The 56078-nt window shown below is 61.2% G+C and carries 54 protein-coding genes, 3 tRNA genes and 1 other annotated feature (1 of these 58 only partly in view); of the genes, 18 read left to right on the top strand and 39 right to left on the bottom strand.

Annotation, left to right across the window (positions count from 1 at the left end; translation table 11 throughout):
- Both mog and tal read right to left on the bottom strand, forming a co-directional pair.
- On the bottom strand, positions 1 to 329 hold the 5' portion of the coding sequence (gene mog / locus ACJ8QI_RS16170; protein WP_004932980.1) for a molybdopterin adenylyltransferase. It extends 259 nt beyond the left edge of the window; the window shows 329 of its 588 coding nt (coding positions 1–329); the start codon lies at positions 327 to 329; the stop codon falls past the left edge of the window.
- Between the two features lie 151 nt (positions 330 to 480).
- The gene (gene tal, locus ACJ8QI_RS16165) at positions 481 to 1434 is read right to left on the bottom strand and encodes a transaldolase (RefSeq protein WP_004932982.1); all 954 of its coding nucleotides are present in this window, start codon (positions 1432 to 1434) and stop codon (positions 481 to 483) included.
- A gap of 383 nt (positions 1435 to 1817) precedes the next feature.
- Between tal and ACJ8QI_RS16160 the strand changes: the two genes are divergently transcribed.
- Positions 1818 to 3254: an alanine/glycine:cation symporter family protein gene (locus ACJ8QI_RS16160; protein ID WP_193158658.1), complete on the top strand. Its 1437-nt coding sequence runs from the start codon at positions 1818 to 1820 to the stop codon at positions 3252 to 3254.
- Between the two features lie 106 nt (positions 3255 to 3360).
- A complete protein-coding gene (gene yaaA / locus ACJ8QI_RS16155; RefSeq protein ID WP_060440926.1) occupies positions 3361 to 4137 on the top strand; it encodes a peroxide stress protein YaaA in 777 nt (258 codons plus the stop codon).
- 46 nt (positions 4138 to 4183) lie between these two features.
- Here the strand turns inward: yaaA and thrC are convergent, their stop codons facing one another.
- From thrC to ACJ8QI_RS16130, 5 genes are all read right to left on the bottom strand, one after another.
- A complete protein-coding gene (gene thrC, locus ACJ8QI_RS16150; RefSeq protein WP_149570960.1) occupies positions 4184 to 5473 on the bottom strand; it encodes a threonine synthase in 1290 nt (429 codons plus the stop codon).
- Positions 5474 to 5476: 3 nt separating this feature from the next.
- Complete coding sequence (gene thrB / locus ACJ8QI_RS16145) at positions 5477 to 6406, bottom strand: homoserine kinase (RefSeq protein ID WP_016929148.1); 930 nt, start codon at positions 6404 to 6406, stop codon at positions 5477 to 5479.
- A 1-nt stretch (position 6407) separates the two neighbouring features.
- Positions 6408 to 8867: a bifunctional aspartate kinase/homoserine dehydrogenase I gene (thrA, locus tag ACJ8QI_RS16140; RefSeq protein WP_060422379.1), complete on the bottom strand. Its 2460-nt coding sequence runs from the start codon at positions 8865 to 8867 to the stop codon at positions 6408 to 6410.
- 24 nt (positions 8868 to 8891) lie between these two features.
- Positions 8892 to 9009, bottom strand: a sequence feature (Thr leader region).
- Positions 8948 to 9016: a thr operon leader peptide gene (thrL, locus tag ACJ8QI_RS16135; protein ID WP_071998276.1), complete on the bottom strand. Its 69-nt coding sequence runs from the start codon at positions 9014 to 9016 to the stop codon at positions 8948 to 8950. (Overlaps the previous feature by 62 nt.)
- 212 nt (positions 9017 to 9228) lie before the next feature.
- Positions 9229 to 9915, bottom strand: a complete 687-nt coding sequence (locus ACJ8QI_RS16130) for a tRNA/rRNA methyltransferase (RefSeq protein WP_141957932.1) — start codon at positions 9913 to 9915, stop codon at positions 9229 to 9231.
- Positions 9916 to 10545: 630 nt separating this feature from the next.
- Here ACJ8QI_RS16130 and arcA point away from each other — a divergent pair.
- Positions 10546 to 11262, top strand: coding sequence for a two-component system response regulator ArcA (gene arcA, locus ACJ8QI_RS16125; RefSeq protein ID WP_004933003.1), 717 nt, complete (start codon positions 10546 to 10548; stop codon positions 11260 to 11262).
- A gap of 52 nt (positions 11263 to 11314) precedes the next feature.
- On the opposite strand, the gene creA is transcribed toward arcA, so the two are convergent.
- A complete protein-coding gene (gene creA, locus ACJ8QI_RS16120) occupies positions 11315 to 11794 on the bottom strand; it encodes a protein CreA (protein WP_442532810.1) in 480 nt (159 codons plus the stop codon).
- Between the two features lie 342 nt (positions 11795 to 12136).
- Here creA and robA point away from each other — a divergent pair, with 342 nt between their 5' ends.
- Positions 12137 to 13006 (top strand): MDR efflux pump AcrAB transcriptional activator RobA, encoded by an 870-nt coding sequence (gene robA / locus ACJ8QI_RS16115; protein ID WP_038878537.1) that lies wholly within the window; start codon positions 12137 to 12139, stop codon positions 13004 to 13006.
- Here robA and gpmB read toward each other — a convergent pair.
- The gene (gene gpmB, locus ACJ8QI_RS16110) at positions 13003 to 13650 is read right to left on the bottom strand and encodes a 2,3-diphosphoglycerate-dependent phosphoglycerate mutase GpmB (protein ID WP_038878534.1); all 648 of its coding nucleotides are present in this window, start codon (positions 13648 to 13650) and stop codon (positions 13003 to 13005) included. The genes robA and gpmB overlap by 4 nt on opposite strands.
- Positions 13651 to 13751: 101 nt before the next feature.
- Between gpmB and yjjX the strand changes: the two genes are divergently transcribed.
- Positions 13752 to 14270 carry an inosine/xanthosine triphosphatase gene (gene yjjX / locus ACJ8QI_RS16105; protein ID WP_442532809.1) on the top strand — a complete coding sequence of 173 codons (519 nt, stop codon included), beginning with the start codon at positions 13752 to 13754 and terminating at the stop codon, positions 14268 to 14270.
- 11 nt (positions 14271 to 14281) lie between these two features.
- On the opposite strand, the gene trpR is transcribed toward yjjX, so the two are convergent.
- Together trpR and sltY are read right to left on the bottom strand one after the other, a co-directional pair.
- On the bottom strand, positions 14282 to 14611 hold the full coding sequence (gene trpR, locus ACJ8QI_RS16100; protein WP_004933017.1) for a trp operon repressor: 330 nt from the start codon (positions 14609 to 14611) through the stop codon (positions 14282 to 14284).
- A gap of 54 nt (positions 14612 to 14665) precedes the next feature.
- Positions 14666 to 16594: a murein transglycosylase gene (gene sltY / locus ACJ8QI_RS16095; RefSeq protein WP_442532808.1), complete on the bottom strand. Its 1929-nt coding sequence runs from the start codon at positions 16592 to 16594 to the stop codon at positions 14666 to 14668.
- Positions 16595 to 17233: 639 nt separating this feature from the next.
- Here sltY and ACJ8QI_RS16090 point away from each other — a divergent pair.
- The 4 genes from ACJ8QI_RS16090 (at position 17234) to ettA (ending at position 21429) form a co-directional block, all read left to right on the top strand.
- The gene (locus ACJ8QI_RS16090) at positions 17234 to 17839 is read left to right on the top strand and encodes a YfiR family protein (RefSeq protein WP_060422355.1); all 606 of its coding nucleotides are present in this window, start codon (positions 17234 to 17236) and stop codon (positions 17837 to 17839) included.
- Positions 17836 to 19083, top strand: a complete 1248-nt coding sequence (locus ACJ8QI_RS16085; protein ID WP_038878524.1) for a diguanylate cyclase domain-containing protein — start codon at positions 17836 to 17838, stop codon at positions 19081 to 19083. Before ACJ8QI_RS16090 ends, ACJ8QI_RS16085 begins: the two co-directional genes overlap by 4 nt.
- Positions 19084 to 19121: 38 nt before the next feature.
- Entirely contained in the window at positions 19122 to 19619 is a 498-nt protein-coding gene (locus ACJ8QI_RS16080; protein WP_019455003.1) for an OmpA family protein, read from the top strand.
- 142 nt (positions 19620 to 19761) lie between these two features.
- Positions 19762 to 21429 (top strand): energy-dependent translational throttle protein EttA, encoded by a 1668-nt coding sequence (gene ettA / locus ACJ8QI_RS16075; RefSeq protein ID WP_025159620.1) that lies wholly within the window; start codon positions 19762 to 19764, stop codon positions 21427 to 21429.
- 30 nt (positions 21430 to 21459) lie between these two features.
- On the opposite strand, the gene ACJ8QI_RS16070 is transcribed toward ettA, so the two are convergent.
- The gene (locus ACJ8QI_RS16070; RefSeq protein ID WP_442532807.1) at positions 21460 to 22371 is read right to left on the bottom strand and encodes a LysR family transcriptional regulator; all 912 of its coding nucleotides are present in this window, start codon (positions 22369 to 22371) and stop codon (positions 21460 to 21462) included.
- Positions 22372 to 22468: 97 nt separating this feature from the next.
- On the opposite strand from ACJ8QI_RS16070, the gene ACJ8QI_RS16065 reads away from it, so the two are divergent.
- The gene (locus ACJ8QI_RS16065; RefSeq protein ID WP_164268589.1) at positions 22469 to 23470 is read left to right on the top strand and encodes a zinc-binding alcohol dehydrogenase family protein; all 1002 of its coding nucleotides are present in this window, start codon (positions 22469 to 22471) and stop codon (positions 23468 to 23470) included.
- A 31-nt stretch (positions 23471 to 23501) separates the two neighbouring features.
- Here ACJ8QI_RS16065 and ACJ8QI_RS16060 read toward each other — a convergent pair whose 3' ends face one another.
- The 4 genes from ACJ8QI_RS16060 to serB all read right to left on the bottom strand — a co-directional run bounded on the left by ACJ8QI_RS16060 (position 23502) and on the right by serB (position 28781).
- A complete protein-coding gene (locus ACJ8QI_RS16060; RefSeq protein ID WP_141957928.1) occupies positions 23502 to 24935 on the bottom strand; it encodes a glycosyltransferase family 39 protein in 1434 nt (477 codons plus the stop codon).
- Positions 24936 to 25068: 133 nt separating this feature from the next.
- Positions 25069 to 26340, bottom strand: a complete 1272-nt coding sequence (nadR, locus tag ACJ8QI_RS16055) for a multifunctional transcriptional regulator/nicotinamide-nucleotide adenylyltransferase/ribosylnicotinamide kinase NadR (protein WP_049198077.1) — start codon at positions 26338 to 26340, stop codon at positions 25069 to 25071.
- 58 nt (positions 26341 to 26398) lie between these two features.
- A complete protein-coding gene (radA, locus tag ACJ8QI_RS16050) occupies positions 26399 to 27784 on the bottom strand; it encodes a DNA repair protein RadA (protein WP_025159617.1) in 1386 nt (461 codons plus the stop codon).
- Between the two features lie 19 nt (positions 27785 to 27803).
- Positions 27804 to 28781: a phosphoserine phosphatase gene (gene serB / locus ACJ8QI_RS16045; protein ID WP_016929162.1), complete on the bottom strand. Its 978-nt coding sequence runs from the start codon at positions 28779 to 28781 to the stop codon at positions 27804 to 27806.
- A gap of 110 nt (positions 28782 to 28891) precedes the next feature.
- On the opposite strand from serB, the gene ACJ8QI_RS16040 reads away from it, so the two are divergent.
- Positions 28892 to 29575: a YtjB family periplasmic protein gene (locus ACJ8QI_RS16040; RefSeq protein ID WP_060422328.1), complete on the top strand. Its 684-nt coding sequence runs from the start codon at positions 28892 to 28894 to the stop codon at positions 29573 to 29575.
- A gap of 169 nt (positions 29576 to 29744) precedes the next feature.
- Here the strand turns inward: ACJ8QI_RS16040 and deoD are convergent, their stop codons facing one another.
- The 13 genes from deoD to ACJ8QI_RS15975 form a co-directional block, all read right to left on the bottom strand.
- Positions 29745 to 30476: a purine-nucleoside phosphorylase gene (gene deoD, locus ACJ8QI_RS16035; RefSeq protein ID WP_004933059.1), complete on the bottom strand. Its 732-nt coding sequence runs from the start codon at positions 30474 to 30476 to the stop codon at positions 29745 to 29747.
- Positions 30477 to 30642: 166 nt separating this feature from the next.
- The gene (gene deoB, locus ACJ8QI_RS16030) at positions 30643 to 31866 is read right to left on the bottom strand and encodes a phosphopentomutase (RefSeq protein WP_049198074.1); all 1224 of its coding nucleotides are present in this window, start codon (positions 31864 to 31866) and stop codon (positions 30643 to 30645) included.
- A gap of 70 nt (positions 31867 to 31936) precedes the next feature.
- A complete protein-coding gene (deoA, locus tag ACJ8QI_RS16025) occupies positions 31937 to 33259 on the bottom strand; it encodes a thymidine phosphorylase (protein ID WP_141957924.1) in 1323 nt (440 codons plus the stop codon).
- A gap of 66 nt (positions 33260 to 33325) precedes the next feature.
- Positions 33326 to 34105 carry a deoxyribose-phosphate aldolase gene (gene deoC / locus ACJ8QI_RS16020; RefSeq protein WP_004933072.1) on the bottom strand — a complete coding sequence of 260 codons (780 nt, stop codon included), beginning with the start codon at positions 34103 to 34105 and terminating at the stop codon, positions 33326 to 33328.
- A 370-nt stretch (positions 34106 to 34475) separates the two neighbouring features.
- A complete protein-coding gene (locus ACJ8QI_RS16015; protein ID WP_038630188.1) occupies positions 34476 to 35753 on the bottom strand; it encodes a NupC/NupG family nucleoside CNT transporter in 1278 nt (425 codons plus the stop codon).
- 184 nt (positions 35754 to 35937) lie between these two features.
- Positions 35938 to 36720: a TatD family hydrolase gene (locus ACJ8QI_RS16010; RefSeq protein WP_060422321.1), complete on the bottom strand. Its 783-nt coding sequence runs from the start codon at positions 36718 to 36720 to the stop codon at positions 35938 to 35940.
- Positions 36717 to 37835 (bottom strand): patatin-like phospholipase family protein, encoded by a 1119-nt coding sequence (locus tag ACJ8QI_RS16005; RefSeq protein ID WP_442532806.1) that lies wholly within the window; start codon positions 37833 to 37835, stop codon positions 36717 to 36719. Before ACJ8QI_RS16005 ends, ACJ8QI_RS16010 begins: the two co-directional genes overlap by 4 nt.
- 10 nt (positions 37836 to 37845) lie before the next feature.
- Positions 37846 to 38031 carry a CsbD family protein gene (locus ACJ8QI_RS16000; protein ID WP_060422311.1) on the bottom strand — a complete coding sequence of 62 codons (186 nt, stop codon included), beginning with the start codon at positions 38029 to 38031 and terminating at the stop codon, positions 37846 to 37848.
- Between the two features lie 68 nt (positions 38032 to 38099).
- On the bottom strand, positions 38100 to 38261 hold the full coding sequence (locus tag ACJ8QI_RS15995; protein WP_004857650.1) for a DUF1328 domain-containing protein: 162 nt from the start codon (positions 38259 to 38261) through the stop codon (positions 38100 to 38102).
- 161 nt (positions 38262 to 38422) lie between these two features.
- Complete coding sequence (gene osmY / locus ACJ8QI_RS15990; protein ID WP_038878482.1) at positions 38423 to 39037, bottom strand: molecular chaperone OsmY; 615 nt, start codon at positions 39035 to 39037, stop codon at positions 38423 to 38425.
- 517 nt (positions 39038 to 39554) lie between these two features.
- Entirely contained in the window at positions 39555 to 41144 is a 1590-nt protein-coding gene (prfC, locus tag ACJ8QI_RS15985; protein ID WP_038878480.1) for a peptide chain release factor 3, read from the bottom strand.
- A 151-nt stretch (positions 41145 to 41295) separates the two neighbouring features.
- Positions 41296 to 41739, bottom strand: coding sequence for a ribosomal protein S18-alanine N-acetyltransferase (gene rimI, locus ACJ8QI_RS15980; RefSeq protein WP_100396035.1), 444 nt, complete (start codon positions 41737 to 41739; stop codon positions 41296 to 41298).
- On the bottom strand, positions 41684 to 42121 hold the full coding sequence (locus tag ACJ8QI_RS15975; RefSeq protein ID WP_442532805.1) for a DNA polymerase III subunit psi: 438 nt from the start codon (positions 42119 to 42121) through the stop codon (positions 41684 to 41686). Before ACJ8QI_RS15975 ends, rimI begins: the two co-directional genes overlap by 56 nt.
- 146 nt (positions 42122 to 42267) lie before the next feature.
- Between ACJ8QI_RS15975 and rsmC the strand changes: the two genes are divergently transcribed.
- Positions 42268 to 43308 carry a 16S rRNA (guanine(1207)-N(2))-methyltransferase RsmC gene (gene rsmC / locus ACJ8QI_RS15970; protein WP_442532804.1) on the top strand — a complete coding sequence of 347 codons (1041 nt, stop codon included), beginning with the start codon at positions 42268 to 42270 and terminating at the stop codon, positions 43306 to 43308.
- Positions 43309 to 43358: 50 nt separating this feature from the next.
- Here rsmC and ACJ8QI_RS15965 read toward each other — a convergent pair whose 3' ends face one another.
- Entirely contained in the window at positions 43359 to 44351 is a 993-nt protein-coding gene (locus tag ACJ8QI_RS15965; protein WP_206190206.1) for an aldo/keto reductase, read from the bottom strand.
- Positions 44352 to 44469: 118 nt separating this feature from the next.
- On the opposite strand from ACJ8QI_RS15965, the gene ACJ8QI_RS15960 reads away from it, so the two are divergent.
- The 4 genes from ACJ8QI_RS15960 to ACJ8QI_RS15945 all read left to right on the top strand — a co-directional run bounded on the left by ACJ8QI_RS15960 (position 44470) and on the right by ACJ8QI_RS15945 (position 45825).
- The gene (locus ACJ8QI_RS15960) at positions 44470 to 45414 is read left to right on the top strand and encodes a LysR family transcriptional regulator (RefSeq protein ID WP_194573090.1); all 945 of its coding nucleotides are present in this window, start codon (positions 44470 to 44472) and stop codon (positions 45412 to 45414) included.
- Positions 45415 to 45486: 72 nt separating this feature from the next.
- A tRNA-Leu gene (locus ACJ8QI_RS15955) sits at positions 45487 to 45573 on the top strand.
- A gap of 36 nt (positions 45574 to 45609) precedes the next feature.
- A tRNA-Leu gene (locus ACJ8QI_RS15950) sits at positions 45610 to 45696 on the top strand.
- A gap of 42 nt (positions 45697 to 45738) precedes the next feature.
- Positions 45739 to 45825: transfer RNA gene (locus ACJ8QI_RS15945), tRNA-Leu, on the top strand.
- Between the two features lie 88 nt (positions 45826 to 45913).
- On the opposite strand, the gene ACJ8QI_RS15940 is transcribed toward ACJ8QI_RS15945, so the two are convergent.
- Entirely contained in the window at positions 45914 to 46198 is a 285-nt protein-coding gene (locus ACJ8QI_RS15940; RefSeq protein ID WP_048233751.1) for a DUF1435 domain-containing protein, read from the bottom strand.
- Between the two features lie 260 nt (positions 46199 to 46458).
- Here ACJ8QI_RS15940 and ACJ8QI_RS15935 point away from each other — a divergent pair, with 260 nt between their 5' ends.
- Complete coding sequence (locus ACJ8QI_RS15935; protein WP_060440803.1) at positions 46459 to 47544, top strand: GGDEF domain-containing protein; 1086 nt, start codon at positions 46459 to 46461, stop codon at positions 47542 to 47544.
- A gap of 8 nt (positions 47545 to 47552) precedes the next feature.
- Here ACJ8QI_RS15935 and ACJ8QI_RS15930 read toward each other — a convergent pair whose 3' ends face one another.
- Positions 47553 to 48464, bottom strand: coding sequence for a LysR family transcriptional regulator (locus ACJ8QI_RS15930; protein WP_336843791.1), 912 nt, complete (start codon positions 48462 to 48464; stop codon positions 47553 to 47555).
- A gap of 108 nt (positions 48465 to 48572) precedes the next feature.
- Here ACJ8QI_RS15930 and ACJ8QI_RS15925 point away from each other — a divergent pair, with 108 nt between their 5' ends.
- Positions 48573 to 49775, top strand: a complete 1203-nt coding sequence (locus tag ACJ8QI_RS15925) for an MFS transporter (RefSeq protein WP_442532803.1) — start codon at positions 48573 to 48575, stop codon at positions 49773 to 49775.
- 1 nt (position 49776) lies between these two features.
- Here the strand turns inward: ACJ8QI_RS15925 and fucP are convergent, their stop codons facing one another.
- From fucP to ACJ8QI_RS15890, 7 genes are read right to left on the bottom strand one after another with little or no spacing between them, the layout of a single operon-like run.
- Positions 49777 to 51006 (bottom strand): L-fucose:H+ symporter permease, encoded by a 1230-nt coding sequence (gene fucP, locus ACJ8QI_RS15920; RefSeq protein WP_442532802.1) that lies wholly within the window; start codon positions 51004 to 51006, stop codon positions 49777 to 49779.
- A 40-nt stretch (positions 51007 to 51046) separates the two neighbouring features.
- Positions 51047 to 51406 carry an L-rhamnose mutarotase gene (locus tag ACJ8QI_RS15915; protein WP_025305196.1) on the bottom strand — a complete coding sequence of 120 codons (360 nt, stop codon included), beginning with the start codon at positions 51404 to 51406 and terminating at the stop codon, positions 51047 to 51049.
- Positions 51403 to 52179, bottom strand: a complete 777-nt coding sequence (locus tag ACJ8QI_RS15910; protein ID WP_033636997.1) for an SDR family oxidoreductase — start codon at positions 52177 to 52179, stop codon at positions 51403 to 51405. Before ACJ8QI_RS15910 ends, ACJ8QI_RS15915 begins: the two co-directional genes overlap by 4 nt.
- A complete protein-coding gene (locus ACJ8QI_RS15905; RefSeq protein ID WP_442532801.1) occupies positions 52157 to 53020 on the bottom strand; it encodes an amidohydrolase family protein in 864 nt (287 codons plus the stop codon). The genes ACJ8QI_RS15910 and ACJ8QI_RS15905 overlap by 23 nt, the downstream gene beginning before the upstream one ends.
- A gap of 14 nt (positions 53021 to 53034) precedes the next feature.
- Positions 53035 to 54312: an L-fuconate dehydratase gene (locus tag ACJ8QI_RS15900; protein WP_442532800.1), complete on the bottom strand. Its 1278-nt coding sequence runs from the start codon at positions 54310 to 54312 to the stop codon at positions 53035 to 53037.
- A 14-nt stretch (positions 54313 to 54326) separates the two neighbouring features.
- Entirely contained in the window at positions 54327 to 55172 is an 846-nt protein-coding gene (locus ACJ8QI_RS15895; protein ID WP_342890138.1) for a fumarylacetoacetate hydrolase family protein, read from the bottom strand.
- Positions 55173 to 55197: 25 nt separating this feature from the next.
- Positions 55198 to 55938, bottom strand: coding sequence for an SDR family oxidoreductase (locus tag ACJ8QI_RS15890; RefSeq protein WP_102985482.1), 741 nt, complete (start codon positions 55936 to 55938; stop codon positions 55198 to 55200).
- Positions 55939 to 56078 lie beyond the last annotated feature (140 nt).

The raw sequence follows: 56078 nt of genomic DNA, 5'->3' as shown, positions 1-56078 counted from the left end.
TAGTGTAGGCTGATCTGACGCATTTGCTCGCCGAAGCCGGGCATCACGCGATCGGCGATCGCCAGCGTGGCGTCGGGGGTGACGTCGCGGCGCGCCGGCCCGGTGCCGCCGGTGGTCAGCACCAGATGGCAGCCCATTTCGTCCACCAGCTCGCACAGCGTCTGTTCAATTTGCGTCTGCTCATCGGGGATCAGCCGGGTTTCCAGCTTGAACGGCGTCGCCAGCGCGCCGCTCAGCCACTCTTCCAGCGCCGGGATGCCTTTATCCTGATAAACGCCGCCGGAAGCGCGATCGGAAACGGAAACCAAACCAATACGTAAAATATCCATGCGTAACCTCTACAGCCTGATGGGGTCCGAACGGGTTCGTCTCCCGTTCTGTTGTCATTGCCGAGAGTATAAGGGCTTCCCCCGCCGACGGGAGCGTCGGGCATAAAAAAAGGTGGCCTGAGCCACCTTTTTACTGCGCGATCTGCGGGAATTACAGCAGGTCGGCGATCATTTTTTCCAGTTTGCCCTGGTCTACGGCAAACTTGCGGATACCGTCGGTCAGTTTCTCAACCGCCATCGGATCCTGGTTGTGCTGCCAGTAGAACTCAGGTTCGGTCAGTGCGGCAGGACGCGCCTTCACTTCACCGGTGTAAGACAGTTTGCGCTCCAGCGCGCCTTCGCTCTCCGCCAGCTCTTTCAGCAGCGCAGGGGCGATGGTCAGGCGGTCACAGCCGGCCAGTTCGATGATTTCGCCGACGTTACGGAAGCTGGCGCCCATCACCACGGTGTTGTAACCGTGCTGTTTGTAGTACTGGTAAATTTCGGTCACGGAGATCACGCCCGGATCTTCGTGCGGGGCGAACTCTTTCTTGTCGCCGTTGGCTTTGTACCAGTCGAGGATACGGCCGACGAACGGTGAGATCAGGTAAACGCCGGCTTCGGCACAGGCGCGAGCCTGAGCGAAGGAGAACAGCAGCGTCAGGTTACAGTTGATGCCTTCTTTCTCCAGCTGCTCCGCCGCGCGGATGCCCTGCCAGGTCGAGGCCAGTTTGATCAGGATGCGATCGTTGCTGATGCCGGCTTCGTTGTACAGTTTGATCAGGCGTTTGGCCTTGGCCACGCTGGCGACGGTGTCGTAAGACAGACGCGCATCCACTTCGGTGGAGATGCGGCCCGGAACCAGTTTGAGGATTTCCAGACCGATGTTGACCGCCAGCTTGTCGGCGGCGTCGGCGATCTGCTGCTCGCGATCGCTGCTCTGGCCGCGCGCCCAGGCGATGGCTTCGTCAATCAGTTTGCGGTATTCAGGAATTTGGGCTGCATTGAGGATCAGCGAAGGGTTGGTTGTAGCGTCCTGCGGTTGATACAGCTTCATTGCCGCGATATCACCCGTATCTGCAACCACCGTGGTCAGCTGGCGCAGGGAAGTTAATTTGTCGGTCATGTTGGCATTATCTCATCGTTTGTGCATGAACTTTTGGCATTGTTCAACCATGCCCTACCCTGATAATAACATGCGCCAAGCCCGGTGCAAGGCTGGAAAACCGCGGCGCGCAAGCATCTGTTTTATCCTTGGGCGAGCAACCGTTTACGCCGATATCTTTCGCCATAACCGAGCGGATGGAAAGGCAATAACGTGCTATTGTCCGAATAAATTATGTTAAATTCGAAAAAATTGATGCAATTCGTCCGCTAATCTGCGAAAAATCTTAATCGACTGACGCCGGACCAATTCCAGCTAAGCTCTTGTAAAAAATAGGCCAATGTTTTTCACCTGCGGTGGATGCTGCAAGGTGCGCATTAAATTTCGATAAGAGGAGGGATCCCTTGACGGACCTGATGAACTTTATAAACAATATTTTGTGGGGGTCGGTGCTGATTTATCTGCTGCTCGGCACCGGCATCTACTTCACGTTGCGCACCCGTTTTATCCAGCTCCGTCACTTCAGCCACATGTTCTCGGTGTTGAAAAACAGCAATAAAAGCGACAGCGCCGGCATCTCCTCTTTCCAGGCGCTGTGTACCACGCTGGCGGCGCGCGTCGGCACCGGCAACCTGACCGGCGTCGCCATCGCCCTGACCGCCGGCGGCCCCGGCGCCATCTTCTGGATGTGGGTGGTGGCGTTTATCGGTATGGCCACCTCCTTTGTGGAAAGCTCGCTGGCGCAGCTCTACAAAACCAAAGACGATAACGGCAACTACCGCGGCGGCCCGGCCTACTACATGGAAAAGGGCCTCGGCATGCGCTGGATGGGCGTGCTGTTCTCCATCTTCCTGATCATCGCGTTCGGCCTGGTATTCAACGCCGTGCAGGCCAACTCCATCGCCCAGGCCTCCGCCGTCGCCTTCCATTTGCAGCCGCTGCACGTCGGCATCGGCCTGGTGCTGCTGAGCGGTGTGGTAATCTTCGGCGGCATTCGCTCCATTGCCAAAGTGGCCGAACTGGTGGTGCCGCTGATGGCGGGCGCCTACCTGCTGTTGGCCCTCTGGGTGATTGGCCATAACATCGAACACATGCCGGCGATCCTGGCGCTGATCTTCAAAAGCGCCTTCGGCCTGCAGGAAGCCGCGGCCGGCGCCGTCGGTTACGGCATCTCCCAGGCGATGACCCAGGGCGTGCAGCGCGGCCTGTTCTCCAACGAAGCCGGCATGGGTTCGGCGCCCAATGCGGCGGCGTCCGCCTCGCCTTATCCGCCGCATCCGGCTTCGCAAGGCTACGTGCAAATGCTCGGGGTATTTATCGATACCATCGTCATCTGCAGCGCCACTGCGGCGATCATCCTCTCCTCCGGCATTCTCGATCAGCCGACCGACAGCATCAGCGGCATCGATCTGACTCAGCGCGCGCTGTCGACTGCCGTCGGCAGTTGGGGGGCGCCGTTCGTCGCCATCGCCATCTTCTTCTTCGCCTTTACCTCGATCATCGCCAACTACGCCTATGCCGAGAGCAACCTGGTGTTCCTCGAGCACAACCATCCGGGCGGCCTGATCATTTTCCGCTGCGTGGCGTTGGGCATGGTGATGTTCGGCGCGCTGGCGGAGCTGCCGCTGGTGTGGAAAATGGCGGATACCTCCATGGCGCTGATGGCCATCACCAACCTGACGGCCATCCTGCTGCTGTCGCGGGTGGCGCTGAAGCTGGCCGACGACTACCATCGCCAGCGCCGCCTGGGCAAGCTGCCGACTTTTGACGCCAACCGTTATCCGGAGCTGAAGTCGCAGCTGGAGCCGGGCGTGTGGGACGGTCATCAACCACCGCACTGAGTTTTCCGGGGCGCGTGCGGTGCGCGCCCCGGCCTATTGGACCGATTGCCCCTTTTTCCCGCGCTTTTTGCTACAGTATCCGCACTTGGATAAACAGGATCTGGCCATGCTCGTTATTATTTCCCCTGCAAAAACTCTCGATTACGACAGCCCGCTGGCGACAGAACGTTTCACGCAGCCCGAACTGCTGGACAAGTCTCAGCGGCTTATCAAAATTTGCCGCGAGCTGACGCCGGCGCAAATCGCCAGCCTGATGAGCATCAGCGACAAGCTGGCCGGGCTGAACGCCGCGCGCTTTAGCGAGTGGCAGCCCAAATTTACCCCAGACAATGCCCGTCAGGCGCTGCTGGCGTTCAAGGGCGACGTTTACACCGGCCTGCAGGCGCAGGATTTCAACGAGGCCGATTTCGACTTTGCCCAGCAGCATCTGCGTATGCTGTCCGGCCTGTATGGCGTGCTGCGCCCGCTCGATCTGATGATGCCGTACCGGCTGGAGATGGGCATCAAGCTGGAAAACCCGAAAGGCAAAGATCTGTACAGCTTCTGGGGCGATCAAATCACCCAGAAACTCAACGAAGCGCTGGAGCAGCAGGGCGACGACGTGGTGGTCAACCTGGCTTCCGACGAGTATTTCAAGGCGGTGAAGCCGGCCAAACTGCACGGCGCGCTGATCAAACCGGTGTTCCTCGACGAGAAGAACGGCAAGTACAAGGTCATCAGCTTCTACGCCAAGAAAGCGCGCGGGTTGATGAGCCGCTTTATCATCAAGAACCGCCTGACGCGCAGCGAGCAGCTGGTGGACTTCAACCTGGAAGGCTACGCCTTCGACGAAGCCGCCTCGCAGGGCAATGAACTGGTATTCAAACGCCCGGAGCAGGCATAAAAAAAGCCGTCGCAAGACGGCTTTTCGCATTCTAGCCTGCCGAACTTCAGGCCGGCAGCGCCATCAGGAATTTGCGCAGTTCGGCAAAGCCGGCCGGCAGCGTGTGCGACAGCAGCGGCAGATCGGCCCGCAGCGCCAGCGCTTTCGGCAACGGCAGTTCCTGGCCGAGGATCGCTTCTACGCTCTCTTTAAACTTGGCCGGATGCGCCGTGCCGAGGAACAGACCGAACTCCCCTTCCTGCAGCTGATCGCGCAGCGCGCGATAGGCAATGGCTGCGTGCGGTTCTGAGATATAACCCAGCTCGGCCAGTTCACGCATCGTTTCCCTGGTGGTCTCATCGCTGACCGCCGCGTGGCCCAGCTCTTTCAGCTGCCAGACCTTACGACGGAACAGCTCTTCCACGCGCGGCCAGTTGTTTGGCTGGCTGACGTCCATGGCGTTGGACAGCGTCGCGACCGTGGCGTGCGGCTGCCACTGGCCGCTGGTCAGGAAGCGCGGCACGGTGTCGTTGGCGTTGGTGGCGGCAATAAAGCGCTTCACCGGCAGGCCCAGCGACTTGGCCAGCAGCCCGGCGGTCAGATCGCCGAAGTTGCCGCTCGGCACCGAGATGACCAGCTGATTGCGTGCTTCCTGCGGCAGCTGCGCCACCGCTTCGAAGTAGTAGCAGATCTGCGCCAGCAAGCGGCTGATGTTGATCGAGTTAGCCGAGTTCAGGTGCAACGCGTCTTTCAATTCCCGATCGTCGAACGCCTGCTTCACCAGCGCCTGGCAAGCATCGAAGTCGCCGTCAATCGCTACGGTGTGAATGTTGCCGCCCAGGGTACAGAACAGTTTCTCCTGCAGCGGACTGATTTTGCCCTGCGGATAGAGGATCACCACCCGGACGTTTTTCAGGCCGTAGAAGGCGTGCGCCACGGCGGCGCCGGTGTCGCCGGAGGTGGCGGTCAAAATGGTCACCGGCTGATCGCCGGCCACTTCCGCCAGCATCTGCGCCATAAAGCGGCCGCCGAAGTCTTTGAACGCCAGCGTCGGGCCGTGGAACAGCTCCAGGCAAGAGACGTCTTCGGTCACTTTCGCCACCGGCGCCGGGAACTCAAAGGCGGCCTGCACGCGTTTCTTCAGCGCCGCTTCCGGTACCTCTTCGCCGATAAAGGCCGACAGAATGCGGCTGCTGCGGGTGACAAAGTCCTGCTCCAGCAGCTGGTCGATCTCGGTCAGTTCGAACTCCGGCAGCTCCAGCGGGAAGAACAGCCCCTGCTGCTTGCCCAGGCCTTGTTTGATCGCCTGCGCGAAGCTGACCTGCTCGTTGTGATCCTTAAGGTTGTACAGTTTCATGCGTTATCCCAGTAGTCGAGCGCCTGCGGTATCCAGACGGCAAATATGAACAAAACCTTCGTCGTTTTGCAGATAGTGTTGTTGCAGCCAGGCGGCCATGCGTTGCGCGGTGGCGCCGTCGTTGCAGACGGCGAACAGCGTCGGGCCGGAGCCGGAGATGCCGCAGGCCAGCGCACCGATGTCCTGCGCCGCCTTGCGCGCTTCGGCGAAGCCCGGCAGCAGCCGGGTGCGGTACGGTTCGGCGATCACGTCCTGCATCAATTTGGCGGCCAGCTGCGGCTGCCGGGTGTGGCAGGCATGGATAAAGCCGGCCAGATAGCGGCCGTGGCTGATGCAATCCTGACGACGGTATTGCGCGGGTAAAATGGCGCGCGCTTCGGCGGTGGAGACCTTGATGCCCGGATAGGCCATGACCCACAGCCAATCGTCGAAGCACGGCACCTCCTGGCTGATGATGCCTTCTTCTTCCAGCATCAGCTGCAGGCCGCCCAGGTAGCATGGCGCCACGTTGTCGTAATGCACGCTGCCGGAAATGCGGCCTTCCAGCTCGCCCATCAGGCCGAGCAGCGTCGTCTTATCCAGCGGCCGATCGCAGAACTCGTTCATCGCCATCAGCCCGGCGACCACCGAACAGGCGCTGGAGCCCAGCCCCGAACCGATCGGCATGTTCTTTTCCAACCGCATCGCCACCGGCACTTCGCGGCCGATCTCCTGGCAGAAACGCTCCCAGCATTGATAAACGATGTTCTCTTTCGGCTCGGCCGGCAGCTTGCTGACGAAGCGCCCGGCATTTTGCAGACTGAACGTCTCGGCGGCTTCGACGCTGACGCAGTCGCCCAGCAGCGTGCCGTCGATCGGCGAAACCGCCGCGCCCAGCACATCGAAACCGACGCTGACGTTACCGATCGAGGCCGGTGCATACACCTTAACCATATTAAACTCCCAACTTCCATGACAGTGTGCGCAGCAGATCGGCGAACACGCCCGCTGCGGTCACATCGTTACCGGCGCCGTAGCCGCGCAGCACCAGCGGCAGCGGCTGATAGTAGCGGCTGTAGAAGGCCAGCGCGTTCTCGCCGTTCTTCACTTTATACAACGGATCGTTGCCGTCCACCGCCTCGATGCGCACCTTGCAGCGCCCTTCGTCGATCAGGCCGACATAGCGCAGCACCTTGCCTTGCTCGGCGGCGTTGGCCACGTTGCGCGCGAACTCTTTATCCAGCTCCGGCAGCCGCGCCAGGAACTGATCCACGTCGCCCGATGCGTCGAAGGACGGCGGCAGCACCGGCTCGACCTCGATATCGCTCAGCTCCAGCTTGTAACCGGCCTCGCGCGCCAGGATCAGCAGCTTGCGCGCCACGTCCATACCGGACAGATCGTCGCGCGGATCCGGCTCGGTGTAGCCGTTGGCCCGGGCCTGCAGGGTCGCCGCCGACAGCGACAGCCCTTCGTCCAGCTTGCCGAAGATAAAGGACAGCGAACCGGACAGGATGCCGGAGAAGCGCACCAGCTCATCGCCGGCGTTCAGCAGGTTTTGCAGGTTCTCAATCACCGGTAAACCGGCGCCGACGTTGGTGTCATAGAGGAACTTGCGGTGCGAACCGGCGGCGGCCGCACGCAGTTGCTGATAATAGTTCATCGACGAGGTGTTGGCCTTTTTGTTCGGCGTCACCACGTGGAAACCGTCCGCCAGGAAGTCCACATACTGATCGGCCACCGCCTGGCTGGAGGTACAGTCGACGATCACCGGGTTCAGCAGGTGATACTCCTTCACCAGCCGGATCAGGCGGCCGAGATTGAACGGCTCCTGCGCGCCGGCCAGCTCGTCGCGCCAGCTGTCCAGCGCGATGCCGTGCACGTTGGTCAGCATCACGCGCGAGTTGGCGATGCCGCACACCCGCAGGTCGATATGTTTTTGCTTCAGCCACGGCTGCTGGCGGTAGATCTGCTCAATCAGCGCCCCGCCGACGCCGCCGACGCCGATGACGAACACTTCGATCACCTGATCGGTGTTGAACAGCATCTGGTGGCTGACGCGCACGCCGGTGGTGGCGGAATCATTGCTGACCACGACCGAAATTGAACGCTCGGAAGAGCCCTGGGCGATGGCGACGATATTGATGTTGGCGCGCGCCAGCGCGGAGAAGAAGCGCGCGGAGATGCCACGCAGGGTGCGCATGCCGTCGCCAACCACCGAGATGATCGCCAGGCGTTCCATGACGTCCAGCGGATCCAGCACGCCGTCTTTCAACTCCAGATAGAACTCCTCCTCCAGCGCACGGCGGGCGCGCTGCAGTTCGCCCTGCGGCACGCAGAAGCTGATGCTGTATTCGGAAGAGGATTGGGTGATCAGCACCACCGAAATGCCGGCGCGCGACATCACGGCGAACACCCGCGCAGCCATGCCGACCATGCCTTTCATGCCCGGGCCGGAGACGTTGATCATCGCCATGTTGTTCAGGTTGGTGATGCCTTTCACCGGCATCGCGTCATCGGTGCTGTCTTTGCCGATCAGCGTGCCGGGGGCCTGCGGGTTGGAAGTGTTTTTAATCAGGCAAGGGATTTGGAACTGGGCAATCGGCGTGATGGTGCGAGGGTGCAGCACTTTGGCGCCGAAGTAGGAGAGCTCCATCGCCTCCTGGTACGACATCGATTTCAGCAGCCTGGCGTCCGGCACGGTGCGCGGATCGCAGGTATACACGCCGTCGACGTCGGTCCAGATTTCGCAACAGTCGGCGCGCAGGCAGGCGGCCAGCACGGCGGCGGAATAGTCGGAGCCGTTGCGGCCCAGCACCACCAGCTCGCCCTTGTCGTTACCGGCGGTGAAACCGGCCATCAGCACGATGTGGTCGGCCGGGATCGCCGCCGCGGCGATGCGCAACGTGGACTCGGCGATGTCCACGGTGGACTCCAGGTAGTGGCCCTGCGCCAGCAGTTTCTCCACCGGGTTGATCACCGTGACCGGGTAGCCCTTGGCGCGGAATACCCCTTCCATGATGGCGATGGAGAGCTTTTCACCGCGGCAGATAATAGCCGCGTTCACGCTGTCCGGGCACTGCCCCAGCAGCGAAACGCCGTGCAGCACCTGCTTGAGCTGCGCGAACTCTTGATCGACCACGCCCTTCAGCCTGTCGTATTCAAAGCCCGGCAGCGCCTGCGCCAGGCCGCTCAGCAGATCGGCAAAGATCCGCTCGGCGTCGCTGATATTCGGCAGAATGTCCTGGCCTGCCACCGTTTTGTCGATCATCGCCACCAGATGGTTGGTGATCTTTGCGGGGGCGGACAAGACCGTGGCTACCTGTCCCTGACGCGCGTTACTCTCCATGATATCGGCGACGCGCAGAAAACGTTCTGCATTCGCCACCGAGGTTCCGCCAAATTTCAGCACTCGCATGTGTGATCTCTCCGAATTTAAGCCGAAAAAAAAGCCCGCACTGATTAGGTGCGGGCTTTTTTCTGTGTTTCCTGTGCGCGTCAGCCCGCCCCGTTACCTGTGGTATCGGTGGTGGTAATAATTGTGGTATTCAGGCTGATATTGCGCATGTTGTCTGTCTGTCTCATGAAATACTCTGTCCCCTCTATTGGTTAAAGCAATCGCTATCCCAAGTCAAACGATTTCTTTTTTTTGCTTATTTTCCGTTCAGCGGCGACATTGCGCGATACCGGAGGTAAAAAGCAAAATGACAGAACAAAAAAACAACTTAAAGCCGGTTTAATAGTGGATCACTCTGGGTAACCGCTTGATGAAGCCGCTATCACTTGGCGAGTTTTTTTTCGATGTCGTGCAGCAACGTATGCAACATCGCCGTATCTCGCTGTTGCAGCGCGCCGAGCCTCTGGTGCAGCCAGTCGCGCAATTTTTGGTCATCGCCGACCTCCAATGCGTTCAACAGGGCATCGGCACGGCGGCGCAGCGCCTTGAGCTGCCCTTCCGACGCCGCCGTTTCCTGCGGCGTGCTGACGCCCATCAAGCTCGCCAACTGGTAGCAGTACACCATCACCGCTTGCCCCAGATTAAGCGACGGATAGTCCGCCTGCATCGGCACGCCGGTCAGCAAATCTGCCAGCGCCAGCTCTTCGTTGGTCAGGCCGGAATCTTCACGGCCGAACACCAGCGCGGCCTGGCCGACCCACTGCTTACGCTCGCTCAACTGTTCCAGCAGCTCAGGCGGCGTGCAGTAGTAGTGAAAACGCGCGCGGCTGCGGGCGGTAGTGGCGACGGTGAAATCCACGTCCGCCAGCGCCTGCTCCAGCGTGGCGAACGTTTGCACGCCGTCGAGGATCTCGCCGGCCCCGTGTGCCACCCAGCGCGCCGCCGGCTGCAGGTGCGCCTCGCTGTCGACGATGCGCAACGACGTGAAGCCCATGGTTTTCATCGCGCGCGCCGCCGCGCCAACGTTTTCCGGCCGCGCCGGAGCCACTAAAACAATATGAAGCTGCATCACTCTTCCACCGAAGGCGGGCCTGCGTTTTTGACGGTGGCGCAGCGCCCGCTTATATTTACAATTGCGTAACAATAAACGCGTTAATAGCAACAAACAAGATTAAACGGCTCGTTGAGCTAATAAACCCGTCGTAATAGTCATTATTCGTGCTTATGTTTTACTGCATTTATTTATCAATGAGTTAAAACAAGACGATGATCAATAAGCGAATAATTGTATCCTATCGGGCCGGATAATGCTGAATCGTTCACAGAATTTGAGGTTCTGTGACTTAAACTGGCATTTCTGTAAGTGTTTTTCACAAATCTGTTAACGTGCTACAATTGAATTTGATATATGTCAACAAAGCGTAGTTTTGTTGGGTGATGAATTCGGCACGCGCTGTTATATTGCTGTTAATGGGGTTAGGATATGCGCCGATTTGGCACCCCAAGGGGTTGTAGGGAACAGCATCCCCACCAGGCTAGCGATCTTGTTGACATGAGATGGAAAGTGCATCAAGAACGAGTTTACGTACTTTAGTCATTTGCTGAGAGGGAACGTGGCGCTATCTCTGCCCTCCTCTAAGAAAACAGAGACTTCTGTACTTCCGATTTTCTATTTTGTTGGCAATTTTAGGTAGCAAATATGCAGACCCCGCACATTCTGATTGTCGAAGACGAGTTAGTCACTCGTAACACCCTGAAGAGCATTTTCGAGGCGGAAGGCTACATTGTTCATGAAGCCAATGATGGTGCAGAGATGCACAATATCCTGTCTGAAAATGATATCAATCTGGTCATCATGGACATCAACCTGCCAGGCAAAAATGGCCTGCTGTTGGCGCGCGAACTGCGCGAACAGGCCAGCGTCGCCTTGATGTTCCTGACCGGTCGCGATAACGAAGTGGATAAAATCCTCGGCCTGGAAATCGGCGCCGACGATTACATCACCAAACCGTTCAACCCGCGTGAGCTGACCATCCGCGCACGCAACCTGCTGTCGCGTACCATGAACTTGGGCAGCCTGGGCGAAGAGCGCCGCCTGGTCGAGAGCTACAAGTTCAACGGTTGGGAGCTGGACATCAACAGCCGCTCGCTGATCAGCCCGGCCGGCGAACAGTACAAGCTGCCGCGCAGCGAATTCCGCGCCATGCTGCACTTCTGCGAAAACCCGGGCAAGATCCAGTCCCGTGGCGAACTGCTGAAGAAAATGACCGGCCGCGAGCTGAAGCCGCATGACCGTACCGTGGACGTCACCATCCGTCGCATTCGCAAACACTTCGAATCGACGCCGGACACGCCGGAAATCATCGCCACCATTCACGGCGAAGGCTACCGCTTCTGCGGCGATCTGGAAGAGTAATTCCGGCCTGCCGTCATGAAAACGGGGTTCAGCATGCTGAACCCCGTTTTTTTTATTTCGTCTCGGCCCACGGCATGATCGGCACCGCGCTCAGCGCGTTCTTCGGCGAGCCGTCGATCACCTTGTCGGAGTAGCTGAGGTAAATCAGCGAATTGCGCTTGGCGTCGTAAAAGCGCACCACCTGCAGCTTCTTGAACACCAGCGAGGTGCGTTTCTGGAACACCACATCGCCTTCCGCCTTGCCGTTTTTGATCTTGTCGCTCAGCTCGATAGGCCCCACCTGCTGGCAGGAAATGGCCGCGTCGGCGGTGTCTTCCGCCAGCCCCAGGCCGCCTTTGATGCCGCCGGTTTTGGCGCGGCTGATATAACAAGTTACATTTTTAACATCCGGATCGTCGAACGCTTCCACCACGATTTTGTGGTCTGGCCCCAACAATTTAAACACCGTATCAACGGAACCTACCTGCTCCGCCTGCGCGCTGACAACGGTTGCGCAAACCAAACCGAATAAAAATATCCAGCCTTTTTTCATTTACTTAACTCCGATATAACCTTGCCGCAAAAATAGGTTCGGCGATCGCCATTATTTATGTCTAAGCTCACGGAATCGGTTTTTTACGGGTCCGCACCGTTCGTTTTAGCACAGAGCGTGACAAAAATCTTTGAGAGTCGCGGAGTAAAAAAATTGCTATGATGCGGCGTCGTTATTTCTTTGCGCCCACTACGGTGTACCCCAATCCAACTCTGGCGCGGCATGCGCAGCAGAGGCAAAGAGTGCAACGCATAATGGCTCATGGATCGGTCTGATAGCGCAGCACCAGCGTGACGAATCAACAGTTCGGGTTCCTACCCCCAAGCTTTACGAGGAAGATCTATGGATCAAGCCGGTATCATTCGTGATCTGCTTAGCTGGCTGGAAAGCCATTTGGACCAACCCTTGTCGCTGGATAACGTGGCGGCCAAGGCCGGCTACTCCAAATGGCATCTGCAACGGATGTTCAAAGATATTACCGGTAACGCCATCGGTGCTTACATCCGGGCAAGAAGGCTGTCCAAAGCCGCCGTCGCGCTGCGTCTGACCGGCCGGCCGATTTTGGATATCGCCCTGCAATACCGTTTCGACTCGCAGCAGACCTTCACCCGCGCCTTCAAAAAACAGTTTGCGCAAACGCCGGCGCTGTACCGCCGCGCCGAAGACTGGAACGCGTTCGGCATCTGTCCGCCGATCCGTCTGGGGGCCTTCACCCTGCCGCAGCCGGAATTCGTTTCGTTGCCGGATAAACATCTGGTTGGCCTGACCCAAAGCTACTCCTGTACGCTGGAACAGATCACCACCGTGCGCACCGAACTGCGCTCGCAGTTCTGGCGCCAGTTCCTCGGTGACGTCGATACCCTGCCGCCGGTGCTGTACGGGTTGCACCACTCGCGCCCGAGCCAGGAGAAGGACGACGAACAGGAAGTGCTGTACACCACGGCGCTGGAGCCGGATCAGGTGCCTGACAAAGTACAGGAAGGCCAGCCGCTGGTGTTGCCGGGCGGTGAATTCGCGATGTTCAGCTACGAAGGGCCCACCGAGGGGCTGCAAGACTTCATCCTGACGGTGTATGGCACCTGCCTGCCGGCGCTCCAGCTGACGCGCCGCAAGGGGCACGACATCGAGCGTTTCTATCCGAAAGGCGAGCGCCGTCCGCATCAGGCGCCTATCGAGATCAAGTGCGATTACCTGATCCCGATTCGACGTTAACGCTGCAGTTCGTCCAACGCGGGCATGTCCAGATGCGTGACATCGCCCGCCGTTTCCACTATCCAGCCGGAAGCCAGCCACGGGCTCTGCTGGTGATCGACGCGCGACAGTGAGCAGTTGCGCAAGCGCAGGCGACGTTCCGCATAGGCCGGCAGCCCGAGCACCGTACTGATCAAACACCCCAACGCGATGCCATGGCTGACGAGCAGCGGCTTGCTGCCTTCCGGCAGCATCAAGCAGCTCTCCAGCGCGGCACGCATGCGCTCGCCCAGCTCCTCCATGGATTCGCCTTGAGGGATACGGCCGTCAGGAGTACCATCGACCATCTGTTTGCGCCACTGCTCTTCCTGCGGCGTCAAACTGTCGATCAGGCGTTCTTCCAGAACTCCCATGTGCAGCTCACGCAAACGCGGATCGCAAATCACTTCGCAGCCACAGGCTTCGGCGATGATCTGCGCGGTGCGGCGCGTGCGCCCCAGATCGCTGGTAATGATATGCGTAATGCCTTCTTTGCTGACGCGCCTGGCGACCAGACGGGCCTGGTGTTCACCCATGGCGGTTAACGGGCTGTCGGACTGACCCTGGATGCGGCGAGCCGCGTTCCATTCCGTTTCGCCATGGCGAACGAGGTATACCTGTAACATTTTTGTTTTCCGTTATACTGCGTGAAATTTGCGTTTATCCCCGGCCCGGCGGCGCTTTTGCCGCTGCCCGGCGTATCGGCCAGAAGGATATCAAACCCGTTATGTACCATGTTGTCGCTGCAACTACCAACCCGGCAAAGATCAAGGCTATTCAACTGGCCTTCGACGACGTCTTCGGCGCGGGCCACTATCGCATTGAAGCCGTCGACGTCGCCAGCGGCGTCTCGCTGCAGCCGATAGGCAATCACGAAACGCGCACCGGCTCGCGCCAACGCGTCATGGAAGCGCGCCAGGTCAGGCCCGAGGCCGATTTTTGGGTCGGCGTAGAAGCCGGGATTGAAGAGAATATGACCTTCGCCTGGATGACCATCGAGAACCCGCACATCCGCGGCGAATCCCGCTCGGCGAGCCTGATGCTGCCGGAAGTCATCTTACAAGGTATTCGCGACGGTCGCGAATTGGGCAGCGAAATGGCAGCAATCACCGGCAACCCCGAGGTGAAGCGTCAGGGCGGCGCCATCGGCATCTTCACCGACGGCCGGCTGAGCCGCACCAGCGTTTATCATCAGGCGCTGCTGCTGGCGCTGGTGCCGTTCCACAACGCCATCTATCAGCAATAACCCCGAGCCTGTTAGGGCGCGTCGTGCAGCAACTGCTGCTCAAGCCACTGTTTCAGCTCAGGTGAAGCCGCTTTCAGGCTGTTCGATCCGCGGGTGATGGTGGCAATCCCCGCGCCCAGTTCATTTTTCAGCTCACGCTGGCTCATCTCGCCGCGCATCAGTTCCTGAATGATCCGCACCCGAGTGCCCAGCGCGGTGCGCTCGTCCGGCGTCAGCATCAGCTGCAGCAGCGGTTGATGCAGTTCTTGCGCAAACGAATTCTGCAGCAGCGCGACGAAGCGCAGCCAATCCTCATTGCCTTGTTCTGAAAGAGCGGGGTCGTTTAACGATAATTGCGTCATGGCAGCCACCATACTATTTAACTAGTACAGCAGCATACCATAGGGCCGTCAAAATCAATAACGTCTCTGCCACTCGGCGTCGGTCAGCACCTTGGCCGGCCGGTGCGTCAGATAGCGGTAAAACGCGTCATAGGCCAACACGTTCTTGACGTAGCCGCGGGTTTCCGAGAACGGAATGCTTTCGATAAACGCTACCGGATCGATCCGCCCTGCGCTGTTGCCCAGCCAGGTGTTCACCCGCGACGGGCCGGCGTTATAGGCGGCGGTCGACAGGATGCGGTTGCGGCCGAACTGCTGATAGACCGACTCCAGATAGCTGGTGCCGATGGTGATGTTGGTCTGCGGATCGAACAGCTGGCTCGGGCCGACGTAACCGGGGATGTTGAACATCTGCACCGTATGCTGCGCGGTGCGCGGCATCACCTGCATCAGGCCGGAAGCGCCAACCGGCGACTGTGCCTTCGGATTCCAGGCGCTCTCCTGACGCGCTATCGCCATCGCATAGCTGGTGGTGATCCCCTTGTCATCGGTGGCGCGGCGGAACTCCTGCGGCCAGGCGACCGGGAAGCGTTCCTCCAGGTGATCCCACAGCTTGCCGACGATGGTCGCCTGCACGCTCAGATCGGCCCATTTTTGCTCAAAGGCGTAACGCGCCAGCGCCTCTTGTTCCGGCCGGCTGCGGCTGGCGACGTAGGAGCCCCACTCGCTGCGGGCCAGGTTGTCCATATTCCAGTACATCAGCTCGCGCACCCGGGCGACTTCCGGCCCGTCGGTCAGCGACGCGCGCGGCTTGGCCGCCACCGCCACCATCACCGGATAAGTGGCGTTCAGCTTCTGCGCCGCCACCATCGGATAGAAGCCGCGTTCGGTCATCAGGTTACGCAATATCTCCTCGCCTTCGGCGCGTTTCCCTTCGTCCATCAGTTGACTGGCGCGCCAGTAGCGCCACTCATCCTTGTTGCGCGACGCTTCCGGCAGGCGCGCCAGCCAGGTCGCCACGCCCTGCCGATCGCCGTTACCCAGCGCCATGCGCACCCGGCGCTCCAGCAGCGAAGGCGAACGGCTGCGCAGGATCACCTGATCGCGCCACTGCGCCTGTTCAAAGGTGGCATCGTTGCCCATCAGGCGCCAGGCCACCGCCTCTTCCAGCCCCAGCCGCTCGTCGTCGCTCATTTTCTGCAGCCGCGCAAGCGTCGGGATCATCGCCCGCGCGTTTTCCACATCCTGCCGCGCCAGGCGCTCAAAGGCGATGCCGGTGGCGGCGCGGGTAAAGTCGGTCGGCCCCACGCTGCGGGCGAAGGCTTCCACGGTGGTCGGATCGTTTTGCAAGCGCACCAGGGCGTTGCCCATGGTCTGGTAGTCGGCCGGCAGTTGGCTGTAGAGGTTGCTGACCAGTGAACTGTTGCCCTCTTTCAGCGCCAGCTTCATGCGCGCCAGAATATCGAGCGGCGTCTGCTTGCCCGCGCCGCGCCAGACGCTGAACAGCCGATCGCAGGCGCTCGGCAGCGTTTTGCCGTTCAGCCACAGTTCGTCGGCGCCGCTCCAGGCCGCCTGCTGATCGCCGGTGGCCCACTTGGCGTAGTAATAGTTGCAGCGCGCCGCCACCGGTTTGGGCGGCTGCGGGCTGAAGGCCAACAGGGTGCGCCAGTCTTCGCGACGCGCCAGCTCATTGACGAAGCGCGGCGCCAGTGATTTCGCCGGCGGCAGCGTCGGGTTGCGTTTGATAAAGTCGTTCACCTCGGAGAACCCCGCCTGACTCAGATCCTGCGTCAACTCGCGGTATTCCAGGTAAGGATAAAGCGGGTAATCGCGCAGCGTCGGCATCAGCTGCGCCACCACGTCCATCTGATTGCCGTCCCACGCCTGTTTGATCTGCTGGTAACGCTGACGTTGCGCATCCAGAGAATCCGCCAGCGCCGCGCCGGAAAACGCCGTCAGGCACAGCCCCATCGCCAACAGCCGTCGCTTGTCCACCTTGACCATCCTCGCTCTTTCCTCACTGGTTATACCGCAGGAGCCGCCCAGCTCCCCGGTGACCGCCGCGCCACGGCGCCGCGGGACAAAATAAAGCCGGGCGCACGGCCCGGACGCAGATATCTACCATAGACAGCGCAATCGCTTATCCATTCAATACTGTAGAAGAAGAAGTGTATCGCCATGACGGGAGCCAGGTAAAAAACGTTTACTTTGGCTGACAAATCAGGCCGGCGGGATATTTCCAGCCACCGGATTTTTATTAGCCGCCCCGGTGCTTATTGGAGAAGTAAAATACTTTTTAATTATTAGCTATCACATTATTACATTTTCGAAATGACGCAGTCGTTGCGCAAATCGCCTGACAGCTGGCCAAACGCGCCAACTTTGCAGAAAAGCGGTGGCAAACCCGGGTAGGCATTTTTATACTATCAAAAATAAGTAGGATAATTCCGAGAAAACAGCACATAAAGCGCCCAACGAAGACATCTTATAATACAATCCGCGCCAATTATGGGTTAGATAGTGTTCATTAGGCAGTGCGACTGACAGCTTTCAGCAAAACGATTGTCCCTTCAAGCGGGCCGGATTTTTCCTTGTCAGGCCACGGCCTGCGGGCGGTGGATCAGGCCGGAATGGCGGGTGAAAATGGCAAGTAAGACCGCGATAGCGATGCGTTGCGCAAAAAGCCCCGTGCCGGGCTTCCATGCCGCACGCCTGAATATCGGTCGCCTGTTGCTGATCGTTTTGTTGGTGCTGCTGACGTTGCCCGGGCCTGCGCGCGCCGCCGATGATCCCTATCAAAAGCGCACGCACGCCGTGACGACCGTGGTGGTCGGCATCATCAGCTACGCCCGCTGGTCGCGTGAACCCAATCCGATCCGGTTGTGCGTGACCGCACCCACCCAGTATGCCGAAGGGTTGTTCGATCCGATCCTGCTCAGCGCCCCGCGTCCGATTAAAGCCGAGCGCGTGCCGTTCGACAGCCCAACGCTGAGTACCGGCTGCGATGTTATCTACTTAGGGAACATCACCGCCGCGCAGAGACAAAATTTCATGCAGCGCATTTCCGGCAACTCCATTCTCAGCATCAGCGAGAACGATAGCGAATGCTCCGCCGGCAGCGCATTTTGCCTGCAGATCGATGGGGATCAGGCCAGCTTCAAGGTCAACCTGGACGCCCTGGCGCGCAGCGGCGTGCGCGTCCACCCCAACGTGCTGCAGCTGGCACGCAAACAGGCGCCGCCGCTATGAGGCTGTTGCGTAAAAACCGTTCCGGCAATGCGCGCCCGACGCTGGGCCGAGTGCTGCAGCGGGTGCATCTTGGGCTGGCGCTGATCGCCGTCGGCACCGCCGGCATCTTTTTGACGCTGGTGGCGCTGTTTGCACTGCGCGCCTATGCCAACCACAACCTGCACCTGATCGCGCGCTCCATCAGTTATACCGTCGAGGCCGCCGTGGTGTTTGAAGACCGCACCGCCGCGCGCGAGGCGCTGATGCTGATCGCCTCCAACGAAGAAGTATCGGACGCGCGGATCCTCGACAACAACGGCAAGATGCTGGCCAACTGGCGCCATCCCACCGATGGGCCGCTGCACGGCCTGGAGCAGATCGTCGCACACTGGGCGCTGCCCGAACCGGTCATCCTGCCCATCACCCACGAGGGTAAGCAGGTCGGCCAGGTCTGGCTGAGCGGCAACGGCGGCAGCCTGCTGCGTTTCCTGTTGCGCGGCATGGTCGGCATGATCGCCTGCCTGGTGCTCAGTACCTTGTGCGCCCTGGTGTTGTCGCGCCGTATGCTGGTCGGCATCGTCAGTTCGCTGGACGACATTGCCAACGTGGCGCACGCGGTGCGCCGCGATCGCACCTTCGGCCTGCGGGTGCCGTCGGCGCCGATCGCCGAGCTGCATGAGCTCAGCAACGATTTCAACGGCTTGCTCGACGAGCTGGAGGCCTGGCAGGCCCACCTGAAGCAGGAGAACGACTCGCTGGCCCACCGGGCGACGCACGACAGCCTGACCGGCTTGCCGAATCGCGCCTTCTTCGAAGGGCGGCTGAGCCGCGCCCTGGGCGATATCGAGCCGCCGGCAAAATTGGCGGTGCTGTTTATCGACGGCGATCGCTTCAAGGAAGTGAACGACAGTTACGGCCACGCCGCAGGCGATGCGGTGCTGACCACCATTGCCGGACGCATTCGCGCGCAGCTGCGCGAGACCGATCTGGTCGCGCGTCTGGGCGGGGATGAATTCGCCGTGCTGCTGGCGCCGGTACACGGCACGGAAGATGTCCTGCAGATCGCTGACAACATCATCGACTGCATGACGCAACCGGTCATTTTGCCGAACGACGAGGCGGTCATTACCTCTCTGAGTATCGGTATTGCGCTGTACCCTGATCACGCCTCGACGCCTCAGGGTCTTTTGCACGAAGCTGACGATGCGATGTATCAGGCAAAGCATCGTTATAACGGAGGCTGGCGGCTGGCTATACATAAATAAGAGCCCCGGCTATAACACTTGAACTAGGGATTTTGACTATGATACAGCAACTGTTTAAAGGTCGTTTTTCACTGCTGACGATGGTGTTCGTCGCCCTGCTGGCGCTCGCCGGCTGCCAGAGCAAGCCGCAGGGCCTGACGCCCGAGCAGGTTGCGCTGCTGCAATCGCAGGGCTTCAAGCTGACTGACAACGGCTGGGAGTTCGGTCTGTCGGATAAAGTGCTGTTCGGCAACAACATCGGCAAGCTGAACCCGGAAAGCACCGAGACGGTGCAGAAGATGGGCCGTGCGTTGCTGAGCGTCGGCATCACCAAGTTCCGCCTGGACGGCCATACCGACAACTACGGTGAAGACAGCTATAACGACCAACTCTCGCTGCGCCGCGCCGATGCGGTGGCCGATCTGCTGGCCAGCGTCGGCATTCCGCGCGCCAATATCGAAACCCGCGGCATGGGCAAGCGCGATCCCGTTGCCGACAACCGCACCTCCAGCGGCCGCGCGGAAAACCGCCGCGTCGCGATCGTCGTCACGCCATAAGCCACCAATATGCGCCTTTATCGGCGCATAAACGGTTATACTTAGCGATCGCTGAGCGATGTCTGGGATCCGAGATCGAAACGGGCTACACTCATGCCGCCAGACATCCTATAAATACTGATATAGAGAGGCTTAGAGCAACGTGGCTCAATACGTCTATACCATGCACCGCGTCGGCAAGGTCGTACCGCCGAAGCGTCATATTTTGAAAAACATCTCCCTGAGCTTCTTCCCTGGGGCCAAAATCGGCGTACTGGGCCTGAACGGCGCCGGTAAGTCCACCCTGCTGCGCATCATGGCCGGCATCGATACCGACATCGAAGGGGAAGCGCGCCCACAGCCGGGCATCAAGATCGGTTACCTGCCGCAGGAGCCGCAGCTTAACCTCGAACACACCGTGCGTGAATCGGTGGAAGAAGCGCTGGCAGAAGTGGTCGGCGCGCTGAAACGCCTGGACGAAGTGTACGCGCTGTACGCGGAAGAAGGCGCAGACTTCGACAAGCTGGCCGCCGAACAGGGCCGCTTGGAAGAGATCATTCAGGCGCACGACGGTCACAACCTCAACGCCCAACTGGAACGCGCCGCCGATGCGCTGCGCCTGCCGGACTGGGACGCCAAAATCGCCCACCTGTCCGGGGGTGAGCGTCGCCGCGTAGCGCTGTGCCGCCTGCTGCTCGAAAAACCGGACATGCTGCTGCTGGACGAACCGACCAACCACCTGGACGCCGAGTCCGTGGCCTGGCTGGAACGCTTCCTGCACGACTTCGAAGGCACCGTGGTGGCGATCACCCACGACCGTTACTTCCTGGATAACGTGGCCGGCTGGATCCTCGAACTGGACCGGGGCGAGGGCATTCCATGGGAAGGCAACTACTCTTCCTGGCTGGAGCAGAAAGACGCGCGTCTGGCGCAGGAAGCCTCCGCCGAAGCCGCTCGTCGTAAGTCGATCGAGAAAGAGCTGGAGTGGGTGCGTCAGGGTGCCAAAGGACGTCAGTCCAAAGGCAAGGCCCGTTTGGCCCGCTTCGAAGAGCTGAACAACACCGAATACCAGAAACGCAACGAAACCAACGAACTGTTCATTCCACCTGGCGCACGCCTGGGCGATAAAGTGGTCGAAGTCAGCAACCTGCGCAAGTCCTACGGCGACCGCCTGCTGATCGACGACCTGTCGTTCTCTGTGCCGAAAGGGGCAATCGTCGGCATCATCGGCCCGAACGGCGCGGGTAAATCCACGCTGTTCCGCATGATGTCCGGTCAGGAACAGCCTGACTCCGGCAGCATCGTGCTGGGCGATACCGTCAAGCTGGCGTCCGTCGATCAGTTCCGCGACAGCATGGACGGCTCGAAAACCGTGTGGGAAGAAGTCTCCGGCGGGCAGGACATCATGCGCATCGGCAACACCGAGATGCCGAGCCGCGCCTATGTCGGCCGCTTCAACTTCAAGGGCGTCGATCAGGGCAAACGCGTGGGCGAGCTGTCCGGCGGTGAGCGTGGCCGTCTGCACCTGGCCAAGCTGCTGCAGGTTGGCGGCAACGTGCTGCTGCTCGATGAACCGACCAACGACCTGGATATCGAAACCCTGCGCGCGTTGGAAAACGCCCTGCTGGAATTCCCTGGCTGCGCCATGGTGATCTCGCACGACCGTTGGTTCCTCGACCGTATCGCCACCCACATCCTGGACTACCAGGACGAGGGCAAGGTGGAATTCTTCGAAGGCAACTTCACCGAGTACGAAGAGTACAAGAAGCGTACGCTGGGCGCCGACGCGCTCGAGCCGCACCGCATCAAGTACAAGAAGATCGCCAAGTAATCCCCAAGGCGCCGCATGCGGCGCCTTTTTTTATTCCCGCGCCAGCTCGCGCGCGTAGTCGTCAAACGCCGGGTGCTGCAGCACCACATCGATAAAACAGGCCAGCGCCGGGGAATTCAGCTTGCGGCTCGGGTAGACCAGATACAGCTCATTACCCTCCGCGCGCCACGCCGGCAAGACTTCCACCAACAGCTTCTGCGCCACCACCTCGCGGCTGAGAAACGCCGGCAACAGCGTGATCCCCGCACCGGCGATAGCGCATTCACGCGCATACAGCAGGTTGTCGGTGGTGTGCGCCAGCGGCAGCTGCCAACGGTAGTAGTCGTCGCCACAGCGCAGGTTCCAGGCCGTCCAGGCGCGGTGGGCAATGCAGCGATGCTGTTGCAGCTGCTGCGGGTGTTCGATCGGCAGATGCTGCGCCAGATAGGACGGCGCCGCCAACAGATAGCGCGGCGCATACCCGAGACGGCGACCGATCAGCGAAGAATCCTGCGGCTTGCCGGTGCGCAACGCGGCATCGAAGCCTTCCTGTACCAGATCCACCATGGCATCGGACACCGACACCTCCAGCGAAACGTCCGGGTACTGGCGCTGAAAATCCGCCGCCAGCCGCGCCACCAGGGTCGCCCCCAGCCCGGCGGGCGTCGAGATGCGCAGGCGGCCGCTCGGGTTATCGCGCAGCCGCTGCAGCGCCAGATCGGCGCGTTCGGCGGCGGACATCATCGCCTGACAATGTTCCAGATAACGCTCACCGGCGAAGGTCAGGTTCAGCTGGCGCGTGGTGCGGTTGAGCAAGCGCAGCCCCAGCGTCTGTTCGAGCTGGCTGATGCGCTGGCTGACGCTGGATTTCGGCAATCCCACGCGCTGTGCGGCGGCGGTGAAGCTGCCGCACTCCGCCACCAGCGCGAACAGCGCCATGTCCTGCAGCTGTTTGAATTCCATTGTTCACCCTAAACGAACACTCAGTTAGATATTGTCCATCTTATCACCCCACTGCCGCGGGTCTACACTGGGGGCATCATTTGAAAGGAGTACAATCATGTCGATAAAAGCCATTGCCGTAGACCCGCAGAACCCCGCCGGTTTCATCGAAATTTCACCGGAGATGCCGGTTCCCGGCCAGTACGATCTGCTGGTGGAGGTGAAAGCCGTGTCGGTCAACCCGGTGGACACCAAAGTGCACGCCGGTCTGCAGAAAAGCGGCCTGCAGCAGCCGCGCATTCTCGGCTGGGACGCCAGCGGCATCGTGGTGGGCGTGGGCAGCGGCGTCAGCGGCTTCAAGCCCGGCGATGAAGTCTGGTACGCCGGCGACATCACCCGTCCCGGCAGCAACAGCAGCCACCAGCTGATCGACTCACGCATCGCCGCGCACAAGCCGCGCAGCCTGAACTGGGCCGAGTCCGCCGCCCTGCCACTCACCGCCCTCACCGCCTGGGAGGCGCTGTTCGAACACCTGAACATTCACAATGCGCCGGAGCACAAGACGCTGTTGATCATCGGCGGCGCCGGCGGAGTCGGCTCGCTGGCCATTCCGCTGGCCGCATTGCGCAGCAAGGTGAAAGTGATCGCCACCGCCTCAAGGCCGGAATCCGCCGCCTGGTGCCGTGAACGCGGCGCCGATCTGGTGGTGGACTACCGCGATCTGAAAGGCAACCTGGCTCAGCACGGCATCGAGCAGGTGGATTACATCCTGTGCCTGAACGATACCGACGGCCACTGGCCGGTGATGGCCGAGCTGGTCGCGCCGCTGGGCCATATCTGCACCATCGTCGAGAACGCGCAGCCGTTGGATCAAAACGCGCTGAAGCTGAAAAGCGCCGCGCTGCACTGGGAATTCATGTTCACCCGCAGCATGTTCACCACCCCGGACATCGCGCAGCAAGGCAAGATCCTGCAGCAGATGGCGCAGTTGCTGGACGAAGGCAAGCTGAGCACCACGCTGAGCGAAACCCTGCACGGGCTGTCGGTAGACACGCTGACCGCCGCGCATCGACAGTTGCTCGGCGGCCATATGCAAGGCAAGCTGGTTATCGCTTACTAAGCCTGAATCGCGGCGGCGCCCTGCGCCGCCGTTACTGCGGGCGGACGAAGCCGACGCACAGCGTCTGCTCGTCGGCATGCGGATCGGCGCGGAACGTCAGCGTCTGCTGCCAATCGAGGCGCATCTTCGGCCAGTGGGCCAACTCACCGCCGAAGTCGCTGTGCGCGCAGTCTTCGCCCAACCGGCCGAACAGGGCGACGCCGTGCTGCGCAATCTGCGGATAGCTGATGTTGACGTTGTAGATATTCGGGCGCGTATGATTGGACCAACGCGTAATGGTCTGCGGCCGGGAACCGGCGTACACCGTCATCCACTGCGACAGGTATTCGCCGCCAACGTAGCGTAGATCGACGCCATACCGCTCCTGCCACTGCCGCTCCACCCCGGCGCTGAACGCCTTGATACCCACCATTTTCTGGCCGGCGTTGCGCACGTTGCCCAGCATCACCGCGGCATAACCCAAATAGACCGCCAGCGCTGCGCACATCAGCCCGAGGGTCGCCGCGCGCAGTGAACGCACCGGCGGCTGACGCACGCAGCCGACCAGCAGCGCGGGCGCCAGCATAAAGAACGGCTGCAGCCACTCGGTCAACCGGCCGCCGACGTTGAAGGAGAACCAGAAAGTGATAATGCCGAGCGGCAACAGATAGATCCACAGCAGCACCCGCATCGGCAACGCCGATGGCCAGGCCAGCACCGCCCCGCTGCGCCGCAGGATCGCCCACAGCACCAGCGACGGATAGAACACCAGCAGCAGCGACTGCAGCATGTCGAGGTTGAGCTGCATCTTGATCTGCGAATCCACCCATTTGAAGGCGGCAAAGTCGTGGTTCCAGAGCCAGAACACGTTCGGCAACACCAACGCCAGCCAGATCGCCACCGCCAGATAGAACTGCGGCTGCCGATAGCAGCGACGGACCTGCGGTACGAACAGCGTCGACAGCGCCACGAAATAGACGAAGGCGAAGGTCGAGTATTTCGCCATCATCGCCAGACCGGCCACCAACGCGAAGGCCGGCCACCAGTTGGCCGAACGCGAGATCGCCATATGGAAGAACAGCGCCATCCACGGCCACAGCATCACCAACAGGTAGTTGTCGTTGTAGGGAATAATGTCGAAATTGATGATGCCGGACAGGTTGAGCGTCAGCAGCGCCATCCAGGCCAGCAAGGTGCTGCCGCTCAGACGCCGCGCCAACAGCCAGACGCCCAACATGCCGATGGCGATGGCGATGAAGTGCCCGCCATACCAGTAAACGTTCAGCGGCAGCCACGACAGCCAGATCGCCGGATGCATCGCCGCACCGACCAGCCACGGATTTTTCGGTGAGCCCCACTCGCCGTTGAGGCCCCAGTTGAGCGCCTCGACGGCGTCGTAAGGCAGGGTAGGATCGAGATGAACAGTCAGCAGCGTCCAGGCTGCGGCATAGCAGACCAACCAGAGAGCGAGTAAGCGATAAGACATGTCTTCTTCTAAGCGTTATTGTAAAGAAAATCTTAACTTAGTCGCTGTCGAATGAACCATGTTTAAACAAGCCGTTAAATGTGCGCCTGGGTGGCGTTTCTGCCGCATCGATCGCACATTACGCTAATTTTACTCAGCCTGCCGCGTGACGATGGGCGGGCGCGCTCAACCGGCCGGCGTCCGCCGCCAGCAGCTGTTGCACCAGCTCGACGCAGCGCAGGAAACGCTCTTCGTAATCACTGGACTCAACGTGCACGTACTCGATGTTGTTGGCGCGCAGCATCTCCTCCAGCAGGCGCTGGAACGCCAGGCGATCGGCGGTGCTGCCGAGGCTGCGCAGGCCGTCCGCCACCCACGGCGTGTTGTTTTCCAGCAGTATCACCAGATCGAAACGGTATTCGTCGATCAGCGCCTGCACGAAGGGGTGTTCACGCCCTTCGTACTTTTTGCAAAATGCCTGCGTAGTCACGAAATCGGTATCGATAAACGCCACCTTGTTGGCGTACTTGACCGCGAAATCCACGTATTGCGCCTGCCCGAGGGCAATTTTGTCGTAGTCGGAATACTGCAGCGCCATCTCGTCGCCGCCCAGGTGCGAAAACACGTAATCGCGGCCATATTCCCAGGCACTGGTGGTGTTGAAGATGTTGGCCAACTTGTTGACCAACGTCGACTTGCCGCTCGATTCGCCGCCGAGGATCGCTACGGTGCGCACGAAGAACGGCTTCACCTCGGTCGGGATGTAGTCCCAATAGCGGAACGGATCCTGGCGGATCTGATTGCCGCTGATGTTCATGAACGAACGCTCGGGGTCGACCAAAATGGTTTCGATGCCCAGATGCTCGCGGTAGCGCGGCGCATCCTGCGCTTCGCTGGAATAGATGAAGCTCGGCACGATGCCCTTCTGTTCCATAAAGGCCTTCATGCCGTCGCTCCACACGTTCCAGCCGTGCGGATAGGGTTCGATGCCCTGTTCGTCGAACGAGTGGATATGGATGTTTTTCTGGTACTTGAAGGTCTGCAGCAGCCAGCGCAGGCGATCGCTGACCGTCGGCTGTTGCGACATCGAACTGTTCTCGAACAGCTCGCGATCGCGCGGCTCGTCATGGCACAAGATAACGTGCAGCTCGTCCACCTGGCTGCAGGCGCGCTGGATCAGGTAGATGTGGCCGGTGTGCAGCGGGTAAAATTTACCAAACACCACGCCGACTTTAACCTCTTTACGCGGGAACTCCAGCCCGAGAAAACGGTGCAGCGCCTCGAGCTTTTGCGCGCTCGGGCTTTTGATCTTGTCGTTCAACAGCTGGCTAAGATAGCCTTTGGTCATGCCGCTGGCATCCGCCACCTGCTGCAAAGTACAGCCCTTTTGCTTAATGGACGTCTTCAGGTAATCAAATTGCGGCATGGCCACCTCCGTTTAGTATGCTAAACAAAATAGCATATCTTTCTCGCCGTCGGCGACATTAATAAAACTCTTCCAGCACGTCCAGCGCGTCCGCCAGCTTCTTGACCCCGAACACCTGCATGTTGGCCGGCGGCTTCTTCGGCATGTTGCCGTGCGGCACGATGGCACGCTTGAAGCCGTGCTTGGCCGCTTCGGAGATGCGCTCCTGGCCGCTCGGCACCGGGCGAATCTCCCCCGCCAACCCCACTTCGCCGAACACCACCAGATCGTTCGGCAGCGGCCGATCGCGCAGGCTTGAAACCAGCGACATCAGCAGCGCCAGATCGGCGCTGGTCTCGCTGACCTTTACCCCGCCGACCACGTTGACGAACACGTCCTGATCCGACATCTGCAGCCCGCCGTGCCGGTGCAGCACCGCCAGCAGGATCGCCAACCGGTTCTGCTCCAGGCCCACCGCCACGCGGCGCGGGTTGGACATCATCGAGTGATCCACCAGCGCCTGGATCTCCACCAGCAGCGGCCGGGTACCTTCCCACACCACCATCACCGAGCTGCCGGAGGTGACTTCGTCGCCGCGGCTAAGGAAGATCGCCGAAGGGTTGCTGACTTCGCGCAGCCCCTGTTCGGTCATGGCAAACACGCCCAGCTCGTTGACCGCGCCGAAGCGGTTCTTGTGACTGCGCAGGGTGCGGAAGCGGGAATCGGCGTCGCCATCCAGCAGCACCGAACAGTCGATACAGTGTTCCAGCACTTTCGGCCCGGCCAGCGAGCCGTCTTTGGTGACGTGGCCGACCATGACGATCGCCACGCCGCGCGTCTTGGCGAAGCGCGTCAGATAGGCGGCGGTTTCCCGCACCTGCGCCACGCTGCCCGGCGAAGACTGAATGTCCGCCATGTGCATCACCTGGATCGAGTCGATCACCATCAGCTTCGGCTGCTCCTGCTCGGCGATCAGGCAGATCTGCTCGATGCTGGTTTCCGACAGCATGTTCAGGCCGCCGGTCGGCAGCCCCAGACGGTGAGCGCGCATCGCCACCTGCTGCAGCGACTCCTCGCCGGTGACGTACAGGGTTTTCATCTGTTCGGACAGTTTGCACAGCACCTGCAGCAACAGGGTGCTCTTGCCGGCGCCGGGGTTGCCGCCGATCAGAATGGCGCTGCCGGGCACCACGCCGCCGCCCAGCACGCGGTCGAACTCGAGAAAGCCGGTGGTGAAGCGCGGCAGCGCCTCAAGGCTGATTTCCGACAGCTTCTGTACCTTGCTGACGCCGGCGTCGCCGGCATAACCGCTGAGGCGATCGTTGCGCGCCGCTGCGGGCGACGCGGCCAAACGCACTTCCGTGATGGTGTTCCAGGCATGACAGGCGCTGCACTGCCCCTGCCAACGCGGATAGTCCGCCCCGCACTCATTGCACACAAATGCCCGTTTTGCCGCTTTTGCCACGTCTTACCTCAATCTTTCGTTATCGCACTTCGTGTTTCAGGCTGCCGGTGAGAATACACAGCACGCCCATCAGATCCGCATGCCGGATCGCCACCTGCGCTTTTTCATACACTTTCGGTTTGGCGTGGTAGGCGATGCCCAACCCCGCCGCCTGCATCATTTTCAAATCGTTGGCGCCGTCGCCGATGGCCACGGTCTGCGCCAGCGGGATCTCAAGCTTTTCCGCCAGCCGCAGCAGCGTGTCGGCTTTGAACTGTGCGTCCACCACCGGCCCCAGCACTTCGCCGGTCAGCTTGCCGTCGCGGATCTCCAGCTCATTGGCCGCTGCCGCCACCAGCCGCAGCCGGTTGCGCAGGTATTCGGCATAGTAGGTGAAGCCGCCGGAGGCGATCGCCACATGCCAGCCCATCGCCTGCAGCTTGCCCACCAGGCTGGTCAGCCCCGGCATCAGCGGCAGCTCGTCGCGCACCTGCTTGAGGATGTTGGCGTCGGCCCCTTTCAGCGTGCCGACGCGCTGGCGCAGGCTGGCGGTAAAGTCCAGCTCGCCGCGCATCGCGCGCTCGGTGACTTCCGCCACCTGCTCGCCGACGCCCGCCAGCTTGGCGATCTCGTCGATGCACTCGATCTCGATCGCCGTCGAATCCATGTCCATCACCAGCAGCCCCGGCGTGCGCAGGTGTGGGATCTTGCCGAGCGGCGCCACGTCCAGCCCGCTCTCCGCCGCCAACAGCTTGGCGCGCGGCGTCAACGTGCCCGCCAACCGCACCACCTGATAGTCGTCCACGCCCCAGGCGGTGACGATCACCATCGCCGCGCCGAGCTTACGTTGGAATTGCGTAATGCGCGCCTTGTCCAGCTTTCTGCCGTATAACAGCCACCCGGTATTGCCCGCCCGGTAGTCCAGCGGCATCACTTCGTCGCCGCTGAGCGAAAGGGGAAGACCCGGCCATTGAGAGATCTCCGCCGGAAGATCGCAATAGGTCAGACTGTTTGACATCATTGACTCCTGAATGGACAAAAACGCTGCATGATAAAACGACGCATCAAGCTATCCTATCGCCAGCGGTTCTGGCAACATAAAGTGTCCCCGATGCCCAAGGAACCTGCATGGCTCGCGCTAAACTGAAATTTCGCCTGCACCGCACCGCTATTATCCTGATTTGCCTGGCTTTGCTGGTGCTGCTGATGCAGGGCGCCTCTTATTTTAGCCTGAGTCACCAAATGGCGCGATCCGAGCAGGTTGAAGAACTGGCGCAGACGCTGACCAAACAGGTCGCCTACAGCCTGGCGCCGCTGCTGGACGACGACGGCAACACCCCGCGCATCGACGCCATCCTCAAGCAGCTCACCGATCACAGCCGCATTCTCGACGTCAGCGTGTATCAGTTGGACGGCACGCTGGTCTCCCACGCCGGGGAACAGATAAGTATACGCGATCGCCTGTCGCTCGACGGCAAACGCGCCGGCAGTTACTTCAACCACCAGTTGGTCGAATCCATTCAGGGCAAAGACGGCCCGATCGGCTTTATCCGCATCACCCTCGACACCCACGTGTTGGCGACCGAATCCAAGCAGGTGGACAACACCACCAACCTGCTGCGCCTGATGATCCTGCTGGCGCTGGCGATCGGCATCATTCTGGCGCGCACCCTGCTGCAACACCGCCGCAGCCGCTGGCAGCAGTCGCCGTACCTGTTGACCGCCAACACGCCGTTGGCAGAAGGCAATACGGTGGAAGACGACGAAGAGGATGCGCCGGAGAAAAAACAGGAAGCGCCGAAGCAGGGGTAACTCAGGCCAGGCGCTGAATGCGCTCGTGCCGTTTTCTTGTCCTTTCGGTGAATAGATTGTCCGTAACAACGGGATCCACAACCAATTGAAAGGTAAAGCGTTAGCCAAAACTGGCCAAGCGGAATGAATAGATTGACGGGCGGGCGCCATGATGACGCCCGCCGGGGTATTACGCTTTGTCGCCCAGCAGCACGGATTCCAGCGCGATAACGATCATTTCGTTAAAGGTGGTCTGGCGTTCCGCCGCCGTGGTCGCTTCGTGACGCAGGATGTGGTCGGACACGGTGCAGATGGTCAGCGCCTTGCAGCCGAACTCTTCGTACAGCTCCGCCGCCACGCCGTAGATGCCGGCCGCTTCCATTTCCACGCCCAGGATGCCGTACTTCTTCATCACCTGGAACATGTCCGGATCCGGCGTGTAGAACAGATCGGCGGAGAAGATGTTGCCCACGCGCGCCGGGATGCCCTGCGCCGCCGCCGCGTCGACCGCGTTGCGCACCATGTCGAAGTCGGCGATCGCCGCGTAGTCGTTGTCCTTGAAGCGCAGACGGTTCACCTTGGAGTCGGTGCACGCGCCCATGCCGATCACCACGTCACGCAGTTTGATATCGTCACGCACCGCGCCGCAGGAGCCCACGCGAATGATCTTCTTCACGCCGAATTCGGCGATCAGCTCGCGCGCATAGATGGAGCAGGACGGGATGCCCATGCCGTGGCCCATTACGGAGATGCGGCGGCCTTTGTAGGTGCCGGTGAAGCCCAACATGCCGCGCACGTTGTTCACTTCCACCGCGCCTTCCAGGAAGGTTTCGGCGATGTATTTTGCACGCAGCGGATCGCCCGGCATCAGTACTACGTCAGCGAAATCACCCATCTCAGCATTAATGTGCGGCGTAGCCATAATTTTCTTCCTTTAGAAATCTTATTTAATAAAAACGTCAAACATCTGAGCCTTGAATGTCGAGTTGCAGCCAGGCAGCTAGCGGGTGAATCCCCAGGAGCTTACTTGAGTAAGTGACTGGGGTTCACGCGTGAAGCTAACAACGCTGAGGCTTGAAAGACAGGGCTTAGAACATGCTCTTACCGTAATCCATCGGCGACAGGCCAAAATAATTGGCGACGGTCTGGCCGATGTCGGCAAAGGTCTCGCGGTGGCCCAGCGAGCCCGGCTTCACTTTCGGGCCGTAAACCAGCACCGGGATGTGTTCGCGGGTGTGGTCGGTGCCCGGCCAGGTCGGGTCGCAGCCGTGGTCGGCGGTGAAGATGATGATGTCTTCGTCTTTCACCAGCTTCAGCAGCTCCGGCAGGCGGCGGTCGAACAGCTCCAGCGCGGCAGCGTAGCCCGCCACGTCGCGGCGGTGGCCATAGGAGGAGTCAAAGTCCACGAAGTTGGTGAACACGATGGTGTTGTCGCCGGCCTTTTCCATTTCGATCAGGGTCGCGTCGAACAGCGCGTCGATGCCGGTCGCCTTCACCTTCTTGGTGATGCCGACGTTGGCGTAGATGTCGGCGATTTTACCGATCGACACCACTTCGCCGCCCTTCTCATCCACCAGCTTTTTCAGCACGGTCGGCGCCGGCGGCTCTACCGCCAGATCGTGGCGGTTGCCGGTGCGCTGGAAGTGGCCCGGCTTATCGCCGACGAACGGACGCGCGATCACGCGGCCGATGTTGTAGCCGCCTTCGGTCAGCTCTTCACGCGCAATTTCGCACAGCTCATACAGGCGATCCAGGCCGAAGGTTTCTTCATGGCAGGCGATCTGGAACACCGAGTCGGCGGAGGTGTAGAAAATCGGCTTGCCGGTTTTCATGTGCTCTTCGCCCAGCTGATCGAGGATCACGGTGCCGGACGAGTGACAGTTGCCCAGGTAACCCGGCAGCTTGGCGCGCTCGACCAGCTTGTCCAGCAGTGCCTGCGGGAAGCTGTTGTGCTCGTCCGTGAAGTAGCCCCAGTCGAACAGCACCGGCACACCGGCGATTTCCCAGTGGCCCGACGGCGTGTCTTTACCGGAAGAGAGCTCGCTGGCGTAAGCGTAAGCGCCGATGATGTCGGCGTTGCGGTCCAGCCCCTGCGGGAAGTTGCCGGTGGACTCTTCAGCCGCTTTACCGAGGCCCAGACGGCTCAGGTTAGGCAGCGTCAGCGGGCCCTGGCGGCCCACGTTGGCCTCACCGCGCGCGCAAACCTCGGCGATGTGGCCCAGGGTGTCGGAACCCTGGTCGCCAAAACGTTCGGCGTCTTCGCTGGCGCCGATGCCGAAGGAGTCCAATACCATAATAAATGTGCGTTTCATCTGTGCTCTCCTGCGTGTTCTCACGCTTTGGACGGCCGCGAAAAAGCCGCGGCCGTTCCTGATTCTTGGGTTATTCCGTGATGCGCTTATACACCACCGGCGTCGCTTCCGGCGCCTTGTCGCTCAGCGTCATTGCGCTGCGCACCGCATCGGCCGCCTGCTGCCAGCTCTCTTCATCGTTGGCGTGGATCATCGCCAACGGCTGCTGGGCATCCACTTTATCGCCCAGGCGCGCCACCTCGGTCAGACCAACGCTGTAGTCGATGGCGTCGCTCGCCCGGCGACGGCCGCCGCCCAGCGAAACCACCGCCATGCCCAGCGCGCGGGTATCCATGGCGCTGATGATGCCCGGCTTTTCAGCATACACCGGCTTGCTCAGCGTTGCCGCCGGCAGATAGCTATCGTAGCGTTCGACGAAGTCTATCGGCCCCTGCTGCGCCGCCACCATGCGGCCAAACACCTCCGCCGCCTTGCCGTTGTCCAACACCGCCTGCAGTTTGGCACGCGCGTCGGCCTCGTCATGCGCCAGGCCGCCGGACAGCAGCATTTCCACGCACAGCGCCAGCGTCACTTCCAGCAGGCGCGGGTTGCGGTATTCGCCGGTCAGGAAGCGCACCGCTTCGCGCACTTCCACCGCGTTGCCGGCGCTGGAGGCCAGCACCTGGTTCATGTCGGTCAGCAGCGCGGTAGTCTTGCAGCCCGCGCCGTTGGCCACGCCGACGATCGCCTGCGCCAAATCTTGCGACAGGGCATAGGTCGGCATAAAGGCGCCGGAGCCGACCTTCACGTCCATTACCAGCGCATCCAGCCCTTCCGCCAGCTTCTTGGCCAGAATGGAGGCGGTGATCAGCGGGATCGAATCCACGGTAGCGGTAATGTCGCGGGTGGCGTAGAAACGTTTGTCCGCCGGCGCCAGCGAGCTGGTCTGGCCGATGATCGCCACGCCGACGTCCTGAATGATTTTGCGGAAGGCGTTATCGTCCGGGAAAATATTGAAGCCCGGAATGGCTTCCAGCTTGTCCAGCGTGCCGCCGGTATGCCCCAGGCCGCGGCCGGAGATCATCGGCACATAGCCGCCGCAGGCCGCCACCATCGGGCCAAGCATCAGCGAGGTCACGTCGCCCACGCCGCCGGTCGAATGCTTGTCGACAATCGGGCCGTTCAGCGCCAGACTCTTCCAATCCAGCACGGTGCCGGAATCGCGCATCGCCATGGTGAGCGCCACGCGCTCCGGCATGCTCATGTCATGGAAATAAATGGTCATCGCCAGCGCGGCGATCTGCCCTTCCGACACCACGTTGTCGCGAATGCCGTTGATGAAAAAGCGGATTTCCGCTTCGCTTAACGGCTGGCCGTCGCGTTTTTTACGAATAATTTCTTGAGCCAGGAACAAGGCATCCCCCTGTGTCGCCGAGAGTCGGTGCAGACGGGCGCGCCTGGCGCCCGCCAACGAAATCGATCAGTAGCCGCCGCCGGCGGTCTGGGTCTGGTGGCCCAGCGCGGTCAGCAAGCTGGCCAGCAGGCTGGAAGCGCCAAAGCGGAAATGCCGCGCATCGGCCCAGCCTTCGCCCAGAATACGATCGGCAAGTTGCAGATAATGCAGCGCATCCTCTGCGGTGCGCACGCCGCCGGCCGGCTTGAAGCCCACCGTCTTCGCCACGCCCAGATCGCGGATCACCGACATCATCAGCTCGGCGCTTTCCAGCGTGGCGTTGACCGGCACCTTGCCGGTGGAGGTCTTGATAAAGTCCGCCCCGGCCTTGATGGCGATTTCGGACGCCTTGCGGATCAGGTCGGCCTGCTTCAGCTCACCGGTTTCGATAATCACTTTCAGCAGCACGTTGGCCGCCTGACAAGCCTGCTTGCACTGTTTCACCAGCTCGAAGCCGACCTGTTCGTTGCCGGCGATCAGCGCGCGGTAAGGGAACACCACGTCCACTTCATCCGCGCCATAGGCGATGGCCGCGCGGGTTTCCGCCAGCGCGATGTCGATATCGTCGTTGCCATGCGGGAAGTTGGTCACGGTGGCGATACGGATATCCGGCGTGCCTTGCTCGCGCAGCGCCTTGCGCGCTACCGGAATAAAACGCGGATAGATGCAGATGGCCGCCGTGTGGCCGGCCGGGCTGTTGGCCTGACGACAGAGGGCGATCACTTTCTCGTCGGTGTCATCATCATTCAGCGTGGTTAAATCCATCAGGTTCAGCGCACGTTGCGCTGCTGCGGTTAATTCGGTCATAAAACTCTCCAACTGAGTACCTGGGTGTTGGCGAGCGGACTTGGTTCCATGAAGATAGCGCAGGGGAACGGCGTTCCCGCGGCGGCAACTGAGATCCTTCTCACCGCACATGGCCACCCGCCTTGCGGCCGGCCAGTAATAGCTATTTGAACACGAATGCCAAGGGCGATTCGCGTTCATCGTCACACTATATGAAATAGCACTGTAACAGACCGGAATTATATGTGAAGAGCATCACAAAATAACGCGATATCGTTCACAAATTCGCTAAAGAAGCGGCTGAAGATTGCGGGTGCGGCAAGCACCCGCGTTGCTTAGAGTATAGGCGGAGTCCCGCGATCGGTCGCGCCGTCGCGGGCTCCGGGATGGCTTACAGCGCCAGGAAGAAACCGGCGATGGTGGCGCTCATCAGGTTGGACAGCGTGCCCGCCGCCACGGCCTTCAGACCGAAGCGTGCGATGTCATGGCGACGGTTGGGCGCCATGCTCCCCAAACCGCCCAGCAGGATCGCCACCGAAGAGAGGTTGGCGAAACCGCACAGCGCAAAGGAGATGATCGCCTTGGTGTGCGTCGACAGCACCTGCAGGCCTTCCGCCGCCACCACGTCGTCCGGGCGCAGATAGGCGCCGAAGTTCATGTAGGCGACGAACTCGTTGACGATGATCTTCTGGCCGATAAACGAACCGGCGGTCATCGCTTCGCTCCACGGCACGCCGATCAGGAAGGCGATCGGTGAGAACACCCAACCGAGGATCAGTTCAAGCGACAGCTGCGGATAATCGAACCAGCCGCCGATACCGCCGAGAATGCCGTTAAGCAAGGCGATCAGCGCGATAAACGCCAACAGCATCGCACCGACGTTCAGCGCCAGCTGCATGCCGGAGGCTGCGCCGGAAGCCGCCGCGTCGATCACGTTGGCCGGACGCTCTTCTTCGGCGATCAGCTTCATCGCATCGTCTTTATCGTGGGTCTGCTCGGTTTCCGGCACCATCAGCTTGGCGAACAGCAGCCCGCCCGGCGCGGCCATGAAGGACGCGGCGATCAGGTATTCCAGCGGCACGCCCATCTGCGCGTACCCTGCCAGCACCGAACCGGCTACCGAGGCCAGGCCGCCGCACATCACGGCGAACAATTCTGACTGGCTCATGGTGGCAATATACGGGCGCACCACCAGCGGCGCTTCGGTCTGGCCAACGAAAATGTTGGCGGTCGCCGACAACGATTCGGTGCGCGAGGTGCCCAGCAGCTTGTGCAAGCCGCCGCCCAGCACGCGGATCACCAACTGCATGATGCCGAGGTAGTACAGCACCGCAATCAGCGAGGAGAAGAACACGATCACCGGCAGAACGCGCAGCGCGAACACGAAGCCGCCGCCGCCGAACACCTCGAACATCTTGTCGGACACCAGCCCGCCAAAAATGAACGAAATGCCCTGATTGCCGTAGGCGATAACGTTTGCCACACCGTTAGACATACTGCCGAGGATGCTGCGGCCCAGCGGCACATACAGTACCAGCGCGCCGATGCCGATCTGAATGATGAACGCCCACACGACGGTGCGCAGTTTGATGGCCCGGCGGTTGCTGGAGAGCAGCACCGCAATGGCGATCAGCACCGCCATGCCGACCAGACTCATGATGAGTTGCATGCAAAGTTTCCCTGTTGCAAAAAATAAAGTACATCCCTGCTCATGAAGAGAGGTCTGCTATTGGAGTGTTTCGGGGGGGATTATACTGAGCGAGGTCACCCTCGCACCGATTTATGTCACAAATGTATACAACGAGACGCAAATGAAAATCTTATAACGTGACGCAAGTCACGTTATAAACCCATCAATCCGGCATGGCGAACAGTGCCTGAGTATTGCGTTGCAGGTGGGCGGCGATCTCGTCGGCCGGTTCCGGCCGCAGCTCGCACAGCGTTTGAAACACCTCGGCGGCGCGTTCGGGGCGATTCGGCTGCCCCTGATAGCCGGCCAGCGGCATGTCCGGCGCATCGGTCTCCAGCAGCAGCGCCTCGAGCGGCAGCTGCGCCATCACGCCGCGCGTTTTTTGCGCCCGCTCATAGGTGATGGTGCCGCCCACGCCGATGTAATAGCCGAGGCGGATAAAGGCCTGCGCCTGCGACAGGCTGCCGGCGAAGCCGTGCACCACGCCGCGACGCGGCAACTGCATGCGCCGCAGCGCCGCGGCCAGCTGATCGTGGGTGCGACGCGAATGGAGGATCACCGGCAGGTCATGCTGTTTCGCCAGCCTCAGCTGGGCCAGCAGCACGCTTTGCTGGCGCTCGAACTGCGGGTTGTCCATATACAGATCGAGCCCGATCTCCCCCACTGCCACCAGCTTGCGCGGCCGTTCGGCCAGCAGCGTTGCCAGCTGCTCCAACTGCGGCTCATGATGCTGCGCGATATACAGCGGGTGCAGCCCCAGCGCGGCGAACAGCGGCGCGTGATCTTGCGCCAGCCGCAGCACCCGGGCAAAGCGATCGGCGGTGACCGTCGGGACGATGATGCGCTGCACGCCGGCGCTTGCCGCCCGCGTCAGGCTCTCGGCCTCATGCCCGGTAAAGGGCGGAAAATCGAAATGGCAGTGAGTATCGGTAAAGGCGTAACTCACAGCGCCCCCCCTTCACCCGGCGGCAAATCACCCGGCAGAATGATCTTCGGCGCCGCTACCGCGGCCTCCGGCTGCGCGCCCAGCTCGGACGGCATGACGATATCGGTCACGATCGGCGAAGGCATTCTGACGTTCTCCGGCTGGATCAGGCGGCGCGACAGCGCTTTTTTCACCTTCATGCCGTCCGGCTCCGGCTGCGCCATCCACTGGCCGACGGTGGCCAGGAAGTAACGGCCGCAGCGGCGCCCCAGGTGATAATCCTGATTGAGCGAACCCAGTCGGCTGCCCAACGCATTGCTGGCCAGCGGCTTCGGCGGAAAGATTTCGAAGATGCGCAGCTTGCCCGGCGGCTTCTCGATAAAGCGCTGGATGCGGTGATAGCTTTGCTCGTGATGCTGCAGGATGCGCACCATCTGCTGCAGGCTGCTGTCGCTCAGCCAGTGCTCCATGCGCTTCATCCACTGCGGGGTGTAGTACATCTGCGAGGGCACGGTGCGGATCACCACGATGGTGTCAGCGCCGCGACGATAGGCCTCTTCCACCGGGATCGCATCGCTGATGCCGCCGTCCTGATAGCTGACGCCGTCCAGTTCCACGCCCTGGCGATAAAAACCGGGAATGGCGCTGGACGCCTTGATGGCCGGCAGCCAGCGTTCGCGCTGCGCCGGCAGGTAGGTCGGCTCAAAGTCATCGCTGCGGCAGGCGCACAGCAGGAACTCGCGTCCGTCGGTAAGGTGCTGTTCCGCCACGTCCATCGCCAACGGCATCTGCGCCGCCGCCGTATCGACCAGCCAATCGAGATCGATCAGATGCCCGCCGCGCACGAAGCGCAGCGGATTAAAGAATTGGGCCGAGGTGGTGTAACGGGTGATCACCCGGCGCGCGTAGCCCATCTGCCCGCAGATGTACGCAGACAGATTCTGGGCGCCGGCCGATGTGCCGATCAGCAGATCGAAAGGGTTAAAGCCCGCACGCTGAAACTCGTCCAGCACGCCGGCGGTGAAAATGCCGCGCTGGCCGCCGCCTTCGCAGACCAGCGCCATCTTGCCTGGCCGAAAGGGTTTAGACGCCAGCGGTTCTATATTGCCGAGCGTGATGGGTATTCTGTATCCCAACTTGGCATCCTCAGTGAGACGTTTTCTCCGAGGATACCGCGTCTCGCTCTCTTCCGTAATCCTCTTGCAGTACGCCGGCGAGGAAATCGTTGCTGCCGGCCAGCCAGGCATAATCGCTGCCGGACCATTCTGCCCACGCCTGCCATACCTGGCCTTTCAGCTGTTTCCAGCGCCCGACGATGATGTCGCTGTTCATGGCCGGCCCTCCCCGACGTGAGAAAAGGAGTTAAGCTTTGTTACAGTTTACGGGAAAATGCCCGCCGGCTAAGGGCGACGGCGGCCGGTGAACAGGCTGACCAGGAACAGGATGATGCCGACAACGAACACGATTTTAGCCGCCCAGGCAGCGGTGCCCGCCAACGAACCGAACCCCAGCGCCGCAGCGATAAGCGCGATGACTAAAAAGATAATGCCCCAACGAAACATAAGCTTCTCCTTACCATTGTGAAAAAATTCGCTGCCATCTACCACCCCGACAACGGGACGTCGACGGCAAATCAGTTTCTTTTTTTGGTGTTACATGCCGGGCCGCCTTCACGGCCCGACAGATGCGGCTTGTTGTTGCTTGTTACGGGCGCCTGGCGGAATTACTGCTTGACCACCAGGTCGTTTTTCACGCTTTTCACGCCGTCGATAGCCTTGGCGATGCTTTCCGCACGCTCAGACTGCGCCTGCGTTTTCACCTCACCGGAAAGCTGCACCACACCATCGGTGGTTTCCACTTTCACATTGCGCGACGGCACGATGTCATCGGCCAGCAGCTTGGCTTTCAGCTCGCTGGTAGTGGCGGTGTCGCCGGCATACGATTTGATCGACTGGTTGGCTTCATCTTTCACGTGCAGCTTGTCGCTGACGGTCTTGACGCCTTCCACCTTACCGGCGACCGCGACCGCATGCTCCGCCTGCGCCTGGCTGCCGACGAACCCACTCAGGATCACGGTGCCTTTTTCGGTTTTCACCGAAATGTCGGAGCTTTTGATAGTCTTATCTTCCACCAACGCACTTTTAACTTTAGCCGTTATCGCGCTGTCATCCATGTAACCGTCAACTTTTTTCATGGAGCTATCGATTTTGGCACCGGCACTATCCGCGGCGTTAGACGCCTTGTTGAGCAGGCTGTCTTCGGCCAGCGCACTGCCGCTTACCAAAACAGAACCCAATACGACAGCCATCAGCGAGTGTGCAAATTTGGTCTTTTTCATCGATCTCTTCCTTTTGTTGGGGGCTCTCGACGCCAGAGCGCCGGAACCCTGCGGCCACCTTCACGCGGCCTTCTCGGTAAATACTTCATCATCGCTATACGATTAAGCGTTCACGACAGGAGTATTGCAACGGCCGTGCCAACTCAAAAAACACCTTAAAAATCAAAGAAAAAAATTCAGAAGTCGAATTTTTAGCCAAAAAACTGTCGTCTATTGGCGACAGGCTAAGTTACACAAAACTGAAATATAGCTATCTCATTGATATTTAAAGATACTAACTGTCTCCTATCGGCAACACATCAGAATAACTCACCAAACAAATAGCGTATTACAGTGATTTACTCTCAAGCAATGTGCGGACATCTCGTTAAAGATAGACCATCAGACGGAAAACGCAGGCCGTACGAACATCGCCTGGCGATATCGGTTCGCAGGATAAAATATGAGGAAGATTTATTAATTAGCGCAGTGAGGATAGGAGAAGCGTGCAGGGCGCACTGGGCGCCCTGCCGAGCGATCAGTGTTCGCGGGTTTTGCGGAAGGTCACGTCAGGATAGCGTTCCTGCGTCAGGTTGAGGTTCACCATGGTCGGCGCGATGTAGGACAGGTTATCCCCGCCGTCCAGCGCCAGGTTGATCTCGTTCTTGCGCTTGAACTCTTCGAACTTCTTCACGTCGTCGCACTCGACCCAGCGCGCGGTCGACACGTTGACCGATTCGTACAGCGCTTCCACGTTGTACTCGCTCTTCAAACGCGCCACCACCACGTCGAACTGCAGCACACCGACCGCGCCGACGATCAGATCGTTGTTGGCGATCGGACGGAACACCTGTACCGCGCCCTCTTCGGACAGCTGCACCAGCCCCTTCAGCAGCTGTTTCTGCTTCAGCGGGTCGCGCAGGCGAATACGGCGGAACAGCTCCGGCGCGAAGTTCGGAATACCGGTGAACTTCATGTCTTCACCCTGGGTGAAGGTATCGCCGATCTGAATGGTGCCGTGGTTGTGCAGGCCGATGATGTCGCCCGGGTAGGCTTCTTCCACGTGCGAACGGTCGCCGGCCATAAAGGTCAGCGCGTCGGAGATCACTACGTCTTTGCCGGTACGCACCTGGCGCAGCTTCATGCCCTTCTCGTAGCGGCCGGACACCACGCGCATAAAGGCCACGCGGTCGCGGTGTTTCGGATCCATGTTGGCCTGGATCTTGAAGACGAAACCGGTGAATTTCTCTTCCGCCGCCGTCACTTCGCGGGTGTCGGTTTTGCGCGGCATCGGCGCCGGCGCCCAGGCCACCAGGCCGTCCAGCATGTGATCCACGCCGAAGTTACCGAGTGCGGTACCGAAGAACACCGGGGTCAGCTCGCCGCTCAGGAAGGCCTCCTGATCGAACTCGTGGGAAGCGCCCTGCACCAGCTCCAGCTCATCGCGCAGCTGCGCCGCCAGATCTTCGCCCACCGCCGCATCCAGCTCCGGGTTGTCCAGGCCTTTGACGATGCGCACTTCCTGGATGGTGTGGCCTTTACCGGTCTGATACAGGTAGGTTTCATCCTTGTACAGGTGGTAAACGCCCTTGAACAGCTTGCCGCAGCCGATCGGCCAGGTGATAGGCGAGCAGGCGATCTTCAGTTCGCGCTCGACTTCATCCATCACTTCCATCGGATCGCGGATGTCGCGGTCCAGTTTGTTCATGAAGGTCAGGATCGGCGTGTCGCGCAGACGGGTGACTTCCATCAGCTTACGGGTACGATCCTCAACGCCCTTGGCGGCGTCGATCACCATCAGACAGCAGTCGACGGCGGTCAGGGTACGGTAAGTATCTTCGGAGAAGTCTTCGTGCCCCGGGGTATCCAGCAGGTTAACCAGGCTGTCGCGGTACGGGAACTGCATCACGGAGGTGGTGATCGAGATCCCACGCTGCTTTTCCATTTCCATCCAGTCGGATTTGGCGTGCTGGCTGGAGCCACGGCCTTTTACCGTACCGGCGGTCTGGATCGCCTGTCCGAACAGCAGCACTTTTTCGGTAATGGTGGTTTTACCGGCATCGGGGTGCGAGATGATGGCGAAAGTTCTTCTTTTGGAGACTTCGCGGGCAAATTCACTAGGAGACATGGTTTTCAGGTTCTACGGTTAGTCCGCCCTGCGACATCATCAGAACGCGCCGATCGCGGCGCCGGGCAAAGCGGTGAATAAAAGATAACAGCCGGGCATTTTCGCCGATTTGCCAACCGGTGACAATCAATGCTTTTACCGGCCGGGCGGATTACGCCAGCGGCAGCGCCATCACGATCGCGTCTTCGCGGCCGTGGGCGCTCGGGTAATAATTGCGGCGCACGGTGACCTCGTTGAAACCGAGATCTTCATACAGTGCGATCGCCGCCTGGTTGGAGGCGCGCACCTCCAGCCACAGCGTCACCACGCCACGGCTCTCCAGCTGTTCGATCACCGCGTTGAGCAGCAGGCGGCCAAAGCCCCGGCGCTGCCACCGCGGATGAATGGCGATGTTGAACAGCGTGGCTTCGTCCAGCACGATCTGCGTGATGGCGAATCCCGCCATTTCCCCTTCGGCGTTCAGCTTCAGGTTAAGGTAGCGATCGCCCTGATTGCTGGCGAAGGTGGTTTCCGTCCAGGGGAAAGCGTGGCTGGCTTGCTCAATGGTGAAGGCCGTGGCCAGGTCGGCCGCCGTCAGGGTAGAAATCGTGTTCATGATGACTAATCTGCTGCCAGAGGGCGCGTTTGGCCCCCGCGTCTTGGGAAAGCTCGGCCAGCGCCGGGCTGTATAGCTGCGCACCGGCGACCGCAAGCGGTTCCGCCACGCCCAGCCGCCAACTGTTGCATGCGGTCTCTTCAGGCAGCATCGCCGCCTGTTCCGGCGTCAGGCTGTAGGTTTGCGCCGGCGTCAGCCCCAGGCTGAGCAGCACGTCGCAAAACAGCGGATCGTCGGACGCGGGCAGCGTCTGCGCCACCACCAGCAGGCGCGCCTCGGGCGGCAGACTGACCGCCACTTCGCCCTGCAACACGCTCGGGCGGCGCAATGTCCACTGCGTAATACCCAGTTGTTGTAACAGCCAGTCGCGTTTTGATGCCATGCCGATTCCTACCCGTTGTGGTGCGCCATGCCTGCCATGCGCCGCGCTATGCTAACAAACCCGCGCAGCCCGCGCCAACAAACCCGTCGAACATATCGCCACAAAGCTCTATAATCCCCGGTCTCATTTCCAGGAGCCAATATCTGATGTCTGCATTAACCCCCGCCAGTGAAGTCATGCTGCGCCAGAGTGATGAATTTATCGAACGCCGCGTGCTGTTTGCCGGCGACCTGCAGGACAGCCTGCCGGCCCAATTCGAGGCCGCGGACGTGCGCGTCCACACTCAGCAATACCATCACTGGCAGTTACTGAACCGGACGATGGGCGATAACGTGCAGTTCGGTTTGACCATCGATCCCGCTTTCGTCGCCAACTGCGATACGCTGGTTTACTACTGGCCGAAGAGCAAGCAGGAAGCGCAATTCCAGCTGTGCAACATCCTGGCGCTGCTGCCGGTGGGCGTAGACGTGTTCGTGGTCGGTGAAAACCGCAGCGGCGTGCGCAGCGCCGAGCCAACGCTGGAAGGCCACGTTGCGCTGGTGAAAATCGACAGCGCGCGCCGCTGCGGCCTGTATCACGGCCGTCTGGACGCGCAGACCGAATTCGACCTGAACGACTGGTGGGACAGCTATCAGCTGCACGATCTGGAAGTGAAAACGCTGCCGGGCGTGTTCAGCCGCGACGGCCTGGACGTCGGCAGCTCGCTGCTGCTGTCGACGCTGGAAAAACACATGAAAGGCAAGGTGCTGGACATCGGCTGCGGCGCCGGCGTGATGGCCTCGGTGATGGCCAAGCTGTCGCCGAAGGTGAAACTGACCCTCAGCGACGTCAACGCCGCCGCGGTGGAATCCAGCCGCGCGACGCTGGCCGCCAACGGCATCGAAGGCGAAGTGATCGTCAGCAACGTTTACTCCGACATCACCGGCCGTTTCGACATGATCATCTCCAACCCGCCGTTCCACGACGGGCTGCAGACCAGCCTGACCGCCGCCGAAACCCTGATCCGCGGCGCGGTGAAACACCTGCCGATCGGCGGCCAGCTGCGCATCGTCGCCAACGCCTTCCTGCCGTACCCGGACATTCTGGACGCCACCTTCGGCAGCCACGAAGTGCTGGCGCAGAACGGCCGCTTCAAAGTGTATCAGGCCACCGTCGGCCGCCTACCGCGCGCGCCGAAGAAGAAATAATTCGCCGTTGGCGGAAAACGACAGAGCGCGGCCTGAGGCCGCGCTTTTTTTTAGCCGTTGATATAGGCCATCGACTCGGCGCCGTAGCGATCGCCGGCCGCTGCACTCAGCGGAAACACCGCTTCGATCGCCGCCAGTTCGGCCGCGCTCAGCGTTATCTCCGCCGCCGCGACGTTCTCTTCCAGATAGCGACGGCGTTTGGTGCCGGGGATCGGCACGATGTGCTCGCCCTGCGCCAACACCCAGGCCAGCGCCAGCTGTGAAGGCTTGACGCCCTTCTGCGCCGCCAGCTCACCCACCTTCTCCACCAGCGCCAGGTTGCGGGCGAAGTTTTCGCCCTGGAAGCGCGGGTTGCCGCGGCGGAAATCGTCCTCGGCCAGATCCTCCGGCCGCCGGATAGCGCCGGTAAGGAAACCGCGCCCTAACGGGCTGTAAGGCACAAAGCCGATCCCCAGGCGCTCACAGGCGGCCAGCACGCCCTGTTCAGCATCGCGCGTCCACAGCGAATACTCGGTCTGCAACGCCGTGATCGGATGCACTTTGTGCGCCCGCTCCAGCGTGGCGACCGACGCCTCGCTCAGGCCGATATAGCGGATCTTGCCTTCGCGGATCAGATCCGCCATCGTGCCCACGACGTCTTCGATCGGCACCTGCGGATCGACCCGATGCTGATAATAAAGATCGATCTCCTCTACGCCCAAGCGCCGCAGGCTGCCTTCCACCGAGCGCCGAATATACTCGGGCCGGCTGCTGACGCCGCGCGCCGAAGGATCCGCCGGATCGCGCAGGATGCCGAACTTGGTGGCCAGGAACACCTGTTGCCGTTTGCCCTTGATCGCTTCCCCCACCAACTCCTCGTTGGTGTGCGGGCCATACATGTCGGCGGTGTCGAGCAGCGTGACGCCCAGCTCCAGCGCCCGGTGCAGCGTGGCGATGGCCTCCTGCCGATCGGCGCCGGTGGAGTAGAAGTCGCTCATGCCCATGCATCCCAGCCCCAGGGCGGAGACGACGGGACCGTGGGAACCCAGTTTACGTTGTTGCATTGTGCTGCCCTCATGCGATGAACGGATAACGCAGCAAAGTCTGGTTGTTTACACTACAAAGATAAATAATGCAGATCGCACATCACTGTTCAAAAATCACCAACAATCCGGAGTGGACATGGATCAGGTTCAAGCCATGCGCATTTTTACCCGCATCGTCGAACTGGGCAGCTTCAGCCGGGCCGCCGAGCGCCTGCAGCTGCCGCGTGCCACGGTCAGCAACGCGCTAAAGCGGCTGGAGCAGCGGCTGGGCGTGCGCCTGCTGATCCGCACCACCCGCCAGGTACAGGTGACCAGCGAAGGCAGCCTTTACTATCAACGCTGCGTACAGCTGTTGGGAGCGCTTGAGGAAGCGGACACGCTGTTCAGCCACCATAAGCTGCAGCCGTCCGGCAAGGTACGCATCGATATGCCCCATTCGCTGGCGCGCCAGATCGTCATTCCGGCGCTGGACGACTTTTACCGGCGCTATCCCGACATCACGCTGGCGCTGGGCGCCAACGACACCCACGTCGATCTGTTGCGCGAAGGCGTAGACTGCGTGCTGCGCGCCTGGGAAACCGAAGACGACAGCCTGGTGGCGCGGCGCATCGCCCAGCTGCCGCAGATCACCTGCGCTTCCCCCGCTTACCTGCAGGCCTGCGGCACGCCGCTCGACATCGATAGCCTGGCGCCGCACCGCGCGGTAGGGTATTTTTCCCTGGCCAGCAACCGCGATTATCCGCTGGAATTCTGCCGTGGCGGCAAGGTGGAACTGCGCGAACTCCCCGCCCGGCTGAGCGTCAGCGGCGCCGACGCCTACATCGCCGGCGCGCGTGCCGGCATGGGGTTGATTCAGGCGGCGCGCTATTCACTTGCTCCCTGGCTGGAACGGGGCGAACTGGTGGAAGTGTTGGCGGGCACGCCGCCTCCACCGATGCCGATTTACATCATGTATCCGCCCGGCCGTTTCCTGGCGCCACGGGTCAGGGTGTTGATTGATTGGCTGATTTGGCTGTTTGACCAGCAGAAAAGCGGCGATATGGCTGTTTTTCCAGCAAACGCCCGCAAAGCGGGGAAATAACTGTTGACGTGCCCGCCAAAATCTCTAGAATTCGCCTCCGTGGTAACGTTACTCCGGTAATGTTTCTGGTACGCGAAGGTGGCGGAATTGGTAGACGCGCTAGCTTCAGGTGTTAGTGTCCTTACGGACGTGAGGGTTCAAGTCCCTCTCTTCGCACCAAATAACCACATGATTTATATTGCACTCAGCATCGATGCGAAGGTGGCGGAATTGGTAGACGCGCTAGCTTCAGGTGTTAGTGTTCTTACGGACGTGAGGGTTCAAGTCCCTCTCTTCGCACCAAGCTGGCGACGTAATATAAATCAAAGCAACAACATCGACTGTGCGAAGGTGGCGGAATTGGTAGACGCGCTAGCTTCAGGTGTTAGTGTCCTTACGGACGTGAGGGTTCAAGTCCCTCTCTTCGCACCAATTGATGATCTCTCCGGTAGTTCCTTCGAAAAAATCCCAACGCATTGATGATAAACACGCCTAAGCGTGGTTTTGCCGTTTCCGGCGTTTACGCGAAGCTGAAGTTGAGGCTGATTGCCGCCAGGCCGCCCGCCAGCGCCATGCAGGAAGGCAGCAGCAGATAGTGACGCAGCCGGCTGTTGAACAGCATCACCAGCGTCGCCAGCATCGCTATCACAATCAGGGTGCGCAGCTGCATCATATTCAGATCGATCAAGGCCAGCAGCGGCATCAGCGCGCACGGCAGCAAAACGCCCCAGGCGCTGGCCAGGCGATCGCCGAGGCACCAGCTGACGCCCCACAGTCCACACGCGGCAATCATGGCGGTGAGCATGATAACCCCCTTTAAGTGATAATGATAACCAATATCATATAACACTTTTTTGGCCGCCGCATCATTTTCACTGCGGTGACCAAACCCAGATGACACCAGCATGAAAAAATGATAATTTGACATAAGAAAATTCCTAGTCCTGTTTGCATGATAATAATCACAATCATCAACCATGCAACTTCCGTGGATATTTCGCGCCGAGGGAATGCTTCTCAACCTTAATTATTCGACAGAACGACTTTGCAAAGAGTGACCTCCGTATGAACGCCCGTTCTTATCAGGAATTACTGAACAGCAAGCAGCGCCTGGCATTATTTCTTTTTCTGGTGATGAATGCCGCCTCTTCCGTATTTACGTTATTGTTCCCTTTTAGGGATACGCCCTCATTTACCCTACCTTTATTATGTATACCGCTATTTTGTCTGGCGGCGGCGCTATTCTCCCTGCAAACGCCGCGGAAATACCTGTGCAAACTCAACCTGTTCGCCAGCGTGCTCGGCCTGCTGTGGGCCGCCCATATTTACGTTAAAAGTCAATATTGCCTACCGAATAACCAAGATTTTTTATTAATTAGTTTGTTCAGCATCTTTTTTATCAGCGCTATTTCTCTGACGGATAACTTTACCGCCTTTTGTTTACACGCCGTGCCTTCCGCAATGGTGATCCTGGCTTTAGACGGTATGCATAATACCCTGCGGATATTATTCACCACGCTATTACCTATTATCGCTTTCTCCATCCACCACCTGATGTTGAAACGCAGTGAAATCTTTACCCACGCGCTGGTGGCCAACCTGTATAACGAACGGGACAAATTCAATAATTTAAGCATGCTCGATCCCCTGACCGGTCTTTATAACCGCCGCGGGCTGGAGAATAAGATCAACATGCTGCTGGAACCGCAAACCGGCCGCCACTACGTGCTGCTGCTGGATATCGACCACTTCAAGGTCTACAACGACAGCTACGGCCACGCGATGGGCGACCGGGCGCTGGTGCAGGTGGCGATCGCCATCCGCGATGCGGTACGTTCGCGCGACATCGTGGTGCGCTACGGCGGGGAAGAGTTTTTGGTGCTGCTGACCAACGTGCACGAAGGCTACGCGGCGCAGCTGGCCGAACGGGTGCGCCAACGGGTGGCGGAACTGAACATCCCACACGGCGCCAGCCCGCAGCACAGCGGCACGCTGACGCTCAGCGCCGGCATCTCCGCGCTGGAAAAGCTGGACGTCGAATCGGCGATCGGCGCGGCCGACGCCGCGCTCTATCTGGCGAAGCACAGCGGCCGCAACAATATCCAGCTGGCGCAAAACGTCCAGCCCGCCCTGCTGCAGCCGCAGGAGTAACAGGTTCGCTAATCGACTTCCCAAATCGCCCTGCCTTGCCAACGCCGTTCGATCGCCGCCAGAAACAGTTTCACCTTGGGGGAGAGATGGCGTCGGCTGGGGTAGACGGCGCAGATCGGCGGCCCCGGGCGACAATAGCGCTCCAGCACCGGCACCAGCGTGCCGGCCGCAATCTGCTCGCCGACCAGAAACGCTCCCACTTGGCACAGGCCGGCTCCGGCGACGGCCGCATCCCGCAAGGCTTCGACGTTGTTGAAACGCATCCGGCCACGCACCGGCTGTTCGTACAGTTGGCCGTTGACCAAATAGCGCCAGGGCGCCGGCAGCCCCTGATGGCTGAAGACCAGCGTCTCGTGCTCGCCCAACGCTTCCAGTTTTGCAGGCGTACCGTGCCGCGCCAGATAATCCGGCGCCGCGCAGGTGATCAGGCGATGCGGCGCGAGCACCCGCCGCACCAGCCGGCTATCGTCGCTGCCGCCGACGCGGACAGCCACGTCGATGCCGTCGCGCACCAGATCGCTGTACTCATCGGAGAAGCTGACGTCGGCGTCCATCTCCGGCCACTGCGCCAAAAACTCCCGCAGAATCGGCAGGATATGCAATCGCCCCAACGAGACCGGCAGATCCAGCCGCAGCCGCCCGCGCGGCGTTTGCCGCCGCGTATTCAGCGCCGTTTCCGCCTCTTCGGCCTGCGACAGGATGCGCTGCGCATACTCGTAAAACACCGCGCCGTCTTCGGTCAGGCTGACGCTGCGCGTGGTGCGCTGCAGCAGCCGGGTGGCCAATCGTTCCTCCAATCGGTTCACGCATTTGCCCGCCGCCGATCGGGAAATGCCCAGTCTCTCGGCTGCCAGCGTGAAGCTGCGGGCGTCGGCGACGCGAATGAACACCAGCAGGTCGGTCAGGTTATCCAACGGCATAGACGGTAAATTAGCCACGATTTATCCCCAATGTTGCGCATTCAGGCCAGTTTATCAGCCATTTTGGCGCGGATACACTGAGGCTCTTCATCTGTTGGGAGAGTCATTATGAGTGCCTTACACGCCGGCGGCGGCGCAAAACCCTGGCTGGCGACTTTCGCTATCGCCCTGTCCACCTTTACCGTCGTCACGGCAGAAATGCTGCCCGTCGGGCTGCTGACTCCGATCGTCAGCACCTTGAACGCATCGATAGGCCGCGCCGGGCTGCTGATTTCCCTGCCCGCCCTGTTTGCCGCGCTGTTCGCCCCGCTGGTGGTGCTGGGTGCCCGGCGCACGGATCGCCGCAGCCTGCTGATCGCCTTTCTGCTGCTGCTGATCGCCGCCAACCTGCTGGCCGCCGCCGCCACCTCCCTGGCGCTGCTGTTCGCTGCTCGCATCCTGCTGGGCTTTTGCATCGGCGGCATCTGGGCCATCGCGGGTGGGTTGGCGGAACGTCTGGTGCCGCCGGCCTCCGTCGGATTGGCGCTGTCCGTCATCTTCGGCGGCGTAGCGGCAGCCTCGGTGTTCGGCGTGCCGCTCGGGGTGTTCCTCGGCGAAGCGCTGGGCTGGCGCATGGCGTTTCTGGCCGTCGCCATCCTGGCGGCGCTGACCCTGCTCCTGCTGCTGTGCGTGCTGCCGCCGCTACCGGTCACGCAGGCGGTGAGCTGGCGCTTATTCACCGCGCAGCGCGCGAATCGCCGGCTGCTCCTCGGGCTGCTGCTGACGTTTCTGCTGGTCGCCGGCCACTTTATGGCTTACACCTTTGTCCGCCCGCTGCTGCAGACGGTCGCCGGCATCGAGGGCCGCTGGGTGGGGCCGCTGCTGTTCGCCTACGGCGCCGCCGGTATCGTCGGGAATTTCATCGCCGGCCAGGCCGCCGCCAAACGGCTGCGCCGCACCCTGGCGCTGATCGCCCTCGGGCTGGCGCTCGCCGTCCTGCTGCTGCCGCTGCTGGGCCACGCGCCGCTGAGCGGCGGCGCCTTCCTCCTGCTGTGGGGCATCGCCTACGGCGGCGTTTCCGTTTCGCTGATGGCATGGATGCTCAAGGCGGCCCCCGACGCGGCCGAGGTCGCCTCTTCACTGTATATCGCGCTGTTTAATCTGGCGATTTCCTGCGGTTCACTGGCGGGCGGGCTGGTGGTGGATGCAGGGGGATTGACGCTAAACGGCGTGCTGTCCGGCATCGTGCTGCTGCTGGCGTTGGCGATCCTGATGCGAACCCGCCCACAGGCGCTGACAACGGCGGCGAAGGCCGATTCGCCGCCGGGTTGAATCAGGCGCGGCGCTGCCGCAGGCCGTAAACCAGCACCACCGCGAAGCACAGCAGCGGCAGCAGATAAGAGAGTGCGGTGCTGTAACGGTCAGCCAGCGCCCCCATAAAGTACGGCATGATGGCGCCGCCGACGATCGCCATGATCATAAAGGAGCTGGCGCGCTTGGTGTGTTTACCCAGGTTTTTCACCCCCAGGGCGAAAATCGTCGGGAACATGATCGACATAAAGAAGAATACCGCGATCAGCGCCACCACCGACGCGCCGTCAACGCTCAGCATCACCACGCCGCACAGCGCGATGTTGATCAGCGCATAGGCCGCCAACAGCGTCGCCGGCTTGACTCGCCCCATCAACCAGGTGCTGAAGAAACGCCCGACCATAAAGCAGATCATGGCGATCGACAGCAGGTAAGAGGCGCTCTGGTTAGACACCTCGCGCCAGTGCTCGGTGGCATAGTTGATGAAGAACGCCCCTACGCCCACCTGCGCCGCCACGTAGAAGAACTGCGTGATGACCCCGCCGACGAAATGCGGATGCTGCCACAATCCCTGCGCTATCACCCCGTGCACCGGTTTTTCCTCTTCGCGGATCGCCGGCAGCCGGGTGCGGCTAAACAACAGCGCGATCAGCAGCACCAGCACGGCGATCGCCACATAGGTCATCTTCACCGCGCTCTGATCGCCGCCGCCGGCGGACTGGCTGGCGGAGAAGAACAGCGTGCCGCCGATCAACGGGCCGATAAACTGCCCGAGGCCGTTGAACGACTGGGCCAGGTTGAGCCGCCGTTCGGCGCCCTGCGCGTCGCCCAGCACCGTGGCGTACGGGTTGGCGGCCGTTTCCAGGCAGCCCAAACCGCTGGCGATAACGAACAGCGCGAACAGGAACACGCCGAAGCTGTTGGCCGACGCCGCCGGCACGAACAGCAGCGCCCCCAGCGCATACAGACACAGCCCGACCAGAATGCCCGCCTTATAGCCCTTGCGGTCCATAAAGTATCCGGCGGGCAGCGCCACCAGGAAATAGGCGCCGAAATAGGCCGCCTGCAACAGCCCCGACTGCGCCTTGGTAACGTGCAACGTCTCCTGAAAATGTTTGTTCAATACGTCCAGCAGGCCATAGGACAGCCCCCACATGAAGAACAGGCTGGTGACCAGGATAAAGGCCCAGCGCAGATTGGCGGTCACGGCGACGCCCGGCTGCGCGGAGGCCGCACTTTTTTCAGCAAGCATAGTGATACCCTCGTATCGTCTGGCGATGATGATGTTGGCGTTATTGCTGTTGCAGAGAAAATATCCGCGCCATTTCCACCCATTTTTCGCCCTGCGGCGTCCAGGGGGTGGTGGCCTGGTAGTGCCACATCAGCGCTTCCCATCGCTGTACTTCGGGGTTGTTCAGGCTGGCGGCGTCAAAACGCGCGGCGTCGAAATCGGCGCTGACCTCCACGATCATGAACAGCCGGGTGCCCAACCGGTAAATCTCCATGTCCAGAATGCCGTGCTCGCGCAAATGCGCGGCGATGCCCGGCCAGATGCGCTGATGATGCTGCTGGTACTCCGCAATCAGCGCCGGTGAGTCAATCAGATCGAGCGCCTGGCAGAAACGGCGCCGCCCTGCCGCCGCGCCGCTCACGTCAGCGCCCGATCGAGATGCAGGTAGCCGCCGTCCACCGACAGCCATTGCCCGGTGGTATGCGACGACCGCGACGACAACAGGAACGCCACGGTGTCGGCGATCTCCTGCGGCGTGGTCATGCGCTGCCCGAGCGGAATGCGCGCGGTGATTTTCGCCATCTGCCGCTGCGGCTCGGCGAAGGTGTTGAGCCAGCGCTGGTACTGCGGGGTGATCACCTCCGCCGGCACCACCGCGTTCACCCGCACCCCGTCATGGCGCAGCGACACCGCCCATTCGCGCGTCAGCGCCAGCACCGCGCCCTTGGCGGCGGTGTAGCCGCTGGTGCCGCCCTGGCCGCTGAGCGCGGTCTTGGAGGCGATATTGACGATGGCGCCCCGGCTCTCCTGCAGCGCCGCCTGGCACAGGTGCGCCATCAGGTAGTAGTGCACCAGGTTCTTTTCCAGCGAGCCGACGAACGCTTCGCGCCCTGCCTCCAGCCCGACGCCGTCGTTGACCCCGGCGTTATTCACCAGCCCGTCGATACGGCCGAAGGCCGCCAGCGTCTGGCTGACCGCGCGGCGGCAGGCCGCCTCGTCGCACAGTTCGGTGAGGATCACCTCGGTGCGCGGCTGCAGCCGCTGCAAATCGGCCAGCAGCGCCGCCTCCGGCGCGGCGTTGGTGACCAGCACCGGGATCGCCCCTTCTTCGGCCAGCACATGAGCAATCGCCGCGCCGATGCCGGCACCGCCGCCGGTGACCAGCACCACCTTATCTTGCAGATACAGATCCATAACCAGACTCCGTTAAACCGTAAATTCGCCAGGCGGTGTCGCCCCAAATCGCCGCCTGCTCGGCGGCCCCCAGCGTCGACAGCGCCCGTTCGCACAGTTGCACCACCTGGCGGTAGTCGCCGGCCAGCAGGCACACCGGCCAGTCGGAGCCGAACATCAGCCGCTGCGGGCCGAACGCCTCCAGCGCGGCGTCGAAGAACGGCAGCAGTTCTTCCGCCCGCCACCGGCCACCCGGCGCCTCGGTGATCAGCCCCGACAATTTGCAGGCCACGTGCGGCAGCGCCGCCAGCGGCCGGATTTGCTGCGCCCAGTGCCGCGCGCCGCGCGCGATGTCCGGCTTGCCGAAATGATCCAACACCAGCCAGTGCTCATCGTGGCGGGTGGCGAACACCGCCGCGGCCGCCAGATGCCGGTGCGTCACCAGGATCTCGTACACATACCCGGCGCGCTGCAGCGTTTGCATGCCGCGTTCCACCTCCGGCCGCGCCAGCCAGGCCGCCGGATCCGCTTCGTCCTGTACCTGATGGCGCACCCCGCGCAGCGCGCTGTAAGGCCGCAAGGCCTCCAGACGCTGCGCCAGCTGGGGCGCGGCGATGTCCAGCCAGCCCACCACGCCGCATATGCCCTCGCCCTGCTCAGCCAGCGCCAGCAGGGCCAGCGTCTCTTCCTCGCTGGGGCGCGCCTGCACCGCCAGCGCGCCGTCGAACCCCTGTTCCTGCAACAGCGGCCGCAGCCGGGGCGGATCGAAATCCTGCCGCAGCACGCTCATCCGCTCGTCGATCCACAGGTAGTGCTGGGGGTGATAGCGCCAGTAGTGCTGGTGAGCGTCGATGCGCGGCATACGATCCTCCCCCCTCACCCGCGGAACCGATACTGCGCGATCGACGATGGATGCATCTCGATCGAATAGCCGGGACGGCTCGGCGGCATGTAGGCCGCGCCTTTGATCACGCAGGGATCGACAAAGTGTTCATGCAAATGATCGACATACTCGATCACCCGGCCTTCGTGGGTGCCGGCAATGCACAGGTAGTCGATCATCGACAGGTGCTGCACGTACTCGCACAGCCCGACGCCGCCGGCGTGCGGGCAGACCGGCAGCTGGTATTTGGCCGCCATCAGCATCACCGCCAGCACTTCGTTGACGCCGCCGAGACGGCAGGCGTCGATCTGTACCACGTCTACCGCGCCGTGCATGATGAACTGCTTGAACATGATTCGGTTCTGGCACATCTCACCGGTGGCCACCTTGACCGGCGCCACCCCTTCGCGGATGCGGCGGTGCCCTTCCACGTCGTCCGGGCTGGTCGGCTCTTCGATAAACCAGGGTTTGGCGAACGCCAGGTGTTTCACCCACGGAATGGCTTCGTCCACCTCCCACACCTGGTTGGCGTCGATCATCAGCCGGCGATCCGGGCCGATCACCTCGCGGGCGATGCGCACCCGGCGGATGTCGTCTTCCAGATCGCGCCCGACCTTCAGCTTCAGGTAGGAGAAACCGGCGTCGACCGCTTCTTGGCACAGGCGGCGCAGCTTGTCGTCCGGGTAGCCCAGCCAGCCGGCGGAGGTGGTGTAACAGGGATACCCCTCCTGCAGCAGCCGCGCCAGGCGCTGCTCTTTGCCCTCGGCCCGCTGTTTCAGCAGCGCCAGCGCTTCCTGCGGCGTGATGCAGTCGGTGATGTAACGGAAGTCGATGCAGCGCACCAGCTCCTCCGGCGTCATCTCCGCCACCAGCCGCCACACCGGCTTGCCGACCGATTTGGCCCACAGATCCCACACCGCGTTGACCACCGCGCCGGTCGCCAGGTGAATGGCCCCCTTGTCCGGCCCGATCCAGCGCAGCTGGCTGTCGCTGGTGAAGCGCCGCCAGAAGGCGCCCATGTCGGCGGCGATATCCTCCAGCCGCTCGCCGACAATCTGATGCTCCAGCGCGCGGATCGCCGCGCAGCAGATCTCGTTGCCGCGGCCGATGGTGAACGTCAGCCCGTGGCCGCTGAGATCCGCGCGATCGGTCTCCAGGATCACGTAGGCGGCGGAATAGTCGGGATCCGGATTCATGGCGTCGGATCCGTCCAGCCCCAGCGACGTGGGGAAACGAATGTCTTCAACCCGCAGTGCGGTAATGGTGGTCATGGCGGCGCTCCCGGTTAGGCCTGTACGGTTTGCTGGCACTGTTCGCCCAGCCCTTCGATGCCCAGACGCATCGTCTGGCCCGCCCGCAGATAGATAGGCTGCGGTTTCTGCCCCATGCCGACGCCCGGCGGCGTGCCGGTGGAAATCACATCGCCCGGCTGCAGGCTCATGAAACGGCTGAGGTAGCTGACGATCTGCGGAATGCGGAAGATCATGGTGCTGGTGTTGCCATCCTGATAGCGCTTACCGTCCACCTCCAGCCACAGGTTCAGGCTGTGCGGATCGGCGATCTCGTCGGCGGTCACCAGCCAGGGGCCGATCGGCCCGAAGGTGTCGCAGCCTTTGCCCTTGTCCCAGGTGCCGCCGCGCTCAATTTGATATTCGCGTTCTGATACGTCGTTGATCACGCAGTAGCCGGCGACGTGGCGCATCGCGTCTGCTTCGCTGATGTAGCGCCCGCCCTGGCCGATCACCACGCCCAGCTCCACTTCCCAGTCGGTTTTCTGCGAGCCGCGCGGGATCTCCACCCGATCGTGGGGGCCGATCACCGCGCTGGTCCATTTGTTGAATACCACCGGTTCCTCAGGAATGGCCGCACCAGTTTCTGCCGCGTGATCGGCATAGTTCAGGCCAATGCAGATAAACTTGCCGATGCCACCGACGCAAGCGCCGAGGCGCGGCTGCCCTTCGACCAGCGGCAGCGTGGCGCTGTCCAGCGCACGCAGTTTGGCGAGCGACGCCGGCAATAACGCGGCGCCCCCCACGTCGGCGATATGCTGCGACAAATCGCGCAGGCGGCCTTGCGCATCCAACATGCCGGGGCGCTCTTGCCCGGGTTGCCCGTAACGTAAAAGTTTCATGCCTTCCTCTCTCAAAAATGGCGGCTCAGTTGCTCCAGCCGCCGTCGATGATCTGCACCGTGCCGGTGGTGTATGAACTGGCGTCAGAGGCCAGATACAGCGCCAATTGGGCGATTTCCTCGGTGGTGCCGATGCGCCCGATCGGCTGACGGGCGACGAACGCCTGATACACCTCTTGCTCGCTGCGCCCCTGCTCGCGCGCCTGCTCGGCAATACGCTGGCGCAGCGACGGCGACTCCACCGTGCCGGGGCAGATGGCGTTGCAGCGGATGCCCTGCGTGACGTAGTCCGCCGCCACCGAGCGCGTCAGGCCGATCACCGCCGCCTTGCTGGCGCTGTAAGCGAAGCGGTTCGGCACCCCTTTCACGCTCGAGGCCACCGAGGACATGTTGATGATCGAGCCTTTGCCGCGCGCCAACATGCCCGGCAGGAAAGCGCGGATCATGCGAAACATCGCGGTGACGTTGAGATCGAGCGCGAACGCCCACTGATCTTCGGTGCAATCGAGGATCGATCCGCTGTGCACCACGCCGGCGCAGTTGAACAGCACGTCGATCGGGCCGATCGCTTCCGCCGCCGCCGCGATGGCGGCCGGATCGGTGACGTTTAGCGTCAGCGCGCGGATCCCGGCAGAGCCCTGCAGGCGCTCGAGGTTGATGTCGCTGGCGATCACTTCAGCGCCGGCGGCGGCGAACAGCCTGGCGGTGGTAAAACCGATCCCTTGCCCGGCGGCGGTGATCAGTACGCGTTTCCCGGTTAAATCCATCTTGACTCCTCGGCCTAAAGGTCTAATGGTCAGGCCACTAAAGGCGGTTAAAGGTCAGGCCTCTAACATGACAAAAGACGCTTTACGCGTTATCGTTGGGGGAAGAAGTTAATAAAACAGCCTTGAAACCGCATTTCAAT

The sequence above is a fragment of the Serratia sp. CY84636 genome (assembly GCF_052166245.1).
In the GTDB taxonomy this organism is placed as follows: Bacteria; Pseudomonadota; Gammaproteobacteria; order Enterobacterales; family Enterobacteriaceae; genus Serratia; species Serratia nevei.
This window is presented reverse-complemented; position numbering and strand designations above follow the sequence as displayed.

What these genes read in the sequence shown, in the direction of transcription:
- ACJ8QI_RS15905 (WP_442532801.1), bottom strand. Translation starts at nt 53,020, where the DNA reads ATGCCGCGCATCGACGCTCACCAGCACTACTGGCGCTATCACCCCCAG.
- ACJ8QI_RS16085 (WP_038878524.1), top strand. Translation starts at nt 17,836, where the DNA reads ATGAGGCTGTTGCGTAAAAACCGTTCCGGCAATGCGCGCCCGACGCTG.
- ACJ8QI_RS16070 (WP_442532807.1), bottom strand. Translation starts at nt 22,371, where the DNA reads ATGGAATTCAAACAGCTGCAGGACATGGCGCTGTTCGCGCTGGTGGCG.
- arcA (WP_004933003.1), top strand. Translation starts at nt 10,546, where the DNA reads ATGCAGACCCCGCACATTCTGATTGTCGAAGACGAGTTAGTCACTCGT.
- ACJ8QI_RS15895 (WP_342890138.1), bottom strand. Translation starts at nt 55,172, where the DNA reads ATGAAACTTTTACGTTACGGGCAACCCGGGCAAGAGCGCCCCGGCATG.
- ACJ8QI_RS15900 (WP_442532800.1), bottom strand. Translation starts at nt 54,312, where the DNA reads ATGACCACCATTACCGCACTGCGGGTTGAAGACATTCGTTTCCCCACG.
- ACJ8QI_RS16040 (WP_060422328.1), top strand. Translation starts at nt 28,892, where the DNA reads ATGGCTCGCGCTAAACTGAAATTTCGCCTGCACCGCACCGCTATTATC.
- creA (WP_442532810.1), bottom strand. Translation starts at nt 11,794, where the DNA reads ATGAAAAAAGGCTGGATATTTTTATTCGGTTTGGTTTGCGCAACCGTT.
- sltY (WP_442532808.1), bottom strand. Translation starts at nt 16,594, where the DNA reads ATGGTCAAGGTGGACAAGCGACGGCTGTTGGCGATGGGGCTGTGCCTG.
- nadR (WP_049198077.1), bottom strand. Translation starts at nt 26,340, where the DNA reads ATGCCGCAATTTGATTACCTGAAGACGTCCATTAAGCAAAAGGGCTGT.
- yaaA (WP_060440926.1), top strand. Translation starts at nt 3,361, where the DNA reads ATGCTCGTTATTATTTCCCCTGCAAAAACTCTCGATTACGACAGCCCG.
- ACJ8QI_RS16080 (WP_019455003.1), top strand. Translation starts at nt 19,122, where the DNA reads ATGATACAGCAACTGTTTAAAGGTCGTTTTTCACTGCTGACGATGGTG.
- ACJ8QI_RS16000 (WP_060422311.1), bottom strand. Translation starts at nt 38,031, where the DNA reads ATGAACAGCGACATCATCGTCGGGCGCTGGAAACAGCTGAAAGGCCAG.
- deoD (WP_004933059.1), bottom strand. Translation starts at nt 30,476, where the DNA reads ATGGCTACGCCGCACATTAATGCTGAGATGGGTGATTTCGCTGACGTA.
- fucP (WP_442532802.1), bottom strand. Translation starts at nt 51,006, where the DNA reads ATGCTTGCTGAAAAAAGTGCGGCCTCCGCGCAGCCGGGCGTCGCCGTG.
- ACJ8QI_RS15995 (WP_004857650.1), bottom strand. Translation starts at nt 38,261, where the DNA reads ATGTTTCGTTGGGGCATTATCTTTTTAGTCATCGCGCTTATCGCTGCG.
- ACJ8QI_RS15975 (WP_442532805.1), bottom strand. Translation starts at nt 42,121, where the DNA reads ATGGCATCAAAACGCGACTGGCTGTTACAACAACTGGGTATTACGCAG.
- ACJ8QI_RS15940 (WP_048233751.1), bottom strand. Translation starts at nt 46,198, where the DNA reads ATGCTCACCGCCATGATTGCCGCGTGTGGACTGTGGGGCGTCAGCTGG.
- ACJ8QI_RS15910 (WP_033636997.1), bottom strand. Translation starts at nt 52,179, where the DNA reads ATGGATCTGTATCTGCAAGATAAGGTGGTGCTGGTCACCGGCGGCGGT.
- robA (WP_038878537.1), top strand. Translation starts at nt 12,137, where the DNA reads ATGGATCAAGCCGGTATCATTCGTGATCTGCTTAGCTGGCTGGAAAGC.
- thrA (WP_060422379.1), bottom strand. Translation starts at nt 8,867, where the DNA reads ATGCGAGTGCTGAAATTTGGCGGAACCTCGGTGGCGAATGCAGAACGT.
- ACJ8QI_RS16065 (WP_164268589.1), top strand. Translation starts at nt 22,469, where the DNA reads ATGTCGATAAAAGCCATTGCCGTAGACCCGCAGAACCCCGCCGGTTTC.
- ACJ8QI_RS16060 (WP_141957928.1), bottom strand. Translation starts at nt 24,935, where the DNA reads ATGTCTTATCGCTTACTCGCTCTCTGGTTGGTCTGCTATGCCGCAGCC.
- ACJ8QI_RS15930 (WP_336843791.1), bottom strand. Translation starts at nt 48,464, where the DNA reads ATGCCGTTGGATAACCTGACCGACCTGCTGGTGTTCATTCGCGTCGCC.
- osmY (WP_038878482.1), bottom strand. Translation starts at nt 39,037, where the DNA reads ATGAAAAAGACCAAATTTGCACACTCGCTGATGGCTGTCGTATTGGGT.
- ACJ8QI_RS16015 (WP_038630188.1), bottom strand. Translation starts at nt 35,753, where the DNA reads ATGCAACTCATCATGAGTCTGGTCGGCATGGCGGTGCTGATCGCCATT.
- thrC (WP_149570960.1), bottom strand. Translation starts at nt 5,473, where the DNA reads ATGAAACTGTACAACCTTAAGGATCACAACGAGCAGGTCAGCTTCGCG.
- ACJ8QI_RS15935 (WP_060440803.1), top strand. Translation starts at nt 46,459, where the DNA reads ATGAACGCCCGTTCTTATCAGGAATTACTGAACAGCAAGCAGCGCCTG.
- tal (WP_004932982.1), bottom strand. Translation starts at nt 1,434, where the DNA reads ATGACCGACAAATTAACTTCCCTGCGCCAGCTGACCACGGTGGTTGCA.
- thrB (WP_016929148.1), bottom strand. Translation starts at nt 6,406, where the DNA reads ATGGTTAAGGTGTATGCACCGGCCTCGATCGGTAACGTCAGCGTCGGT.
- rsmC (WP_442532804.1), top strand. Translation starts at nt 42,268, where the DNA reads ATGTCTGCATTAACCCCCGCCAGTGAAGTCATGCTGCGCCAGAGTGAT.
- gpmB (WP_038878534.1), bottom strand. Translation starts at nt 13,650, where the DNA reads ATGTTACAGGTATACCTCGTTCGCCATGGCGAAACGGAATGGAACGCG.
- ACJ8QI_RS15965 (WP_206190206.1), bottom strand. Translation starts at nt 44,351, where the DNA reads ATGCAACAACGTAAACTGGGTTCCCACGGTCCCGTCGTCTCCGCCCTG.
- serB (WP_016929162.1), bottom strand. Translation starts at nt 28,781, where the DNA reads ATGTCAAACAGTCTGACCTATTGCGATCTTCCGGCGGAGATCTCTCAA.
- ACJ8QI_RS15890 (WP_102985482.1), bottom strand. Translation starts at nt 55,938, where the DNA reads ATGGATTTAACCGGGAAACGCGTACTGATCACCGCCGCCGGGCAAGGG.
- yjjX (WP_442532809.1), top strand. Translation starts at nt 13,752, where the DNA reads ATGTACCATGTTGTCGCTGCAACTACCAACCCGGCAAAGATCAAGGCT.
- ACJ8QI_RS15960 (WP_194573090.1), top strand. Translation starts at nt 44,470, where the DNA reads ATGGATCAGGTTCAAGCCATGCGCATTTTTACCCGCATCGTCGAACTG.
- deoB (WP_049198074.1), bottom strand. Translation starts at nt 31,866, where the DNA reads ATGAAACGCACATTTATTATGGTATTGGACTCCTTCGGCATCGGCGCC.
- ACJ8QI_RS16090 (WP_060422355.1), top strand. Translation starts at nt 17,234, where the DNA reads ATGGCAAGTAAGACCGCGATAGCGATGCGTTGCGCAAAAAGCCCCGTG.
- ACJ8QI_RS16130 (WP_141957932.1), bottom strand. Translation starts at nt 9,915, where the DNA reads ATGCAGCTTCATATTGTTTTAGTGGCTCCGGCGCGGCCGGAAAACGTT.
- rimI (WP_100396035.1), bottom strand. Translation starts at nt 41,739, where the DNA reads ATGAACACGATTTCTACCCTGACGGCGGCCGACCTGGCCACGGCCTTC.
- ACJ8QI_RS15925 (WP_442532803.1), top strand. Translation starts at nt 48,573, where the DNA reads ATGAGTGCCTTACACGCCGGCGGCGGCGCAAAACCCTGGCTGGCGACT.
- prfC (WP_038878480.1), bottom strand. Translation starts at nt 41,144, where the DNA reads ATGTCTCCTAGTGAATTTGCCCGCGAAGTCTCCAAAAGAAGAACTTTC.
- deoC (WP_004933072.1), bottom strand. Translation starts at nt 34,105, where the DNA reads ATGACCGAATTAACCGCAGCAGCGCAACGTGCGCTGAACCTGATGGAT.
- trpR (WP_004933017.1), bottom strand. Translation starts at nt 14,611, where the DNA reads ATGACGCAATTATCGTTAAACGACCCCGCTCTTTCAGAACAAGGCAAT.